A 57,671-nucleotide genomic window follows, 5' to 3' on the forward strand; every position below is an offset into this window, starting at 1 on the left:
TCCGCCGCCAGGATCAAGTCGGCCCGAAGTTTCTCTCGACGTTCCAAGGCTTTAGACATTTGTTAACCAAAACCGTGAGCGCTGCTCAAATTTATCTTGAGCAACGCTCAAGATGTGCTACAAAAGCACCTGTGAGCAACGCTCATAACAGGGAGCAGCCAATGTTCAAGACCGTAGTGACACTTTTCCGCGGCAGCGTGGCCGCTGCGGGCGAGGAGCTGGAGGACCGGACGGCCCTTCTGATCCTCGACCAGCAGATGCGCGATGCGGCCGCGGCCGTCGAGCGCAGCAAGCGGACGCTGGCGCTGGCGATCGCCCAGGACCAGCAGGAAGGCCGCAAGCTCGAAGCGACGATCGCCCGTATTGCCGATCTCGAGACGCGCGCGGTTGCGGCGCTCGATGGCGGCCGCGAGGATCTCGCCAAGGAAGCGGCCGAAGCCATCGCAGGGCTCGAGGCCGACCGCGATGCGGCGCTGACGGCATGCGCGCTGTTCGCGTCCGAGATCGCCAGGCTGAAGCGGCACGTCGCGAATGCGCAGGCCCGCATCACCGAGCTCGATCGCGGCCGTCGCGTTGCCCGCGCTTCGGAAGCAGTGCGCTCGCTCCGCCGCAGCGGCATCGAGGCAGCCCGCCCTTACGAATCCACGCTGCCGGAGGCGGAGAGCACCTTGCGGCGCCTGCGCGAGCGCCAGATCGAAGCCCAGGCGGCCGATGATGCGCTGGTCGAGCTCGACGCGGCCACCGGTCCGCTCGCCACCGCCGAGAAACTCGCCGAGCAGGGCTTTGGCCCCCGGCTCAAGACGACCGCGGACGACGTGCTGGCGCGGTTGAAGTCCAAGCGCATGCCGACGGCCTGATCTCAAACCCGATCTCTCAAACCCCATCATCATTCGAACCGATAGGAGACCATCATGAACCAGAACGGCCAACCCCACAGCGGCGCCTGGGTGACCTTCACTTACGCGTCCTTCGCAGCCTCCGCCTTCCTCGTCGCGCTCGGCGTCTTCTTCCTGCCGATCGACCTCTGGATGAAGGGCTATCTCACCATGGGCATCGTGATGCTGATCCAGACCTGCGTCACTCTCACCAAGACCGTGCGCGACAATCACGAGAGCAGCCGGCTGGTGAACCGCATCGAGGATGCCAAGGCCGAGCGTCTGCTGATGGAGGTCTCCAAGGCGGCTTGAGGAGCGCGCGCCGAAGCGCGAGGCCATCTGCAGCACGGAGCGGTGGGTGCCGAAGCATCCACCGTTCGCGTCGTGGAGCCATCCCCTGATCGAAGCGCCGCCTCGCGCGATGTGATCGTTTAGGTTTATATCGCGCCTGCGAAATGCAACCGAGCCATGACGGATCGCGCGGGCGCGCGCCCTTGCGCGCCGAAGCGGGCAGGGGCACTCTGCGCATGCGGCGCGCACACAAAACGCCGCCAATAAGATTGCGCGAGGAAGCTCCATGGCGGCGACGCGGATCGACTGCGACATCCACCCGGCGGTTGGTGGCACGCGCACCACGCTGCTTCCCTATCTCAGCGATCACTGGAAAGAACAGGTGGTGAGCCGCGCCATCGACGGGCTCGATCTCACCTCCTATCCGCCGAGTATGCCGTTTTCGGGCCGCGCCGACTGGCGCCTGGCCAATGGCGCAAAGCCCGGCTCTGATCTCGCGATGGTGCAGAAGGGCGCGTTCGAGCAGCTCGGTGCCAGCCACGCCATTCTCAACGTGCTCTACGGTGCGCAGGCCGTGTTCGACGCCTACATGGCGGCCGACTTCTGCAAGGCCATCAACGACTGGATCGCCGCCGAATGGCTGGCACGCGATCCGCGCCTGCGCGCCTCCATCGTGGTGCCGATGCAGGCGCCTGATCTCGCCATCGAGGAGATCGAGCGCCGCGCCGGCGACAACCGCTTCGTCTCCATCCTGGTGCTGGCGCAGGGCGAGACGCTGCTGGGACGGCGGCATTTCTGGCCGGTCTACCAGCTCGCCGAGAAGTACAAGCTGCCGCTCGCGATCCACGCCGGCACGCAATATCGGCAGGCGCCGAGCTCGGCCGGCTGGCCGTCGCATCGCTACGAATATTACTTCGTCGAGGCGCAGGCGTTTCAGGCGCAGATCTTGAGCCTGATCTATGAGGGCGTGTTCGGCAAGTTCCCTAATCTCAAGGTCGTGCTGATGGAATCGGGCGTGAGCTGGCTCCCAGCCTTCATGTGGCGTGCCAACAAGACCTGGCGCGGCGTGCGCGTCGAGGTGCCCTGGGTCGAGCGCGAGCCGGCTGCGATCATTCGCGAGAATTTTCGCGTCACCATGCAGCCGTTCGATGCGCCTGGGGACGCCAGAAGCGTCGAGGAGATCATCGACCAGATCGGCTCCGAGAAGATGTTCCTGTTCGCGTCCGACTATCCGCACTGGCAGTTCGACGGCGACGATCCGATCCCGCCGAACCTGCCAAAGAGCATCATCGCGAAAATGTGCGTCGACAATCCGCTGGAGACGTTTCCGCGGCTGTCGCTCGCCAACTAGTTCCGGAGGTTTCGCATGAGTGAAGTCATCGACCGTCCGCTGCGCGACGACGAGAAGCCCGCCGGAACACGTTTGCGCATCGTGGATTGCGACGTGCATCCGAGCCTGCATTCACTCGACGACCTCAACGAGTTCCTGCCCAAACGCTGGCAACAGCATCTGAGGGAATATGGCAGCCATCTGCGCACGCCGTATCTATTCACCACACCCTACCCGCGCTCCTCGCCGCTGATCGCGCGGCGCGACGCCTGGCCGCCGACCGGCGGGCCGCCCGGCTCCGATCTCACCTTCATGCAGAAACAGCATCTCGATCCGCTCGACGTCGAGTTCGGGATTCTGCAGGTCCTCGACCTCTTCATCTTCTCGCAGCAGAACCTGGAATTCGGCGCCGCGATCCAGCGCGCGATCAACGACTGGCAGTTGGCCTTCTGGTCGCACCGGGATCCGCGCCTGAAGGCCTCGATCCTGGTCGGGCAGGATGGGGTAGACCTCGCCATCGCCGAGATCGAGCGCTGCGCGAAGATCGGCGAATACATCCAGATCAACGTCTCGCCGCGCGCCAACGAGCCGCTTGGCCGCCGCCGGTACTGGCCGATCTACGAGCGTGCCGAGGCGCTCGACCTGCCGCTCGGCATCCATGTCGGCGGTTATGGCGGCCACGCGCCAACCGGCGGCGGCTGGCCGTCTTATTATGTCGAGGAGCACCAGTCGAACGCGCACACCATCGCGGCGCAGCTTGCGAGCCTCGTCATCGAGGGCGTGCCGGAGCGGTTTCCGAAGCTGAAGATCGTCTTCATCGAGGGCGGCTTTGGCTGGATCCCGTCGGCGGTGTGGCGGATGGACCAGCACTTCGAGCGCTTCCGCAGCGAAGTGCCACATCTCAAGCGCAAGCCGTCGGAATATGTCCGCGAGCATTTCTGGTTCACGACGCAGCCGATCGACGAGCCCGACGAGGCGCGGCATCTGCGCGCGCTGATCGAATGGGTCGGCGTCGACCGTCTGTTGTTCTCGTCGGACTATCCGCACTGGGATTTCGACGATCCGCGCTTTGCCTTCAAGACGCCGCTGACCGAGGCCGAGCGGAAGAAGATCTTCAGCAGCAATGCCCGCGCGGTCTACAAGTTCTGAAGGTTTCGAGAGGACATGGCCCGTCACATTGTCGCACGCACCACGGAGATCCCGCCCGGCGGCAACAAGGTCGTCGATATCGCCGGGCGCGATATCGTCGTGTTCCATGTCAATGGCGAGTTCTTCGCCCTTCTGAACCGATGCCCACACGAAGGCGCGCCGCTGGAGAAGGCGGCCTGCGTGGCGCGGCTGACCTCGCCGGAGCCGGGCGTCTACGAGCGCTCGCGCGTCGGCGAGATGCTGCGCTGTCCCTGGCATGGCTGGGAGTTCGACATGCGCAACGGCCAGTCCTGGTTCGATCCGAAACGCGTCAAGATCCGGTCATATCCGGTCGCGGTGGAACGCGGCGAGGAGTTGCAGAAGGGCCCGTATGTGGCCGAGACGTTTGCGGTGCATGTCGAAGACAGTTATGTGATCGTCGAGGTCTGACGCGCTTGTCATTCCGGGGCGCGCGAAGCGCCAACCCGGAATCTCGAGATTCCGGGTTCGATGCTGCGCATCGCCCCGGAATGACTCTCTTGATTGCGCAGCGATCTCGCCATTGCCGATTGAGATTCCAACGCAGGTGCGATATGGCTCTCGCGCTTTCCAGAGGCGGAGATGAGCTTTGTCGAAACAATCCCTGCGTGAGGAGGCCGAGCGCCTGATCCGCGAATCGATGGAAAAGAAGACCATCGTCGTCAAGCAGGGCACGACCCGCATCGAGGCCGTCTGCGGCAAGTGCGGCGCGCCGAACCGGGTCCAGGCGGAAAAAGGCCAGACCCGCGTCAAGTTCGCCTGCAAGAATTGCGGGCACAAGCAGGAGACGCTGTGACAGCTCGGGCGAGTGGCGCCACTAGCGCCGGATCGCCCTGAGGATGGCCGAACCTGCCTTCAGGCCCGACTGGAGCGCACCCTCCATGTAGCCGTAATAGGCAAAGCAGGTGTGCTCGCCCGCAAAATACATCCGCTTGTGAAACGCGCTGTTGAGCAGCGGTCCGGCTCGCGTGACTTCGCCGGGCGCGGGACAGGAATAGCCGGCGCCGGTCCAGGGATCGGCGGGCCACGGAATGAAGTCGGGGGCTGGGAGAGATTGTCCTCATAGCCGCGATACACCTGGCCGATCCGCGAGGCGTAGAATGCATCGACAGCGGACTTGCCGCCGCGCTCCCATTGTCGAAGGGCCTGCTGTGCCGGTCTGCTGCCGGCGAACAGGCTGAGCTCGACCTCGCGACCGCGCGGCGCGATCTGGTTGTCGGTGCCTTCCCATGTGACGCCGAACCGGCTCGAGGTCGCGGCCGGCGCCAGCCCGTGATCGATCCAGAAGCGGCGCTTGACCGGACTGAGGTATTTCACGGCGGTGCCCATCGAGATGTAGTGGTCGGGCGTGAGTTGCGGCGTGATGTTGATCCTGGCGAAGCGACCGCCCGGCCACAGGCTCGGCGGAATCGCGAGCACGACGTAATCGGCGACATGCGGAGCTGCACCCTCCGGCGTGACGGTCACCCCCTCCTTGTCGATGTCGATCGCGATGACCGGCGAGGACAAATGGACCACGCCTCCGACCTTCCTGATCTCCTCGGCAAGGTGCTCGGCCAGCGATTGATTGCCCTCCGAGCAGCGCAGCGTTTCGGTCTGGGTGAAAAAGGCGCTCGGATGCCCCTTGAGTGCGCCGCCGTGGACGACCGCGAAATTGGCGAGCAGGCTTTGTCGTTCGACGGGCTGACCGGCGTCGTTGCTGAACTGCTCCTTCATCGCGAGCTTGGCGAGAGGCGAGCAGTGTTCGTCCTTTATCCAATCGGCCATGGATTGCTGGTCCAGCGCGTCGGCGCCGTGAGTTCGCCAGGGGGCATGCTTGTGGACATGCCGCGCACGCTTGGCCATCCGTCCGAACGATTCCTCCATCTGCTCGAACAGCGTCTTGAGCGCGAGCGGGTTCGAGATCTTTCGACCGTCGAGATAGATCGGCATGTCGAGATCGAGTGCGTCGAAATTCGAGTCCAGTGTGAACAGCGAGAGGCCCAGCCGGAACTGGCGCGCCAGGGCCAGCCACAGCGGATGATTGTAGCCGATCAGCTCACCGCCCGCTTCGACCACGCCGCTCGCCTTGTTCTTGCTCCAGACGCGGCCGCCGACGCGTTCGCGCGCCTCGAAAATCGTCACGTCGCAGCAATGGGCGAGCGTGTAGCCGGCCATCAGGCCGCCGAGTCCCGCTCCGACGATCGTGACACGCGGCCGTCGCGCCACCCGCGCCGGGCGCGGCATGTCGCGGGGAGGTGTGGCCGCCGTGACGACCATGGCGTTCGCGAGCGTCGCACTGACCAGCTTCTGACGGTCGAAGCCGATGAACTTCTTGCCGTAGCGGCGATTGAGCCGTGCGTAAATCGAGCGCATGAGCAAATCCTCGGATCACAATCAGATCGAATAAAAATGGTCGGGGTTGCTCGACGCGGCTGGCTGGGCCAACCCGCGGGGCTCCCGGTAAATTGACGCATTATGCGATCAACGATAGCCTGCAACCTTCGGTCGTGTCTAGGGCGGGGGCTTAGGTATGGCATCAGTCGCAAAAGCAAGGACTCGTGCCGGCAAGCGTGCGGCCGGCAAGACTGCAAAGCGTGGAGCCAAAGCCGCGGTCGGCGCCACTAAGCCCGTCGTCGTTCCCGGCAGCACTCGTCCGCCGACTGCGGGCGCCAAACGTCTGCGCGCCGAGAAGCCGGGTAAACGCGTCGAGATCACCCTGACGCTGCGCGGACCGAAGCTGCCGGATGCCAGACGGCTCGGAGGCCGGGCGCTGTCGCGAGCCCAGTTCAAGGCGAGGTACGGTGCATCGAAGAGCGACGCAGATAAGGTGTCGCGCGTGTTGAAGACGTTCGGCCTGAAAATCGAAGGCGTGTCGCTCGAGACGCGAAGCATGCGTGTGAGCGGGACCGTCGCGCAGATGGAGACGGCATTTCAGCCGCGTCTCGGCGTCTATTGGAGCGAGGACCAGGGCGAATTTCGCGATCGCGAGCACGATTACAAGATTCCTGTATCGCTCAAGAAGATCGTGACCGCGCTGATTGGATTTGGTCAGCGGCGCGTGATGTGGAGGAGCAGGGCAAGGATCGGCGCCGGGCTGACGCCGCTCAGTCCCTCAGCTTTGGAAGCACTGTATCACTTTCCGCCCGGAGACGGCGCGGGCCAGCAGATCGCAATCGCCGAGTTTGGAGGCGGCTATTTCGCCGAGGACCTCGCGCTCTATTGCAGGAAATTCGGGCGCAAGAAGCCGAAGGTCGAGATTGTCTCGATTGACTGGACGGTTCGCAACCGCAGGCAAATCGAGCGATTGCCGCGAGACGATCGCAAGGACGCGCTTGGCGATACCGGCGAAGTGATGATGGATGTCGAAGTGGTCGCGGGTCTGGCGCCGGGAGCCAGGCTGTCGGTCTACTTCGCGAATTTCGATCAGAAGGGCTGGATCGATCTGTTGAATCGCGTGATCATCGACCGACCGGTGGCACTTTCGGTAAGCTGGGGCTCTGCGGAGGATTCCACTGATTGGTCGCCGGCCGCGCGCACGGCCATCAACGAACGGCTTCAGGCGGCTGCGGCGCTTGGCATCACGATCTGTGGGGCGTCGGGTGACGACGGCACCGGTGACGAGGAGGCGGACGGGGCCGCACATGTCGATTTTCCGAGTTGCAGTCCGTTCGTTCTTGCGGTCGGCGGCACCATGATGACGCGGCTCGCGGGCGAGGTGACGGAGCAGGTGTGGTGGGAGACGCCGGGACGCCGCATGAAAGCGGGCGGAGGTTCAACCGGCGGCGGAATCAGCGAGATATTTCCCCGGCCGGCGTGGCAACGCGGCATCGATATCAGGTCCCTGAACAGCGGGCGGCACGGTCGTGTCGTGCCTGACATCGCGGCGCTCGCGGGTCCACCGGGTTACGCAATGATCTTCCGGGGCAAGCCGGATTATGGTGGCGGGACCAGTGCATCCGCGCCGCTCCTCGCCGCACTCATCGCACGCGTCAACGCGCTATTGCCACCAGAGAAGCGGCAGCGCTTTCTGGCGCCGTTGCTTTACCGCAGGTCACCCCTGCTTCGACGTCCGATGGGGGAGTTCGTCTGCCACGACATAACGGTCGGTCACAACGCATCGCGGCCAAAGCCGGGCGTCGGATATGAAGCGAAGCGAGGGTTTGACGCGGTATCCGGCTGGGGCGTGCCAATCGGAAGCGCGCTCCTGCTGGCTTTGGGGTGATCAGCCCGGCTAGCTTCCGTCCACGAACCTCTTGAACGCCTCCGCATAGTCCGGATGCCATCGCGACAGCGGCGGGCGGTTCTCGACGATGTCGCCGGCGGCCCACAGCATGCGCTTCTCGTCCAGTGCCCGCGGTACGTCGTTGTCCGGGCACAGGATATAGAAGTCGCCGGCCTCCAGCCGCGTCAGCATGAAATCCACCGTCTGCTCTGGCGTCCAGGCGCCCGCCGGCTTCTCGGTGCGACCCTTCGCGGTGAGGCCGGTGAAGACGAAGCCGGGGATCAACAGATGCGCGGTGATCTTGCAATCCCTGGTGTTGCGGAGCTCGTGCTGGAGCGCTTCCGTGAACGCCTTCACGCCGGCCTTGGAGACGTTGTAGGCGGGATCGCCGGGCGGCGTGGTGATGCCTTGCTTGGAGCCGGTGTTGATGATGAGGCCCGCCTTGCGGCGCGCGATCATGTTCGGCGCGAAGATCCGCGAGCCGTTGATGATGCCCCACATGTTGACGCCGATGATCCGCTGCCAGTTGTCGGGCTCGGCGAACAGCGTACTGCCGGGCTGAATGCCGGCATTGTTCATGAGGATGTCGGTGCCGCCAAAGCGCTCGCCCACGGCGCGCTCGAGTTCCGCCACGCTCTCGGTCTTGCCGACATCGACGGCGAACGTCATCACATGTGTGGCGGACGTGATGGATGACAGTTTTGTTCCGGATTCCGCCAGCCGTGCCTGATCGACATCGGCGATGCACACCTTCATGCCGGCGCGCGCAAAGGCCGTGGCGGCGGCTAGTCCAATGCCGGATGCGCCGCCCGTGATCACGGCAACATTGTCTTTGACGATGGCGGAATGTGGCATGGTTGGTCTCCGGAGCAGGGGGTGGGCCGAGCTATAACATGGCGCCCATTCGACCCTGCACAAGTCGGCATGGCAGGGCTTCGTTCCGCGCTGACTTTACGCCTTTCCGGCAGCGCTGTATTCTCTTCGACCTAACGATCCCGCGCAGATCGAACCAATCAATCATTTGACAGGGAGTGCAGCCATGGCTGTGTCGCAGGCTATTCCGATCACGCGCCATCCGTTCGCCAACGGGTCCTACAAGCAGATGCTGATCGACGGCAAATGGGTCGATGCGGCCTCCGGCAAGCGCTTCGAGACTCACAACCCTGCCACCGGCGAGCTGCTCGCAACCGTCGCGGAGGGCGACAAGGAAGACATCGACCGTGCGGTCGCTGCCGCCCGCCGCGCCTTCGAAGGCCCGTGGAGCAAGATCAAGCCGTTCGAGCGGCAGAACCTGCTGCTCAAGCTCGCCGACCTCGTCGAGAAGAATTTCGACGAATTGTCGCAGCTCGACACGCTCGACATGGGCGCGCCTCTCAGCCGCACCCGTGCCTATCGCCTGCGCGCCGTCGGCATGCTGCGCTATTATGCCGGCCAGACCACCGCGATCCATGGCGAGACCATCGAGAACTCGCTGCCCGGCGAGATCTTCTCCTACACGCTGAAGGAGCCGATCGGCGTCGTCGGCGCCATCATCCCCTGGAACGGTCCGCTCACGGCGACGATCTGGAAGATTGGCCCTGCGATCGCGACCGGCTGCACCGTGGTGCTCAAGCCCGCCGAAGAAGCGCCGCTGACCTCGCTGCGCATCGCCGAGCTCGCGATGGAAGCCGGCATTCCGCCCGGCGTCGTCAACGTCGTGCCCGGCTATGGCGAGACCGCGGGTGCCGCGCTCGCCTCGCATCCTGACGTCGACAAGGTCGCCTTCACCGGCTCGCACATCACGGGACAGTCGATCATCCGCGCCTCCGCCGGCAACCTCAAGCGCGTCTCGCTCGAGCTCGGCGGCAAGTCGCCGGACATCGTGTTCGCCGACGCCGATCTCGATGCCGCAGTTCCCGGCGCAGCGATGGCGGTGTTCGCCAATTCGGGCCAGATCTGCAGCGCCGGCACCCGCCTGTTCGTCGAGCAGTCGATCTACGAGGAGTTCGTTGGCCGCGTCGCCGAGTTCGGCAAGAAACTCCAGGTCGGCAACGGCCTCGATCCCAACACCCAGATCGGCCCGCTGGTCTCTGAGCAGCAGCTCGAGCGCGTCACCGGCTATCTCGACATCGGCCAGAAGGAAGGCGCACGCGCGCTCGCCGGCGGCGGCCGCGTCACCGAAGGCGCGCTGTCGAAGGGCTTCTTCGTCTCGCCGACGGTGTTTGCGGGCGTCCAGGACAACATGCGCATCGCGCAGGAGGAGATCTTCGGCCCGGTCATCTCCGCGATCGCGTTCAAGGACATGGACGAGCTGGTCAAGCGCGCCAACAACACCACCTTCGGCCTCGGCTCCGGCCTGTGGACGCGCGACGTCAGCAAGGCCCATGCGGTTGCGAAAAGCTTGCGCGCCGGCTCGGTGTGGGTGAACTGCTACCAGGCGATGGACCCGGCGGTGCCGTTCGGTGGCTACAAGATGAGCGGCTACGGCCGTGAATCCGGCAAGCAGCACGTCGAGGAATATCTCAACGTGAAGTCGGTCTGGATCAAGACCGCGTAAGACTTTCTCCCTCTTCGCCTCTCCCCGCGTGCGGGAGAGGCCGGAATTCAAACGCAGTTTGAATTCCGGGTGAGGGGGAGTCTCCGCGAGCCCAACTCTCGGCATTTTCCCGGAGGCAGCCCCTCACCCCGACCCTCTCCCCGTAAGAACTGGGAGAGGGAGAAGAGCTGTGGTCTTTTCAGATCGCCGCCCCTCGCTATATGATCCACGTCCTTCCATAGCCATTTCGGGGCCAGCATGAAATTCGAGGCGTTGTTTCAACCGTTGCAGGTCGGTCCGTACAAGCTCGCGCATCGCGTCGTGATGGCGCCGCTGACGCGCATGCGTGCCGAGCGCGAGAGCTTTTCGCCGCGGCCGCTCAACGCCGAATATTACGGCCAGCGCGCAACGAAGGGCGGCCTGATCATCGCCGAAGCCTCGCCGGTGCTCTCGCACGGCCGCGGCAACCCGGCGACACCGGGCATCTATTCGGAGACGCAGATCGCGGGATGGCGTAAGGTGACGGATGCCGTGCATGCCAAGGGCGGCATCATCTTCCTCCAGCTCTGGCATGTCGGTCGCGTCTCGCATTCCTCCTTCCATGGCGGTGAGCTGCCGGTCTCGGCTTCGGCGATTGCGATCAAGGCCGAAGGCATGAAGGCGATGACCGCCGACGGCAAGATTTCCGAGTACGAGACGCCGCGCGCGCTGGAGACCGACGAGGTCAAGGACATCGTCGAGGCCTTCCGGCAGGGCGCCAAGAACGCGCTTGCCGCCGGCTTCGACGGCGTCGAGATTCACGGCGCCAACGGCTATCTGCTCGAGCAGTTCCTGCAATCGCGCAGCAACCAGCGTACCGACCAGTATGGCGGCTCGATCGAGAACCGCGCGCGGCTGCTGCTCGAGGTCACGCAGGCCGCGATCGACGTCTGGGGCGCGAACCGCGTCGGCGTGCGGCTGTCGCCGCACGGCATCGCCAATGATTCCGGCGAGCCCGATCCGATGCCGCTCTACACCCATGTCGTGAAGGCGCTCGACAAGCTCGGCCTTGCCTATCTGCACTTCATCGAGCCCCGCTCCAGCGGCGCCGGCCGCGCCGACGTCCACTGGGAGAACGTGCCTTCCGCGATGGTGCTGTTCCGCCCGCACTACAGCGGCGTGCTGATGACCGCAGGCGGTTTCACCGGCGAGACGGCGAATGCCGCGATCGCCGATGGCCACGCCGACATCATCGCCTTCGGCCGTATCTTCATCTCCAACCCCGATCTGCCGTACCGCCTTGCGCACGACTACCCGATCACGCCGTACAACCGCGCGACGTTCTACGGCGGCGAGGAGAAGGGATATACGGATTATCCTGTTTATGATGAGCTGACGCCGGCGTAAGTCGCTGCCGTAAGCCGGATGGAGCGTAGCGAAATCCGGGATTTTTCCCCGCGTCGAGAATCCCGGATTGCGCTTCGCTCCATCCGGGCTACGGGGCTATTGCGTCGCCCCGACTGACACCACAAACTCCGTCATTGCGAGCGCAGCGAAGCAATCCAGAATCTTGCGGCGGCGGCAGTCTGGATTGCTTCGCTGCGCTCGCAATGACGACGGAGAGACTACCATGGCCAAAGCCGCAGTCGCCGCAGGAACCGCCACCGGCCAATGCCTCTGCGGCAAGGTCACCTTTGAGATCGACGTTCCCGCGCGCTGGGCCTGGCATGACCATTCCGCCGCCAGCCGCCGCGCCCATGGCGCGGCCTACGCCACCTATGTCGGCAGCTGGAAGAAGCGGTTCCGCGTCACGTCAGGCAAGACCGCGCTGACCCGCTACGAGGACAAGGCGACCAGGACCACGCGCAGCTTCTGCTCGCATTGCGGCACGCCCATCGCCTATGAGCGGCCTCGTGGCCCGCACATGGTCAACATCCCCCGCGCGCTGTTCAAAGAGCGCACCGGCCGCCAGCCGCTCTACCACATCGCGATCGAGGAGCTGCAGGAATGGGCCTATACCGGCGAGCCCTTGGTGCCCCTGAAGGGCTTTCCCGGCGTGGTCTGGCAGCGCTCGAAAAAGAAGAAGCGCGCTAGCGGCGAGAACCCGTTCGAGCTTGGCCGCGAGGAGGCGATTTAGCCTTCGCGCTGGCCGACGTCGCCGAGCGCGGCGCGGCCCTCTTCGCTGGCGGCTTGGCCGGCATCGTCGCCACGAAATCGAGCGCGCGCTTCACCCAGATTTTGAGCCCGGCATCGGTGCGCGTGCCCTCATCAGAGACCCTCACGAACCCCGTCATGATGCGCCCGCGCATTTCCATTGGGCTCGTGTGCGGCTCCTTCAGCATCCGCGCATGCGCCTCTGGGCCGACGCGAAACAGCATGCCGCCGCGGCCGCTGATGGTGCAGCACATCACGTTGTCCACCATGAAACAAAGCCCGCCCATCATCTTTTCCGCGACGTGGCGTTGGCGCGCCAGCAACTTGCGAACCCGCGCGGCGGTGCCTTCGTCGTAGGCCATGACGGTCCCTCCGGCTTCCGCCTATCCTTCCAGCTTCTCCTCGCGCGCGCAAGGCAGCCATGACAGCGCTTCCTTGCGCGCCTGCCAAGACTTCGGCCATCATGCTTTCCGTCCTTGCGGCAACGTCCGCTCCTGGAGGAAACATGAAGAACAAGATCGCCGGCCGCTCCGCCTTTCTCGCGCTGCTCAAGGACGAGGGCATCACGCATCTGTTCGGCAATCCCGGGACCACCGAGCTGCCGATCATGCATGCGCTGAAGGACCATCCTGACCTGACCTATGTGATGGCGATGCAGGAGAGCCTAGTGGTGGCGATCGCCGACGGTTACAGCCGCGCCTCGGGAAAACTCGTCGCCTGCAACGTTCATGTCGCGCCGGGCCTCGGCAATGCGATGGGCTCGCTCTACAACGCCCAGTTCACGGGCACGCCGATGATCTTGACCGCGGGTCAGCAGGAGCAGGGCCACGGCCTGATGGAGCCGGTGCTGTACGGTCCCTTGGTGCGCATGGCCGAGCCGCTGGTGAAATGGGCGGTCGAGGTGACGCGGCTGGAGGATTTGCCGCGCATCGTGCGCCGCGCCGCCAAGGTCGCGATGACGCCGCCGACCGGGCCGGTGTTCATCTCGCTGCCCGGCGACATTCTCAACAGCGAGGCGGGCATCGATCTCGGCCGCTCGACCCGTATCGACGCGCGCACAAAGCCTTCGGACGAGGTGTTGAAGGCGTTCGCTGCGCGGCTGCTAAAGGCCGAGCGGCCCGCGATCGTCACGATGGACGAGGTGGTCAAGAGCGACGCGCTGAAGGAGGCAGCCGAACTCGCCGAGTTGCTCGGCGCCGCTGCCTACCAGTCCTCGACGCCCTATGGCGCGCACTTCCTGTCGGAGAGCCCGAGCTTCGTCGGCACGCTCGCGCGCGTGCAGAAAGTCGCACGCGATACGCTGGCGCCGCACGATCTGCTGGTCGCGCTCGGCGGCGATCCCCTGCGGATGTCGGTCTATAGCGAGGTCGATGCGCTGCCTGATGGGCTTGGCATCGTGCAGATCGGGCTCGTCGATTGGGAGATCGCCAAGAACTACGGCGCCGAGATCGCGCTGAAGGCGGACGTCAAGGAAACGCTGCGCGCACTGATCCCGGTGCTGAAGGAGATGGGCGGCGCGGCGCTCGCGAGGCGCGCCAGGGAGCATCTCGCTGAGCTCGCGCCGAAGAATTGGACCGCGCGCCGCGCCGCTTTGGTCGAGCAGATCGGCAAGAGCGCGAGCCGCAACCCCATCGATCCCGATTATCTCGTGCTGCAAATGGTCGAGGCCATGCCCGACCATGCTATCCTGGTCGACGAAGGCCTCACCTCCAGCCGTCAGATCACCAATCTGCGTCCGCATCGCGACCGCTATGGCTATCACGGCCTTGCCTCGGGCGGCATCGGCTGGGGCCTGCCGGCCTCGGTCGGCGCCAGCATCGCCAATCCGGATCGTCCCGTGGTGTGCTTCTCCGGCGACGGCAGCGCGATGTATTCGATCCAGTCGCTGTGGACGGCGGCGCATCACAAGCTGCCGCTCAACGTCGTCATCGCCAACAATGGCGGCTACCGCATCATCAAGCAGCGCCTGCTCGCCTTCCACGGCGATGACAATTTCGTCGGCATGGACTTTGTCGATCCGCCCGTTGATTTCGCCGGAGTGGCGAAGGCGCTCGGATGCGAGGCGATCAAGGTCAGCGATGTCAGCGAGCTGAAGGCGACGCTGGCGTCGGCGTTCAATCGGCCAGGGACGAAGCTGATCGAGGTGATGGTGGATGGGAAGGTGTAGACGGAGCACACTCCGCTCTGCTCCCTCCTCCCCTTGCGGGGGAGGGCGGGGGAGAGGGGTGGCCCGGGAGGCGGTGTTGCCGTCGTCGAGAATAGGTCGTGCGCTGCAGAGAGTCCCCGTGTGGCACCCCTCTCCCTAGCCCTCCCCCGCAAGGGGGGAGGGAACGCAGCGGTGTTTGTCGATGCAGTGTGGCTGATCGCCTGAAGTAAGGACTGCTCGCAGCTACCCCTTCCTCCCCACCCGATACCCCGCCGCCGGATGCGGTGCGTCGAGCCGCGCGCGACCGCCGCCGAACAGCTTCTCCCGCAGCGTGCCTTTCGCATATTCGCTTTTGTACCGCCCGCGCTTGGTCAGCTCCGGCACCAGCATGTCGGCGATGTCCTCGAAATCACCGGGCGAGATCGCGAACGCAACGTTGAGGCCGTCGACATCGGTCTTCTCGAACCAATCCTCGATCTTGTCGGCGACGCTTTCGGGCGTGCCGACCACAACCGGGCCGGCGCCGCCGATGCCGACATGCTCGATGACGTCGCGCACGGTCCAGACGCGGTCCGGATCGCCGCGGGTGACGTTGTCGAGCGCGCTACGGCCGGCGTCGTTCTGCACGTGACGCACCTGCTGATCGAGCTCGTAGCCGGAGAAGTCGATGCCGGTCCATCCCGACATCAGGGCCAGCGCGCCTTCCGGATTGATGTGCGAGCGGTAGTCGGCATATTTCGCTGCGGCTTCGGCTTCGGTGTTGCCGAGGATGATCGTCATCATGTTGAACATCAGGATCTCCGCCGGATTGCGGCCGAGCGCGGCGGCCTCCTGGCGGATCGCGGAGACGCGCGGCGCGATGATCTTGGCCGACGGTCCCGACATGAACACGCATTCGGCGTGCTTCGCCGCGAATTGCCGCCCGCGCGGCGAGGTGCCGGCCTGGTACAGCACGGGCGTGCGCTGCGGCGATGGCTCGCTGAGGTGGATGGTGTTGTTGATGCGGTAGTTCGCGCTCTCGTGGTTGATGCGATGGACCTTGCTGGGGTCCGTGAAGATGCCGCGCGCCCGGTCGCGCAGCACCGCGTCGTCCTCCCAGCTGCCTTCCCAGAGCTTGTAGACGACCTCCATGTATTCGTCGGCGATGTCGTAGCGGTCGTCGTGTCCGGCCTGCTTGTCCTTGCCGGCGCCGCGCGCGGCGCTGTCGAGATAGCCGGTGACGACGTTCCAGCCGATCCGTCCTTCGGTGAGATGATCGAGCGTCGACATCCGCCGCGCGAACGGGTAGGGCGGCTCGAACGAGAGATTGCTTGTGACGCCGAAGCCGAGATTCTTGGTCACCGCCGCCATCGCCGACAGCAGCAGCAGCGGCTCGTTCGACGGCGTCTGTGCTGCATTGCGCAAGGCCGCGTCAGGGCTGTTGCCATAGACGTCATAGACGCCGAGCACGTCGGCCAGGAACAGCCCATCGAAACGGCCGCGTTCCAGCGTTTTGGCAAGGTCGATCCAGTAGGGCAGGCGGTTATACTCGGCGGTGCGGTCGCGCGGATGGGTCCACAGGCCCGGTGACTGGTGTGCGACGCAATTCATCGCAAAGGCATTGAGCCTGATCTCTTTGGCCATGCTGGTCCCCTGGCGCCCTGTACTGAGCGCTCTTCGAATGATAGACGTGCGCCCCAATCTCGCGACGTTCTTGCATATCGCTTGCCCTTGGCAAGGCCAAAATCAGCGGCGCTCCCGCCCCTGGCAAGCCAATCTCAAGCGAGCAAGAACGAAATCCCAAGAGAACTGCAAGAGAACTACAAGCGATCTATAAGAACTGCCCAAGTCCCCGCCACTTTCGAAGGACACCCTGTCTCGGATAGGGTCCTTCGTCGCAAAGCCTCGAAAAACAAGTCATGACCAGAGCCGACGCCATCGCCCGCGCCCGTGAGGATTTCCAGTCCGGCGCTTTCCTCGCCGAGCTCGACCGCCGCGTCGCCTATCGGACCGAAAGCCAGAACCCGTCGCGCGGTGTGGAACTGCGCGCCTATCTGGAACAGGAGATGATGCCCTCCTTCGCCGCGCTCGACTTCACCAGCCGGATCGTCGAATCCCCGAGCGGCAAGGCGCCGTTCCTGTTCGCCGAGCATCAAGAGAGCGCGTCCGCGCCGACCGTGCTCGTCTACGGCCATGGTGACGTCGTCGACGGCATGGAAGGCGAGTGGCGCGACGGCCGCGATCCCTGGCGCACGACGGTTGCGGGCACGCGGCTCTACGGCCGCGGCACCGCCGACAACAAGGGCCAGCACAGCATCAACATGGCCGCGCTCCGCGCGGTGCGCGAGGCCCGTGGCGGCAAGCTTGGCTTCAACGCCAAGTTCATCGTCGAGATGGGCGAGGAGATCGGCTCGCCTGATCTGGGCAAAGTCTGCGACCTCAACCGTGACGCGCTCAAGGCCGATTTGTTCATGGCCTCCGACGGGCCGCGGCTCTCCGCTGACCGTCCGACGCTGTTCCTGGGATGCCGCGGCGGCATCCGCATCCATCTCGACGTGAATTTGCGCGATGGCGGCCATCATTCCGGCAATTGGGGCGGCGTGCTCGCCAACCCCGCGACCATCCTGGTCAACGCCATCTCCACCTTGGTTGACGGCCATGGCCGCCTCCAGCTCGACGCGCTGAAGCCGCCGCGCCTCACCAACCAGATCCGCAGCTATCTTGCCGACGTGCAGGTGGTCCCGACCGCGGACGAGCCGGCACTGGCGGAGAACTGGGGTGAGGAGGGCCTGTCGGCGGCCGAGCGGCTCTATGCCTGGAATACGCTCGAAGTGCTGGCGATGTCCTCGGGCAATATCGAGAAGCCGGCCAACGCCATTCCCGGCCATGCCAATGCCGTGCTGCAACTGCGGTTCGTGGTCGGCACCAAGGTCGACGGCCTGATCGAGGCCATCCGCGCGCATCTGGTTCAGCACGGCTTTCCGATGGTCGAAGTGCGGGCGGCGCAGAGCTTTGCCGCCTCGCGCACCGATTTCGACAGCCCCTGGATCAAATGGGCGGCGGATTCGGTCCAAAACACCACCGGCAAGCCGCCGGCGGTGCTGCCGAATTTCGGCGGCTCGCTGCCCAACGACGTGTTTTCCGAGATTTTGGGACTGCCGACGATCTGGGTCCCGCACTCCTATCCCGGCTGCTCCCAGCATGCGCCCAACGAGCACATCCTGCTGCCATTGACCGAGGAGGCCTTGACGGTGATGGCCGGGCTGTTCTGGGATCTCGGGGAGTTGCCGCAACCGTTAACCTGAGCCTTCGGTCCAGCCAAAAGTCACATTCTATTCCGGCCCGTTTTGTGCTTGCATCCCGCCGCATCATCCTGAAAGGGGAAGAAAAAAGTGAAACATTTCCGTAGCATTGGGCTCGCGCTCGCCGCGACCTTCGCCGTCAGCCAGGCCGGGGCCCAGGAGCTGACCGGCACGCTGAAGAACATTAAGGACACCGGTGCCATCACGCTCGGCTTCCGTGACTCCTCGATCCCGTTCTCCTATCTCGACGACAACCAGAAGCCCGTCGGGTTCGCGATGGACATCTGCTACAAGATCGTCGATGCCGTGAAGAAGGAGCTCAATCTCGACAAGCTCGAGGTCAAGCTCAACCCCGTGACCTCGGCGACGCGTATCCCGCTGATGGCCAACGGCACCATCGACCTCGAATGCGGCTCGACCACCAACAACGCCGAGCGCCAGAAGCAGGTCGCCTTCACCAACACCCACTTCCTGACCGCCAGCCGCTACGTCTTCAAGAAGTCGAGCGGCCTGAAGTCGATCGACGACCTCAAGGGCAAGACGGTGGTCTCGACCGCCGGCACCACCAACATCAAGCAGCTGACCGAGGCCAACGTCGAGAAGAAGCTCGGCGCCAACATCATCCCGGCCAAGGACCACGCCGAAGCCTTCCTGATGGTCGAGACCGACCGCGCCGTCGCCTTCGTCATGGACGATATCCTGCTCGCCAGCCTCGTCGCCGGCTCGAAGGCGCCGGACGACTACGCCGTCTCCAAGGACGCGTTCTCCAAGCCCGAGCCCTACGGCATCATGCTGCGCAAGGATGACGCGCCGTTCAAGAAGGTGGTCGATGCGGCGACCGCTGCGCTCTACACCTCCGGCGAGGCCCAGAAGATCTACGACAAGTGGTTCACGGCCAAGATCCCGCCGAAGGGCCTGAACCTCAACACCCCGATCTCCTCCGAGCTGAAGAACGAGTTCGCCAAGCCTTCGGACTCGCCGAACCCGGACGATTACAAGTAAGATACCGTTTGCCTCTCCCCGCGTGCGGGGAGAGGCCGGAATTCGCGCGGAACGCGCGGATTCCGGGTGAGGGGGACTCTCCACGAGTCTAACTATCACCTTCCTCGCGGAGAACCCCCCTCACCCTCTCCCCGCAAGCGGAGAGAGGGAAGACATGCCGGCCGTTCTGGAGGGAAGTGGCCGGACATTTGCATAGGCGCCGGGACATTTTTGACTGGCGCGTTCGCGCGGGGGACACGTGAACTACAACTGGAACTGGGGAATCTTCTTCCAGCCGAACCCGATGGGGACCGGTACCTATCTCGACATGCTGCTGTCGGGACTGGTGCTGACCCTCGAAACCGCGGTGCTGGCCTGGATCATCGCGCTGATCACCGGCTCGATCGTCGGCGTCATGCGCACGCTGCCCTCGAAGGGCGCCTACTGGTTCGGCTTCTGCTACGTCGAATTCTTCCGGAACATGCCGCTGCTGGTGCAGCTGTTCCTGTGGTTCTTCGTGCTGCCGGAAATCCTGCCCAAGGCCGCGGGCCTCTGGCTGAAGCAATTGCCGAACGCGCCGTTCTGGACGGCGGCGATCGGCATTGGTCTGTTCATGTCGGCGCGCGTCGCCGTGCAGTTGCAGGCCGGCATCGGCTCGCTGCCGCGCGGGCAGAAGATGGCGGCGACCGCGCTGGGGCTGACCACCGTGCAGGGCTATCGCTACGTGCTGCTGCCGATGGCATTCCGCATCATCCTGCCGCCGCTGACCTCCGAGTTCCTCAACACCATCAAGAACACGGCGGTCGCGATCACCATCGGCCTGCTGGAGCTGACCGGCCAGGCACGCTCGATGCAGGAATTCTCGTTCCAGGTGTTCGAGGCCTTCACCGCCGCGACCATCCTTTATCTCCTCGTCAACGCCGTCGTCGTGACCGGAATGCGCTTCCTCGAGCGCTGGGTCGCGATCCCCGGCTACATCACGGGGAAATAAGCGATGCTCGGCAATTTCGATTTCGACGTCATTCGCCGCGCGCTGCCCTATCTGTTCTACGAGGGCATGACCTTCACGCTGACGCTGACCGCGCTCGCCGCGTTCGGCGGCCTGGTGTTCGGCACGGCGCTCGCCCTGATGCGCCTGTCCGGCCTCAAGCTGCTCGGCCGCATCGCCGGCATCTATGTCGACTTCATGCGCTCGCTGCCGCTGGTGCTGGTGATCTTCTGGTTCTACTTCCTGGTGCCCTATATCGGGCAGTGGCTGACCGGCGCCTCGCGCCCGATCAGCGTCGGCGCGTTCGCGTCCTCGCTGATCACCTTCATCATGTTCGAGGCCGCATACTTCTCCGAGATCATGCGCGCCGGCATCCAGTCGATCTCGCGCGGCCAGCCGGCCGCAGCCAGCGCGCTCGGGCTGACCTACGCCCAGACCATGCGCTACGTCGTGCTGCCGCAGGCCTTCCGCAACATGCTGCCGGTCCTGATCACGCAGACCATCGTGCTGTTCCAGGACACCTCGCTGGTCTACGTCCTGTCGATCACGGACTTCCTGGGCGCGGCGAGCAAGGTCGCGCAGCGCGACGGCCGTCTGGTCGAAATGTATCTGTTCGCAGCCGTCGTCTACTTCACCATCTCCTGTATCGCGTCCTTCGGCGTCCGCCGCCTCCAGGCGCGTATCGCCATCATCCGCTAGAGCGCATCGATCATGATCGAAATCAGCCACGTCAACAAATGGTACAGCCCGACCTTCCAGGTGCTGACCGACTGCACCACCAATGTCACCAAGGGCGAGGTCGTCGTGGTCTGCGGCCCCTCGGGCTCGGGCAAGTCGACCCTGATCAAATGCGTCAACGCGCTGGAGCCGTTCCAGAGCGGCGACATTTTGGTCGACGGCACCAAGGTGAACGATCCCAAGACCAATTTGCCGAAGCTGCGCTCGCGCGTCGGCATGGTGTTCCAGCACTTCGAATTGTTCCCGCACCTGAAGATCATCGACAATCTCTGCCTCTCGCAGGAGAAGGTGCTCGGCCGCTCGCACGACAAGGCGGTGACGAAGGGCATGCAGCTCTTGGAGCGCGTCGGATTGAAGGAGCAGGCGCAGAAATTTCCGGCCCAGCTCTCCGGCGGCCAGCAGCAGCGCGTCGCCATCGCGCGTGCGCTTGCCATGGACCCGATCGTGATGCTGTTCGACGAGCCGACCTCGGCGCTCGACCCTGAAATGGTCAGCGAGGTGCTCGACGTCATGGTCGACCTCGCCCGCGAAGGCATGACCATGATGGTCGTGACCCACGAAATGGGCTTTGCCCGCAAGGTCGCCAACCGCGTCATCTTCATGGACCGCGGCGAGATCGTCGAGGACGCTCCGAAGGACGACTTCTTCGGCAAGCCCCGCAGCGACCGCGCGCAGAAGTTCTTGTCGAAGATTCTGTCGCACTAGCGCCGCCGTCATTCCGGGGCGCGATGCAGTCGCGAGCCCGGAATCCATTGGGCGGCAGTACGCGAGGTGAAATGGATTCCGGGTTCGTCGCTTCGCGCCGCCCCGGAATGACGAATAGAGGGGTGCTCGGCTCCCCCAACTGGCGTATAAGCGCGCCAAATCCCCCTTTCCCGCCAGGAGACCCGCCTTGGACTCGATCGCCTACGTCAACGGTTCATTCGTCCCGCTTTCGGACGCCAAGGTCTCGATCCTCGACCGCGGCTTCCTGTTTGCCGACGGCATTTACGAGGTCTCGGCCGTGCTCGACGGCAAGCTGGTCGACAACGCCTCGCATCTGGCGCGGCTGGAACGGTCGGTCGGCGAGATCAAGCTGAAGCTGCCGGAGACCGTCGAGCGCATCACCGAGCTGCAGAAGGAGCTGATCGCGCGCAACAAGGTCGAGAACGGCCTCGTCTACCTCCAGGTCACGCGCGGCGCCGACAAGGGGCGCGACTTCGCGTTCCCGAAGGGCGACGTCCAGTCGAGCCTGGTGATGTTCACCTCCGAGAAGGACATCATCAATGCGGCCGCGGCCAAGACCGGCATCAACGTGATCACGGTGCCCGACATCCGCTGGGAGCGGCGCGACATCAAGAGCGTAGCGCTGCTGGCGCAGGTGCTGGCGAAGCAGGCCGCGGCAGAAGCCGGCGCGGGCGAGGCCTGGATGCTGCAAGACGGCTACGTCACTGAAGGTGGCTCGTCCTCGGCGTTCATCCTCACCAAGGACGACGTCATCGTGACCCGCAAGAACTCAAACGCCATCCTGCCGGGCTGCACCCGCAAGGCGGTGGTCGCGCTCGCCGAGGAGCGCCAGCTCCGCGTCGAGGAGCGTTCCTTCACCGTGGAAGAGGCGCTGGCCGCGAAGGAGGCTTTTGCGACCTCGGCCTCGCTGTTCGTTCAGCCGGTCGTCGCGATCGACGGCAAGAAGGTCGGGGACGGCAAGCCCGGCCCGATGGCCACGCGCCTGCGCGAGATCTACGTGGAGTTCGCCAAGGCGACGGCGGTCTAAGCCGCGTTCTCCGCTGTCATCGCCCGGCTTGACCGGGCGATCCAGTACTCCGAGACGTCAGTGCTTGAACCGGAAGGCTGCGGCGTACTGGATGCCCCGCCTTCTGTTTAGCCCGGACAGATCACTGACGGGTGTTCGGAGACATAGCTGACACATCAACATTGGCTGGATTGGTCCGATTCGGGAGGCCGTCCATGCCTTGGAGTGAGGTGTCAGCAATGGATCAGCGCCACGAGTTCGTGCGGCTGGCTTTGCAGGAAGGCGTCAACCGGCGCGAGCTCTGCCGTCGGTTCAACATCAGTCCTGATGTCGGTTACAAGTGGTTGCGGCGCTGGCAGGCTGGCGATCGGGAGCTGGCCGACCGTTCCCGGTGCCCGCATGCGATGCCCAAGCGCAGCAAGGCTGCGGTCGAGGCACAGGTTCTGGCTGTGCGGGACAAGCATCCCGCCTGGGGCGCACGCAAGATCGCCCATTGCCTGAAGCGGGATGGCCAGACGGTGCCGGTGCCGTCAACGGTGCACCGGATCCTGTGCCGGAACGGCCGGGTCACACCGAGTGAGACTGCGCCACCCAATCCGGGGCACCGCTTCGAGAAGGAAGCTCCCAATCTGCTGTGGCAGATGGACTTCAAGGGCCACCTGCCGCTCGCCAACGGGACACGGTGCCATCCGCTGACCGTCGTCGACGATCACTCGCGCTATGTCTTGTGCCTGAAGGCCTGCGCCGACGAGCAGCGTCTCACCGTGCAGGATCACCTGACGGCGACGTTCCGCTGCTATGGCCTGCCGGAGGCCTTCTACACCGATAACGGCTCACCTTGGGGCGATACGTCCGGCGTTCGTTGGACCGGACTGAAGGTGTGGCTGCTCAAGCTCGGCGTCAGGGTGGTGCACGCCAGGCCATGTCACCCGCAGGCCCGCGGCAAGAACGAACGCTTCCATCGCACCCTGAAGGCCGAGGTTTTTGCCATGCGTCGCTTCCGTACCCTCGCGGAAGTCCAGCGCGCCTTCGACGCCTGGCGACCGGTCTACAATCTGGAGCGCCCCCACCAAGGCATCGATATGCACGTCCCCGCCGATCGCTTCCGGCCGAGCGCCCGTGCCATGCCGGCGCGCATTCCGAAGGTCGAATACGACAGCACAGAGATCGTGCGCAGGGTCTCATCGACCAGACCCTATATCTCTTTCAAGGGACGATTTTGGAAGGTTCCCCAGGCCTTCGCACGCGAACATCTCGCGATCCGCCCGCTGGACCGCGACGGCCATTACGGAATCTTCTTCGCCAGCTGGCAGGTCGCATCGATCGACTTGACCAACGACCAACCTGTCAGTGATGTGTCCGAACAGGTGTCAGCCATGTCTCCGGACTAAACACTTCGCGGGGCATGACAGTCGTGAATACCTACGCCACCGACGCCTTCACCTTCACCGGATGCACGGCGCGGAACGCGATCGCCAGCCTGTTCCAGGCATTGATGGCGCCGATCAGCATGGTCAGGTTCACCGTCTCCGCGTCGGAGAATTGTGCGCGGACCTGCTCGTAAGTCTCGTCAGGCGCGTGCGTCTCCGAGATCAGCGTCACGGCTTCAGTCCAGGCCAGCGCGGCGCGCTCGCGGTCGCTGTAGAGCGGGGACTCCCGCCAGGCGTTGAGCAGATAGATGCGCTGCTCGGTCTCGCCGCGCTTGCGGGCGTCCTCGGTGTGCATGTTGATGCAGAAGGCGCAGCCGTTGATCTGCGAGGCGCGGATCTTGACGAGCTCGATCAGCGATTTCTCGAGGCCCGTCGACTGGATCTGCTCCTCCAGCGCCATCAGCGCCTTCATCGTGTCGGGGGCGGCCTGGTAGAAGTTCATGCGCGGTTTCATGGTCGTTCTCCTTGCTTGCTGGGTTGAGGTCAGTGGGCTCCGCCGGCCGAGGTCTGGCCGGCCTTCTTCAGGAACAGGACGGCGGCGAGCGCGACGATCAGCGCCATGCCGAGCAGATAGAAGGTGTCGCTGAAGGCGAGAATAAAAGCCTGCTTCTGCACGGTATGGCCGATCGCGACATAGGCACGATGGGCGGCATCCGCACGGTCGAGGACGCCGTGATTGACGAAATACTGCGTGAGTTGTTCCAACCGCGTCCGCGTCGCCTGCTCGAACACCGAGACCGACTGCATCAGCACATTGGAGTGATATTGCTCGCGCTTGGTCAAGACGGTCTGGAGCAGCGCGATGCCGACGGCGCCGCCGAGATTGCGCATCATGTTGAACAGGCCGGAGGCCGAGCCGGCGTTCTCCGCCTCGATGCCCGCGGTCGCGACCGCCGACAGCGGTGCCATCACCAGCGCCTGGCCGATGGCGCGAACGACGTTCGGCCAGAAGAGCTGATCGGCGGCATAGTCGTTGGTCATGGTGATGTTCATGAAGCTCGATGCCGCAAACAGCGCGAAGCCGATGCCGATGATGATGCGTGCGTCGAACTTCTGCATCAGGCGCGGCACCAGCGGGATCAGGAGGAGCTGCGGCAATCCGGTCCAGGCCAGCACGAAGCCGATCTGCTCGGCATTGTAGCCCTGAATGCGCGCCAGATATTGCGGCAGGATGAACACCGAGCCGTAGAGCGCGATGCCGAGCAGGAAATTCGCCAGCATGCCGAAGCCGAAATTGCGGCGCACGAGCAGGCGCAGATTGAGCAGCGGCTTCTTCACGGTGAGCTCGAAGATCAGGAACGCAGTCAGCGCCACGGCTGCGATCACGCTGAGCTTGACGATGAAGGGCGAGCCGAACCAGTCGTCCTTGTTGCCTTCCTCCAGCACGGTCTGAAGCGCGGACAGGCCGATCGCCATGGTGATGATGCCGGCCCAGTCGCCCTCCGCTAGCTGCGCCAGCTTCATCGGCTTTGCCTCGAGCGCGTACCAGAGCATGGCGACCATGACCGCGCCGGGCACGAGGTTGACGTAGAAAATGTATTGCCAGCCGAAATTCTCGGTGAGATAGCCGCCGATGGTGGGGCCGATCGCGGGTGCGAACGTCGCCGACAGCGCGAACATGGCAAGGCCCACGGGCTGCTTTGCGCGCGGCAGCAGCGTGATGATCAGAGTGAACGCCATCGGGATCAGCACGCCGCCGGTAAAGCCCTGCACGGCTCGCAGCGCGATCATCTGCGGCAGATCCTGCGCCAGCGCACACGCCGCCGACAGCGCCAGGAACAGGACCGCGTTGGTGAGCAGGTAAATCCGGATCGAGAACACCTGCGCGAGCCAGCCGGATAGCGGGATCACCACGATCTCGGCGATCAGATAGGAGGTCGAGATCCAGCCGCCGTCGTCGATGCCGGCGCCGATCGCGCCCTGGATGTCCGCCAGCGAAGCGTTGACGATCTGGATGTTCAGCACCGCCATGAAGGCGCCGAGCGTGGCGCCGATCACCGCGATCCAGGTCTTTGCGGAAATGACGGGCGCGGCAGGCGCGGCCGGAGCAGGGATGGTGGCGGCGGAGGCGGCGTTGAGGGCGGGTTGGAGCGTGCTCATGGAAGCCTCGTCTCGGATATGGAGACAGGATGCGTCAGGCGATTGGTTTCGATAATCGCGGAAGTTGGGGAAGGATCGTCCGGCAGGAATTGATAGTCCCGCCAGTCTTCCGACCTCAGCTGCCGTTCTTGCGAGGCGCGTTCTCGGCGAGACGCCTGGCCGTGTCGCGCTCGGCCAGCACCGTCTGCTTGGTGTCGACGGTCGGCACTGCCGACATGCCGGGCCGGAGCAGGCCGGTCAGGCTGTGGTCGTCGAGCACGATCTTCACCGGTACACGCTGCACGATCTTGGTGAAGTTGCCGGTGGCGTTGTCAGGCGGCAGCAGCGCGAATTCCAAACCGCTCGCCGGCGACAGGCTGTCGACATGGCCGCGCAGGGTCTGGTTGCGGAAACTGTCGATGCGGAGCTCGACCGGCTGGCCGGGGCGAACATGTGTGAGCTGCGTCTCCTTGAAGTTCGCCACCACATAGACCGCATCGAGCGGCACCACCGCCATCAATTGCGTGCCGGCCTGCACGAACTGGCCGACGCGCAAGCTGCGCGCGCCGACGATGCCGTCGACCGGCGCGGTGACCTCGGTATAGGACAGATTCAACGCGGCCTGCTGTGCGACCGCGCGGGCGCGGTCGAGTTGCGCCGCGGCCTGGGCGCGCTGGGTGGTGAGCACGTCGACCTTGCGCTGCGCGGCGACGAGACCGGATTTGGCATGCTGCAATTGCGCGTTGCTGGCGCGCAGCGCCGCATCGGTCTGCTGCGCGCGCTGGATCGTGCCGGAGCCTGACTTCATGAGGTCGTCGTAGCGGGCGCGCTCCTCCTGCGCGAATTTCAGATTGGCGTCGGCGGCGGCGACATCGGCTGTGCTCTGCTCGATGATCGGCTGCTGCAGTTCGAGCTGCGCATCGATGTTGCGCACCGAGGCTTCGCCGGCGGCGACGTCGGCTCTCGCCTGGTTCAGCGCCGCCCTGAAATCGCGGTCGTCGATCTTCGCCAGCAATTGGCCGGCCTTGACCCGCTCATTGTCGCCGACCAGCACCTTGGCGATATAGCCGGAGACCTTCGGCGCGATGATCGTGGAGTCGGCCTTCACATAGGCGTCGTCGGTGGATTCGAGGTAGCGGCCGTTGGTCCAGTAGTCGTGGCCGTAATAGGCAATCGCTGCCGTGCCTGCGAGGAGCGCGAAAGCCAATGCCACGCGCCGGACCATGTTCCGGGCCGGCATAGCCGGCGGCGTCTTGGCGTAATCATGAACAATTTCAGTCGCTTGCTCGAAATTCTCGGTGCGGGGCATCTCGGACATGGCAGTCTCCTATCGGCTCGCTGAGACTATCGTTCGTTCCGGCTCTGGTGATAATTTGCGAAATTCGGGAAGGATTATCCATCAAGGGTGGATAGTCCGCACCGTTGTTCCCGGCTTGTGATGGTCTACCGAAGCAGGCCGACGACTGCCCCAGAGCGATTGCCACGTTTGTCGCGCGATTGCTGCCAACCCCTAGCGCTCGGACGGAGCTGCGAGCGGGACGAGGGCGTGTGTAGATAATCGGGGTGAATTTGCTCCGATTGTCGATCGAAATGGGATAATCGGCGGCCATGGATCGATTGACGAGTCTCGAAGTGTTCAGCCGGGTGGTCGAGACGGGCGGCTTCTCCGCAGCCGCCCGTAAGCTCAACATGTCGACCACCATGGTGAGCAATCACGTTCAGGCGCTGGAAGACCGGCTCGGGGTGAGGCTGCTTCACCGCACGACGCGCAAGGTCAACCTCACCGAGATCGGCAAGGCCTATTACGACCGCTGCGTCCAGATCCTCGCCGACATCGAACAGGCCGACGACATCGCGAGCGAACTGCAATCGGTGCCCCGCGGTACGCTGCGCATCCACGTCGCGACCCACATGGTGCCGTTCGTCGCGCCTGTGGTGGCGAAGCTGCTGTCGGCCTATCCCGAGCTCAAGATCGACCTGCGCATGGGCGAGGCCGATGTCGATCTCATCGAGGAGGGCTACGATGTCGCGCTGCGCATGACCCCGCCGCCCGACTCAAGCCTGATCGTGCGGAGCCTCGCCACCTGGCGCCACGTGCTGTGCTGCTCCCACGACTATCTCGACAAGCACGGCCGGGTGCAGCGGCTCGACGAGCTCACCGCGCATAATTGCGGCCGTCACCTGAACTATCCGTTCGGCGACGAGTGGCGCTTCTTCGATCGCAAGGGCGCGCCGGCCGCGGTGCGCATCTCCGGCAGCTTCGTCACCAACAGCGGGGAGGCGCTGCGCAGGGTGGCGCTGGAGGGTGCTGCCGTCTGCCTGATGGCCGGGTTCCTCGTCCAGGACGATCTCGACGCCGGCCGGCTCATCCGGTTGCTGCCGGAATATCGGCCGGTCGAGCTGTCGATGAACGCGGTCTATCCGCACCGGCATCATCTGTCGGCCAAGGTCAGGACCTTCATCGACCTGCTCGTGCACCACAGCGCCGAGCAGCAGAAGCTGGTCAATCCGTATGCGTGAGACGCGGCCATCAGTGCCGTAGGGTGGGCAAAGGCGCAAAGCGCCGTGCCCACGATCTGTCAATGATCGCGACAGATGGTGGGCACGCTTCGCTTTGCCCACCCTACGGAGGTGTCAACGTGGTGGCGGCAATCTCCCAAACACGGCATCGAGCGCGACGCCGATCGCGAGCAAGCGGCGATCGCTGCCTGCCGGGCCGTCCAGCTCGAGACCCACAGGCAATTTGCTCGTGGCGCCCAGCGCGACCGGAATCTGGATACCGGGAATGCCGGCATTGCTACCGGGATCGGTGTTCTGGATGATCAGGCCGAAATTTTCCAAGCTGCTGGAGTCGGGATTGGAGGCAATCGCCACGCGCGGCGTGGTCGGGAAGGCGATGGCGTCCAACCTGTTGGCGGCAAACGTGTCGCTGTAGAGCGCCTGAAGCGCCGGCCGCCCGGTCTTGATCGCGGCGTCATAGAGCGGCTTGGCGTCGAGCAGCGTGCCATCGGGAGCCGGCAGTTTGCGCGGGATCACGAAGCCATCATAGATGCCCTTGACGTCGGCGCTGGAGATGTCCTTCGCCAGCGCCTCGATGCTGAGGCCGGTGCCGGTATGCTCGAGATATGCCACCAGATCGTCATAGGCCTCGTACAGCGCGACGGGAAAGCTGACCTGGCCGTTGAGTTCGGCGAGCTGCGGCATCGCGATCTCGACGATGGTGACGCCCCGCGCCTTCATGGCCGCGATCGCCGCGTGGAAAGCGGCTTCGGTGTCGGCATCGAGATTGGTCAGCATCGTCTTCACGATGCCGATGCGGACCTGCTTCAGATCCGCCGGTGTAACATCGTCGCCGCCGGCGACGACACGGTCGAGCAGCGCGACATCTGCCATGGTCGCGGCCATCGGGCCTGCGGTGTCGCGGGTGTGCGAGATCGGCGCGATGCCTTGCTGCGGATAACGGCCGACCGTCGGGCGCAGCGAGGCGCATCCATTCAGCGCGCCGGGCACCCGGACCGAACCGCCCGTGTCGGTGCCGAGCCCACCGGTAACGATCCGCGCGCCGATCGCAGCGCCGGTCCCGGACGAGGAACCGCCGGCGATCAGCGAGCGATCATAGGCGTTGCGCACACCGAACTCCGCGCCGGTCTTGAACGCCGTGTTGTAGCCGGAGAGGCCGAAAGCAAGCTCGTGCATGCTGGTCTTGCCGATGATGACCGCGCCTGCGGCGCGCAGCTTGGCAACCACGGGCGCGTCTGCCTTCGGAATGTAGTCCTTCAGCGCGGGTGTGCCGGCGCTGCACGGAAGTCCGGCAACCTCGATATTGTCCTTGATCACGATGGGAACGCCGCCGAGTGGTTTGCTCGTGTCGCTGCTCGCGTCGAATGCGGCGGCGGCCTTCAGCGCGCCAGCTTCGTCCAGAGTCACGAAGGCGTTGAGATCGGCGTGGGCCTTGGCGCGGGCGAGAGCTTCCGTCGTGAGTGATGTGCTCGCAACTTTTCCGGCACGAAGATCGGCGGCGGCCTGGCTCAGGGTCAACTGGTCGAGATCCATGATGCGTCACCTGATTTGCGGAGGCGCCAACGGGCGCCCCTTAAAGTCCGGAGGCTGAGGCCTCGCTGGTGCCGCGTCAATCGTGGGCGCGCATCTTTTGCATTACCGATGTCGTCAAATTCGCAACGAGTTGCTCGACCTCGGGCTTCACCTTGGCGATCGCGGCGTCCTTCACGGGTCCGTAGCCACGGATCTCCATCGGCGCTTTTGCGATGATAACGAGGTCGGACAGTCGCGCTGCGTCGAGATTGCCGAGCATGCGTTCGATCAGGCCTTCATACCAGCTGATCAAATCCCGCTCGGCGCGCCGCTCATGCGTGTAGCCGAACGGGTCGAACGGCGTTCCGCGCAATCCCTTCAACGGTGCCAGCACGGCGAGCGGCGTCTGGATCCACTGGCCGAAGGCGCGCTTGCGCGGACGACCGCGGGCATCGCGCTTGGAGAACAGGAACGGCGGGGCGAGGTGATACTGGATGCTGAAGCCGTCCTCGAATTCGCGCTTCAGCTCGTCGCGAAAGCCGCTCTGCATATGCAGGCGCGCGACCTCATACTCATCCTTGTAGGCCATCAGCTTGAACAGGGCGCGGGCAACCGCCTCGGTCAGCGCTGTGCTGTTCACGGCCGTTTCGGCGTTGCGGACCTTGGCGACGATTGTCCGGTAGCGCGCCGCATAAGATTCGTCCTGGTAGGCGGTGAGGAAATCGGCGCGCCGGGCGATGATCTGGTCCAGCGTCTCGGCTTGCGGCGTCGCGCTCGCCTCCGGCAAGAAGTCCGGATCGGCAGCGGCGATGCGGCCCCAGGCAAAGGCCTGCCTGTTGCGCTCGACCGCGACGCCGTTGAGCTCGATCGCGCGCAGCAGTGCGGATAGCGAGACCGGCACCAGCCCGTGCTGCCAGGCAAAGCCGAGCATGATGATGTTGGCATAGACGGCGTCGCCGAGCAGCCGTTCGGCCAGCGCATTGGCGTTGATGGTGTCGAGATTGCTCTCTCCGATCACGTGGCCGATCGCGCGCATGCGCGCGGGCGAAGCGAGATCAGTATCGCGGAAGCGGACGACGTCGCCGGTCGGCATCTCCGCTATGTTGACCACCGCGCGGCTGCCGCGGCGATAGGTGCCGGATGCCTTGGGCGAGGAACTGACGACGAGGTCGCAGCCGATCAGCGCATCGGCCGCGCCCTGGTCGATGCGGACCTGATGCAACGCGTCGGGCGACGCGGCAAGCCGGATATAGCTCAGCACGGGACCGAATTTTTGCGCAAAGCCGGTGAAGTCGAGCACCGAGACGCCGCGCCGTTCCAGATGCGCGGCCATGCCGATCAGTGCGCCGACCGTAATCACGCCGGTGCCGCCGACGCCGGTCACGAGCAAATCGTAGGGTCGATCGAGCGTTGTGGTGACGGGCAGGGGAAGCGTGGCCGCGCGGCCGACTGCGTCGATCTCGCTTGCGCTTTTCTTGCGTCGCGTGGCGCCTTCGACGGTGACGAAGCTCGGGCAGAAGCCGTTGAGGCAGGAAAAGTCCTTGTTGCAGGTCGACAGGTTGATCCGGCGCTTGCGGCCGAACGGCGTCTCCTTCGGCTCGACGCTGAGGCAGTTGGACTCGACCGAGCAATCGCCGCAGCCTTCGCAGACGAGGTCGTTGATATAGGCAAAGCGCTTGGGGTCGGCGAGCTGTCCGCGCTTTCGCCGCCGCCGCTTCTCGGTGGCGCAGGTCTGCTGGTAGATCAGGACCGAGACGCCCGGGATATCGCGCAACTCGCGCTGGACCGCATCCATCTCCTCGCGCGGATGGATGGTGACGCCGCTGGGCAGGTCCGCCGGAGCAAACTGCGCGGGATCGTCCGAGACCAGCGCGATGCGCGCGACGCCTTCGGCACGGACGCTGTGCGCGATGGCATGCACGCTGATGGGGCCGTCGACCGGCTGGCCGCCGGTCATCGCCACGGCGTCGTTGAACAGGATCTTGTAGGTGATGTTGGCTTTGGCGGCGATCGCCTGACGGATCGCCATCGAGCCCGAATGGTAATAGGTGCCTTCGCCGAGATTCTGGAAGACATGCCTGTTGCCGGTAAATCGCGACGATGCCGCCCAGTTCACGCCCTCGCCGCCCATCTGGATCAGCGACGAGGTCTCGCGGTCCATCCAGCTCGCCATGAAATGGCAGCCGATGCCGGCCAGCGCCTTCGAGCCTTCCGGCACCTTCGTCGAAATGTTGTGCGGACATCCCGAGCAGAAATACGGCGTGCGTGTTGCACCGGCGACGTTGATCGTGCGCGCGGCCTCCGGCATCAAGGCCGCCGCACGGGCCGCGAGATTGAGGCCGGGAAACATCGGATCGAGCCGGCGCGCGAGCACGCCGGCCAGCGCACGCGGCGACAATTCGCCGATCCAGGAGATCAGCCGTGCCCCGCGCTCGTCGTGCTTGCCGACCATGCGCTCGGGCTTGGCACCGGGATAGTCGTAGAAATATTCCTTGAACTGGCTCTCGATGATGCCGCGCTTTTCCTCGACCACCAGAATCTCGCGCTTGCCCTTCACGAACTCCATCGCGTCGTGCAGCGCCAGCGGCCAGACCATGCCGACCTTGTAGATGTCGATGCCGATGCTGCGGCAGGCGGCCTCGTCGAGCCCCATCAGCCGCAGCGCCTCCATCAGATCGAGATGCGCCTTGCCCGTGGTGACGATGCCGTAGCTGGCATTGGGGATGTCGTAGATATGGCGATCGATCGGATTGGCCTTTGCGAAGGCGTAGACCGCGTGCTTCTTCGCTTCCAGGCGCTCCTCGATCTGCGGCCCCGGCAGATCGGGCCAGCGATAGTGCAGCCCGCCCGGCGGCGGCGTGAAGTCCGGCGTGCGGAAGGCGCGCGGCGGGCGCAGTGCGACGGAGGCGCCTGATTCCACGATCTCCGAGATCGCCTTGAAGCCGACCCACATGCCGGAGAAGCGGCTCAGCGCATAGCCATATTCGCCGAACTCGAGATATTCGCCGACGCTGGCCGGATGCAGCGTCGGCATGAACCAGCTCATGAAGGCGACGTCGGACTGGTGCGGCATCGACGAGGAGACGCAGCCATGGTCGTCGCCGGCGACCACCAGCACGCCGCCATGCGGCGAGGAGCCGTAGGCGTTGCCGTGCTTGAGCGCATCGCCGGAGCGATCGACGCCGGGGCCCTTGCCGTACCAGAGCCCGAACACGCCATCGACCTTGCGGTCGGCTTGTGTCTCGACCTGCTGCGAGCCGAGCACCGCGGTTGCGGCGAGGTCCTCGTTCACGGCGGGGAGGAATTCGATTGCATCGCGCTTCAATCGCTCCTGGATGCGCCACAGCTCGAGATCGATGCCGCCGAGCGGCGAGCCGCGATAGCCGGAGATGAAGCCGGCGGTGTTCAGCCCCGCGGCACGGTCGCGCCTGATCTGGTCGAGCGCAATGCGGACGATGGCCTGCGTGCCCGTGAGGAAGACACGGCCCTCCTCGCGGTCGTAGCGGTCGGAGAGCTCGTAAGTGTCGAGTGACGAAATGGCGTCCATGGCGGACCTCGCGCGGCATCCTGCCCGATGATGGAAGGTTATGCTTGGGAGGCTGGTAGGTCTTGCCTATTTTTCCCGCGTTGATCACAAATCCGGTAGAATTTTGCGTTAGGCCATCAAATTTGGTAGATGTTCCCGATCTGAGAGGCCTTCATGATCGAAGAACAGGACACGCGAATACTCGCCCACCTTCAGAAGGATGGCCGCGCGACCAACCAGCAGCTCGCGGAAGAAGTCGGCATGTCCACCTCGGCCTGCTGGCGCCGGGTGCGGGCGCTGGAGGAGAGCGGCGTCATCCAGGGTTATGCGGCGCTGGTCGCGCGCGAGCGTGCGGGCTTTGCGATGTCCGCCATCCTCCACGTCTCGCTGGAGCGGCACGATGCCAAGTTCGTCGACGAGTTTGTGGCCCGGGTCACGAAGCGCCGCGAGGTGCTGGAGTGCTTTGCGACCACGGGCGATGCCGACTACCATTTGCGCGTCGTCGTGCAGGACATGACGGCCTACAACCGCTTCCTCGATGAGTTCATGTTCCGCATTCCCGGCATCCGCACCGTCCGCAGCAACGTGGTGCTGAAGGAGATCAAGACCGGCGTGACGCTGCCGTTCTGATGAGGCTTCGTAGGATGGGTAGAGCGATAGCGAAACCCATCAAGCTCTTTCCGCGACGAAGCAGGTAATGGGTTTCGCTGCGCTCTACCCATCCTACGGCACCGTTGATCGTGTCACGCCGTTTTTGCTTCAGATCCGGCCCCCAGCAGAATCATGAAGACGAGAACGTGGCTGATGAGCAGCAGCGGCACGTAAACAGCCGGAATGTAAATGCCGGCGCCGAACAGGCCGGGATTCTGGATTTTCGTCACGCCCATGTAGTAGGCGTTCAGAAGATCCAGCGTGCCCCAGACGTTGAATATCCAGACCAGCGGAATGGCCATCGACCATCGCCAGGAGAGGGCCGCCATCGAAACGAGGGCGAGGGTGGCGGCGATGAGATCGCCCCAGCCGACCTCGGCGGCGAAATCCGGGCTCAATTCCGCCGATACGAATCCGGCCACCATGAAGTTCAAGCCGAGGAACCTGAACGCGTTGAAGGCTGCGAGAAGCCTCAAGGCGTCATAGCGCGGCATGGCGCGGAGTGCCGGCCAGACGTAGATGGCAGCCACCACCGCGCTTGTCAGCAAAGCGCCGGCGACGCTGAGCACGAATGGAAGGTTGAAGCTCGGAGGCACTTTGGGATTTCCTTGCGATTGTTTGTCCGGCCGGGTGAGATCGAGACGGCGCGCGTCGGCGGACGCTCAGGGTTTCGTCATGAGCAGACGGAGCGGCATCAGCGGGCCGACTGCGATGTATTCGTGGTCGACGAGCTCCTGCCTGGCGAGCGGCAGGCCATCCATGATCGCGTGTCCCTCGGCAACGTCCTTGACGTTCAGCAGGAACACGGCTCCGCGCCCGTCGGACCGCGAATACCATTCTCGAACCGTCCCGTTGAGGTAGAGCTGAACTGTCTGCCTGACTTCGTCGGGCATGACGGCCATCACCCGTTCGCGGGTGATGCCCGGCTTGACGGTCAGGATGACCATGACCGCGGTTGTCGGCGACGTGGCTTGTGCTTGTGCTTGGGCTTGGGATGAATCGACCATGAGAGTAGCGCCTGTCAGTGTGAGGGTGAGTGCCAATACGACGTTGCGGATTGTCTTCATCGGCTTCATGTCTCCAGTCACGGCGGTCGCCGTGATGTCGCCGATGTCGGCGCACGCAGCGGTACGGCTCATCAGCAATTCGGATGTAAGACCGCTTTCCGCGCGGCACTATTCGCGATAATGTTGATGGGCTATGAAGCAAAACTTCACAGTCAGGCAGGGCGCGCTCGACGGCGTGGAGGCGTTCCTGAGTGTCGCCCAGCATCGCAGCTTCCGCCGGGCGGCCGCTGAGCTCGGAGTCACGCCGTCGGCCATCAGCCAGGCGGTGCGTGCGCTCGAGACGCGGGTCGGCGCCGCGCTCTTCATCCGCACGACCAGAAGTGTCGGCCTAACCGAAGCCGGCGAGAGATTCTTTGCGCGCGCACGGCCCGCCTTCGAGGAACTCGTCGCGGCAAGCGGTGCGGCGCGAGAACTTGGCCAGCGGCCGGCCGGGCTGCTGCGTCTCACCGTGCCGCGCGCGGTGGTGCCGATCCTGCTGGAGCCGCTGGTGGCCTCGTTCTGTCAGGCATATCCCGAGATCGAGGTGGAGCTAGCCGCGAGCGAAGAGCTGGTCGACCTCGCCGCCGAAGGGTTTGACGCCGGCATCAGGATGGGCCAGTTCATCGCCCCCGACATGGTCGCGGTGCGCCTGACCAAGCCGCTGCCTCTCGTCATCGTCGGCAGTCCGGCCTACCTCGCTCGCCGCGGTCGTCCCGAGCGCCCCGACGATTTGCGTGGACACGCCTGCATGAGGTTGCGCCGATCGAACGGTGCGCTCGCTTCCTGGTCGCTCGACGACAAAGGTCGTTCGATCGAGATCGTCGTTTCGGGACCTTTCATCGCCAATGATTTTCCCACCATGCTCGGAGCCGCCATCGAAGGCGTGGGTCTTGCGCAGATGCCCGCGCCATTGGCCGCGAGCGCCGTGGCGGCGGGGAAGCTCATCCCTGTGCTGGAGCAATTCGCGCCGATGACGCCGGGTGTGTTCCTGTACTATCCCGGTCACCGACAGATCATGCCGAAGCTGCGAGCCTTTATCGATCATGTGAAGGGTCGCTCGGGGACGACGGCCTGATCTAAAGCGCGATGAGATTAGGATTGATCCTCATCGCGCTTTAGGTTGTTGTTTGAGCATGATCTTTTCGGAAAACCGCTGCGCACTTTTCCGGATCATGCTTTAGCGCCCCTCCCGCACGAACCTGTTGCGCAGCGTCCCGATGCCGGTGATGTCGATCTCGACGACATCGCCGTGCTTCATATCAGGCGAGGCGCCGTCCGTGCCCATCCAGATCACGTCACCGGGCCACAACGTAAAATATTTCGTCAGCTCGACCAGGAACGGTGCTACGCCGAAGATCATGTCGCGGGTCGCGAAGCGGTTGGTCTCCCGGCCGTTGACCCGGACGACCGTTTCCATCTTGGCGAGATCGGCCTCGGTCTCGATCCACGGGCCCATCGGCTTGAACGTGTCGGCATTCTTCGAGCGCCACAGGCTGCGGTCGGCCTTTTGCCAGGAACGCTCACTGACGTCGTTGCCGATGGTGTAACCGAACACGCAATCCATCGCGTTTTCTTTGGTGAGGTGCTTCACCTTCTTGCCGATGACGACGACGAGCTCGCCCTCATAATGGATCTTCTCGGTCGCAAAGGACGGGATCACGACGTCCTCGTCGTGCGCGATCAGCGCGTTCTGCGCGCGATAGCCGATCTCGGGCCGGTCAGGCACCGCCGGAATCTCGCCGCGCTTGTCGGCGGCTTCCTTCAGGTGCTTGAGGTAATTCAGCCCGACGCAATAGAAGGTGCGCGGGATCAGCGGCAGCTCGATCTTGACCTGCGATAGCGGATGCGCGCGCGAGGTGCGCTGCCATTCGCCGAACGGGTCGCCGTCGATTGCGATGACCTGGTCGCCTTCGACGATTCCCCAGGAAGTTTTGCCGGAGGCGGTGAATTTCAGCCAGCGCATGTCCAGTCCTCGCTATTATTCCGCGGCGTCGCGCGGCTGCACCTTCCAGGCGCCGGCGGCTGGCCTTTGCAGTCCGAGATTCTCCCGCAGTGTCTTGCCGCGATACTCCTTCTGGAACAGGCCGCGCCGCTGCAATTCCGGCACGATATGCTGCACGAAATCGGCATAGGAGCCGGGCACATAGGTTGCGGCAATGACGAAACCGTCGCAGCCGCGCTCGACGAACATCTCCTCCAGTCTGTCGGCGATCTCCGTGGGGCCGCCGACCATGGCGTCGTGCACCTGGCCGCGGCCGGAGAAGGTGACGAAGTCGCGCGCGCTCGGATTGCTCTTGCCGGAAGTCTTCAGCACGCCGTCGCGGATGCCGAGAATGCCCTGCATGCTCTTCAAGTCCTCCGTCGTCAGCGGCTCGTCGAGATCTTTGGAGGCGAAATCGTAGTTGAGCGCTTCGGCGAGCAGCGACAGCGCGTCGATCTGGAGCGGCAGCTTGTTGATCAGCGCCATCTTGTCCTCGGCCTCGGCCTTGGTCGCGGCGCAGACCGGCGTGGTCAGATTGCACAGGAACATCTGGTCGGGATCGCGTCCCGCCTTCGCGGCCTCGTTGCGCACGGACGCATAGCCTTCCTTCGCGGCGGCAAGATTGCGCGCGGCGGTGAAGATCACCTCGCCCCATCGCCCCGCAAAGCGCTGGCCCCGGCCGGACGCTCCGGCCTGGATGATGACGGGGTGGCCCTGCTGCGAGCGCGGCACCGTGAACGGGCCGCGCGACTTGAAGGCCGGCCCGTTGTGATCGAGCCGCTTCACCTTGCCTGGATCGGCAAAGCGGCCGGTCTTCTTGTCCATGATGATTGCGCCGTCTTCCCAGGTGTCCCAATGGCCGAGCACGACCTCCATGAACTCGTCGGCCTTGTCGTAGCGGGAATCGTGTTCGGGATGGGAATCGCGCCCCATGTTGAGGGCCTCGCCGTCGTTGAGCGAGGTCACGACGTTCCAGCCGGCGCGCCCGCCGGACATCAGGTCGAGCGTGGCAAAGCGGCGCGCGACGTCGAACGGCTCGTAATAGGTGGTCGAACAGGTCGCGCCCAGGCCAAGCTTGTCGGTGACCATGCCCATCGTGGTCAGCACGATCAGCGGATCCATCTTCACGCAGCGGATGCCGTATTCGACGGTGTGCGCGTGGTCGTTGCCGTAGCGGTCCGGCATCGCGAGGCGATCGTCGAAGAAGGCCATGTGGAACTTGCCCGCTTCGAGAATCCTGGCGATCTCCTGGTAATAATCCGCCGACATTGAATCGTCGCGGGAGTCCGGGTGGCGCCAGGAGCTCGGCAGGTTCGTGCAGTTCTGCGCCTGAAGGAAGCCGACCAGGACCATCTGCCGATTCATGCTGCTGTTCTCCAAATTCGCTCAGGCCAGATCGAGCACCGTGTCGAGCCGGTACTCGCGCGCCAGTGCGCGCATCTTCTCCCAGGTGGCATCCTCAACATCGATGCCGTCACGCAGGCGCTGCTGCTCGCGGATGCCCTCGATCTCGCCGGGATAGTAGACGCCCTTGCTGCCCTCCGAGGGCGGCGTCGATTTCAGGTAATGCGCGAACTCCGCGACCTCGCGCTTGAACTCCTTGAGCGGGCGGAACGCGGCGACGTTGAACACCGCCATGAAGCATCCGTCATTGTGCCGTCCCGTCGGCTCGACGCCGAAGCCGAGACCGGTGAGCAGGCCGCACAGCACCTCGACCATGGCGGCAAGGCCGCTGCCCTTGTAACCCTCGGTGCCGCCGAGCGGCAGCAGCGCGCCGCCCTTGCGGTATTGCGTCGGATCGGTGGTGTGCCGTCCCTCCGCATCGATGATCCAACCGGTGGGGATTTCTTCGCCGCGCGCGACCGCGAGCTGGATCTTGCCGGCTGCGACCGCAGAGGTCGCCATGTCCAGGTAGAACGGCGCCGTGAGATCGGACGGCACCGCGATCGAGATCGGGTTGGTGCCGAGCCGCGCCTCCTTGCCGCCGAATGGCGCCACGTGCTTCGGCGAGCGGCCGGAATCCGCCGTCGCGATCCCGATCATGCCCTCGCGCATCGCCATCAAGGGATAGGCGGCGAGGCGGCCGACATGGCTCTGGCGGAACACGGTGCAGGCGGCGACGTTCGCCGTCTTCGCCTTCTCGATCGTCAGCGCCATCGCCTTGGCGTTGACGTGGAAACCAAAACCCCAATGGCCGTCGATCACGGTCGTGGTCGGCGATTCCTGGACGATGGTCCATGGTGCGCCGGGCACGATGTGGCCGGCCTTGATGCGGTCGATATAGGTGGGAACGGCAATCACGCCGTGGGAATCGTGGCCGGCGAGATTGGCGTTGACGCAGCCGGTGGCGACCGCGTCGGCCTCTTCTTCGGACGCTCCGGCGGCCCGGAGCAGGGCGGCGCTGATGCGCGTGAGGCGGTCGGCCCTGACGATCGGCATGGCGTTCCCTCAGCCTGGTGCCCTTAACGGGCTGCTTGTTGGGAGCCATCGTCTCAAAGCGCGGGAGCGATATCAATCTCCCGTAAACCAATACAGGGCTGCAAATTCGTAAAGAGAGCGCGCCTTTGGTCGAGGATTTGTCCCGTGCGGCGGTATTTTCGTGAGTTTAGTACCGCACGTTCGCAGCTCGTTCACTTTGATCGATGGTTTGCCGCAGGCAATAACGACCACTTAGGCGGTCGCCCTTCATAAAGGCATCCGGGATAAATAGGCAGAAATGCCCGGGAGCTAAGATCGTGTCGACGACACTCGCGCGCACCTTTGCGGCGTTGAGCGCCATCAATGAAGCGATCCTCTACGCGAAATCGCCGGACGAGCTGTACCAGAAGGTCTGCGACGCCGGGTTTTCGAGCGGGGATTTTTTGGCCGTCGCCGTGTTCCTGGTGGATGCGGATGGTCAGCGGCTTCGTTTCGCCGCCGGTTGCGGCGACGACATTCGGCGGCTGCGTGCGCTCCTGATCACCACGGAAGCCGACACGCCCGAAGGGTCGGGCGTCGGCGGCGAGGCGTTTCGCGATCAGAAGCTATGCATCAGCAACGACTATCTGAACGATCCGCGGTCACTGGCGTGGCGCGCGGGCGCGGCCAGCGCCAATATCGGCGCGGCCGCGGCGTTGCCGCTGCTCTGCGACGGCAAGAGCGTCGGCGTGCTCTATGTGACTCGGAGCGAGGCCAACTCGCTCAACGAGCAGATGGTATCGCTGTTCGAGCGCATGTCGGCCAACATTTCCTATGTGCTGGAAAATTTTGCACGTGAGGCCGCGCGGCGGTCCGGCGAGCGCGCGATGCGGCGCCTCAACCGCATGTTCGGCGCGATCAGCGCGACCAATGAAGCCATCCTGCGCGCCAAGACCGATCTCGAGCTCTATCAGCTCGTCTGCGATGCCGCCGTGCACAGCGGCAAGTCGCTGGCGACGATCGTGTTGCTGCGCGAGCCGGATTCGCACTGGATGGTCCCGGTCGCCTCCACCGGAGAGAACCTCCAACTGGTCACCCAGGCGCGCTATTCGATCGACCCCGACAATCCCTACGGCAAGGGTCTCTCCGGCGAGGTATTCCGCACGCAGAAAGCCATCGTCGAGGACGATCTTGCCAGTCGCACCAAGGGCTCGCCCTGGGAGCAGGCCAATGTCAACACCGGCGTCGCGGCCTGCGTCGTCGCGCCGCTGATCAGGCACGGCGAGAGCGTCGGCGTGCTGCTGTTCTTCATCAGCCGTTCCTGGGCCAAGGACGAGGAGATCGTCGCGCTGCTGCTGCGCATGGCCGAGAACGTCTCGTTCGCGATCGAGAATTTCGGCCGCGAGGCCGAGAAGGCAAGGATCGCCGCCGAAGAGGAACGCCTGGCGCGCATGTATGCGGCGCTCAGCGCCACCAACGAAGCGATCCTGCGCGCGCGCTCGCGCCCGGAGCTGTTCGAGCTCGTCTGCGAAGCGACCGCCAAGGGCGCCAAGTTCACCTCGGTCAGCATCGCGCTGGTCGACCATCGCGCCGAGCTGTTGCGTGTCGTCGCCAGCTACGGCCCGAATGCCGCGCAGGTCCGTAACTTCAGGTTCTCCATCTCCGACCAGGTGCCGGAGGGGCGCGGGCTGACCGGCACCGCGTTCCGCACACGCCAGCCTGCCATCAGCAACGACGTGTTCGCGGACGACCGCATCGCGCCGTGGCAGGCCATTGCCCGCCGGAGTGGCATCGCGTCCTCCGCGGCGCTGCCGCTGTTCAACGGCGAACGGGTCGAAGGCGTGTTCCTGTTCAACTCTCCGGACCGCGACACCTTCACGGAGGAACTGGTCGAGCTGCTGCGCAAGCTCCAGGCCAATGTCGCCTTCGCGCTGGAGAATTTCGATCGCGCCGACGAGAAGGCCAAGGCCGAAATGCAGCGCAATCGTCTGCGCGGCATGCTCGAGGCGCTGAGCGCGACCAACGAAGCCATCATGCGGGTCAAGACCCGCGCCGAATTGTTCGAAGTCGTGTGCGAAGCGGCGGTGCTTGGCGGCACCTTCTCCTCCGCGACCATCGCCATGGTGGACGCGACCGGACACTATCTCGACATTGCGATGACCAAGGGCGAGAGCTGCTATCAGGTCAAGCAATGGCGGTTCTCGACGTCGGCCGACGACCCCGAGGGCCGCGGGCTGACCGGCACCTGCTTCCGCAGGCGTGCGCCTTGCGTCGCCAACGAACTCCTCACCGACGTCCGCACCGCGCACTGGCACCAGATTGCCCGCATCCAGGGCACCAAATCGGGCGCCTGCTTTCCGCTGCTCAGCAATGGCCATCAGGCGGTCGGCGTGCTGCTGTTTCTCTCGCCGGACGAAGGCTCGTTCACGCCGGATCTGGTCCAGCTGCTGGGACGGCTCGCCGAGAACGTGTCGTTCGCGCTGGACAATTTCGAGCGCGCCGAGGAAAAGGCCCGCACCGAGGCGCAGAAGGAGCGCCTGACGCGCATGTTCGCGGCGCTGAGCGCCACCAACGAGGCGATCATGCGGGCGAAGTCGCGCGCCGAGCTGTTCGACCTCGTCTGCGTCGCCGCATCGAACGGCGCCAAGTTCACTTCGACCACGATCGCGCTGGCGAGGCCCGACAGCGACCAGCTCGAGATCGTGGCCGCGGCCGGACCGTCCGCCGACACCACGCGCAACGTCCGCCTCTCCATCGACCCCGAGCGTCCGGAAGGGCGCGGCATGAGCGGTACGGCGTTCCGCACGCGCCAGCCCTGCATCAGCAATGACTATCTCAACGACGATCGCGTTCGCGCCTTTCATGCCATCGTCCGCGGCGACGGCGCGCGGTCAGGCGCGGCGTTCCCGCTGACCGCGCACGATCAGGCCGTCGGCGTCATGATCTACATGTCGACCGAGCCGGCCGCCTTCACGGCGGAATTCGTCGAATTGTTGCAGCGTCTGGCCGACAACGTCTCCTTTGCGATGGAGAATTTCGACCGCGCCGACGAGAAGAGCCAGGCGGACGAGCGGATCGAATATCTCGCCTCGCATGACAGCCTGACCGATCTGCCGAACCGTGAGACCTTCAACGGGCTATTGCGGCAGGCGATCGATGAAGCGCAGCGCCGCGATCACCGTTTCGCGGTGCTGTTCATCGATCTCGACCGCTTCAAGGTCATCAACGATTCGCTCGGACACGAGGCCGGCGATCTGCTGCTGCTCGAAGTGGCGAACCGCTTGCGCGGCGCGCTGCGGGCCAGCGACGTCGTCGCGCGTCTCGGCGGCGACGAGTTCGTGGTGATCCTCGACCAGTGCGGCGAGATCGACGACGTCCAGCGCATCGCGACTGGACTCTTGACGGCGCTGGCCGAGCCTATGCAGCTGGCCGGGCACGAATGTCACACCACGGCGTCGATCGGCATCGCGATGTATCAGGCCAACGGCTCCGACGCGCAGACGCTGACCAAGAACGCCGACATGGCGATGTACCTCGCCAAGGAAGACGGCAAGAACGGCTACCGCTTCTTCTCCAAGGAGGTGAAGACGCAATCGATCGAGCGGCTCTCGCTGGAGAGCGCGCTGCGCCGGGCGCTGGAGCGCGAGCAGTTCTCGCTGAACTACCAGCCCAAGGTCGACATGGAGACTGGCCAGATCACGGGTGTCGAAGCCTTGCTGCGCTGGACCCATCCCGAACTCGGCAGCGTCTCGCCGGCGCAGTTCATTCCGCTTGCGGAGGAAACCGGCTTGATCGTGCCGATCGGCCGCTGGGTGCTGAACGAGGCCTGCGCGCAGGCGATGGCCTGGCAGCGCCGCGGCCTGCTGCCGCTGTCGATGGCGGTCAACCTGTCGCCGCGGCAGTTCGCCGACGAGCATCTGTTGCAGGACGTCGACGAGGCGCTGGCGGCCTCGGGCATGTCGCCGGTGCTGCTCCAGCTCGAGGTCACCGAGAGCATGATGATGCGCAACGTCGGGCGGGCGCTGAAGGTGCTCGACGCCATCCAGAGCCGCGGCATTCGCTTGGCAATCGACGATTTCGGCACCGGCTATTCGTCGATGTCGCTGATGAAGCATTTCCCGATCGACACCATCAAGATCGACCGCTCCTTCGTGCGCGACCTGCCGCAGGATTCGGAAGACCAGGCGATCGCGCAGGCGATCATCAGCATGGGCAAGGCGCTCGGCATGACCGTCGTTGCCGAAGGCGTCGAGAACGCCGAGCAGGAGGCATTCCTGCGCACCCATGGCTGCGACGAGATGCAGGGCTATCTCATCTCCAAGCCGCTGCCCGCGAAGCAGATGGCCGAGCTGCTGCGGCCGATGATGCTGCCGGTCGCGCCGCCGCTCCAGCCGGAGCCGGCCTCCGGCGACGCCGCCGCGTCAGGGCTGAAACGCGCTGTCATCTAGCGGCTGCGGGTGCAGCTCGCGGACGTCGTGCTCGCCGGCTTCCGCCTTGCTCGGAAAATCCTGCGGTCCCGTCAGCGAGGTCTGCTCGACGAACAGCGCGAGAATCGTTCGCGCACCGTCGGCGAAGCTCGCGCCCTCGTTCAAGCCGAGCGCGGCGGACCATGTTGCGTTCATCGGCTCCTGGTCGTCGACCACCGCCATCGCAGGCCCCCACCACCAGGCGGGCGCGGGCGAGCGCTCGTCCTCGGGCACGACATGCCAGCGGACGAACTCATCCATCACGCGCTCGAATTCCAGGCGTACAGCCTGATGCATGCGGTCGATACTCCCAGAATCTGCATCCGATGACAGGCCGACGTACGGATTTTGATCGCAGCCTTGGCGTTCGGAAAAATCGGCTCGCGCATATCGGGCGGGCCATGCATGCCGACATCATCGTCGGCAATGCCTCAATGTGCGGCCGTCGGCGATACGCCAACGGCGGCAATGAACAGGCATTCTAGCCGCTGGGAGGTGCGGCAGGCAAGGTACGGATGTTACGGTTGCTTAACGGGCCCTGAGCGGATGCGCCTTCTGGTGCCAGGCCCAGGCGGTGCGGATCACCGTCGGCAGGTCGGAGTGACGCGGCACGAAATTCAGGACTTTTCGCGCAGCGGAGGGGTCGGCGACCAGATAGGTGGGATCGCCGGCGCGGCGCGGCTTGACCGTGTGCGGCACCTCGCGCCCGGTCTCCTTCTTGATAGCGTCGAGGATCTCGCGCACCGAGAAGCCGGCGCCGGTGCCGAGATTGAAGCTGCCGCCGGCATGCCCCTGTTCCAGCAACTTCAGGGCGGCGAGATGAGCCGCCGCGAGATCGGTGACATGGATGTAGTCGCGGATCGCGGTGCCGTCGGGGGTGTCGTAGTCGTCGCCGAACACGGCGAAGTCGACATGGCCCTGGAGCGCCATCATGGCGCGCGGAATGAGGTGAGTCTCGTTGTCGCGCAGCTCACCGATGCCGCCGGCCGGATCGGCGCCGCTGGCGTTGAAATAGCGCAGGCAGAACGCACCAAAGCCGTAGGCAGCGCGATAATCGGCGAGCATGCGCTCGATCATCCACTTCGATGCACCGTAGGGATTGATCGGCGCGCAGGGAAAGTCTTCCGGCAGCTCCTTGGAATCGGCGTTGCCGTAGACGGCGCCGGTCGAGGAGAACACGATGCGATGACAGCCCGCGTCGCGCATCGCCTGCAGCAGCGACAGCGTGCCCTGGACGTTGTTGATGTAATATTTCTGCGGGTCGGTCATGGACTCGCCGACGAGGCTGGCGGCGGCAAAATGCATCACAGCGGTGACCTTGTGATCGGCAAAGGTGCGCGCCAGCGCCGCTCCGTCGAGCAGATCGCCCGTCACCAGCGGTCCGGCCACGAAATTGCGATGACCTGTCGAGAGATTGTCATAAACGACGGGTTGATAGCCGGCGGCGGCCAGAGCGCGGCAGGCGTGCGAGCCAATATAGCCCGCGCCTCCTGTGACGAGGACGGTCGGTCGGTCGGTCATGTCGTAATCTACTCTTCTCTCAGCGATTGAACGGCCGGTTGCGGCTGAAGAGAAGATAGAGTGCGCGGGGGTTGGTGGTCAAATAGCGCCAGAACAGGCGGCGCGGCTCGAGCAAGGTCCGCCAGGCCCATTCGAGCCCGATCTTCTGCATCCAGACCGGCGCGCGCGCGCGGCTGCCCGACAGGAAGTTGAACAGGCCGCCGGATGTCTTGATAACGCCAACATTGGTGAGATGCGGCGTGAATTCCTCGACGAATGCCTGCTCGTTGGGCACGCCCAGCGCGAGCCACAGATAATCCGGCGCGAGCGCGTTGATCTCGTCGACCTTCGCGCGTAGCGCCTCGCCTCTGAGATAGCCGTGGCTGCGCCCGATGATCTTGAGCTCCGGATACATCTTCTGGACGTTCTCGACGGCGGCGAGGTTCTCGGCCTCGCTGGCGCCGAGCATGTAGAAGGTGCGGCCCACAGCTTCCGCTTTGCGGGCGACGACATGGAACAGGTCCGTGGTCGAGACGCGCTCGGGCAGCGGAAACCAGGATTGCAGCTTCGAGGCCGTCACCAACGGCTGGCCGTCGGCATTGATCATGTCGGCGGCGCGGAACAGGCGCTCGGTCTGCGGCTCGGTCGAGCAGCGCGCCAGCACTTCGCCATTGGCCGAGGTCAGGAACAGCGGACGACCGATGCGCTTGTCGGGATTGGTGGCCTCGATCATGAAGTCGGCGGTCGCTTCCAGGTCGAGCGCGGCCATGCGCAGGCCGCCGACCGTGATGCGCGGCACGTCGGCTGTGGCTGCCCTTCCGTCGAGGTTGACGCGGCGCTCAAGCATATTGTCTGCCTCGCTGGCGCGCTTGGGTTGCGGGGGTGAGCTCGTCGAGCACGACGCCGACGAGCTTGCGCTCGGCGCGGCCGAGCGTGCTCAGGATCTCTTCCAGGCCGTCGTTGATGTCGAGGCTGGTCGGCAGCACTGCCACCAGCGCATCAGTGTCGTCGAGCAGCTTGCGGCTGCCGGCGGTGAGCGGCGTCACGGGGCCGTCGAGGATCACGAGATCATAGCCGCCGGCGGAACGCGCCTGCGCAATCGCCTTGCGGATGGCCTCAGCCGCCTTGCCGGCATCGCCTTCGGCGGCGGGCAGAACCGAGATGCCGTTGACCGTCTTGATCTCGCGCGCGGCCTTGCTGCCGTTCGAGAGCCAGCCGAGCCGGCTCGGCTCGCTCTTGCCGTTACGGTTGACCTTGTTCGAGAGCGAATGTGCCAGATGGTCGGCATCGATCATCAGCACGCGCACGCCGTCGCGCGCGGCCGCGAGGGCGAAATTCAGGGCGGTCACGCTGCGCCCGGTGGTCTCGCCGGCACCGACCAGCGCGATGACCGGCATCGCCTTGCCACCGGCGCGACGGACGGCGGCGGCGCGCATGTCGCGCCAGGCGTTGAGCAGGCTCGTCAGCGGAAAGCCGGGGCGCAGCGTCGGCCAGCCCAGCCGGGTGACATCGACGCCGCCGCCGGAGGCGAGGATGGCGCCGAGCGTGTGAATGACATCGGCCTCCTGGAAGCGTGCGATCAACGGCTTTTCGATCAGGGGCTTTTCGGCCATCGCGGGTTGCAGCGGCGGCGCGGCAAGTTCCGGCAGGGCATGCGCGACCTCGGGAGCTTGCGGGACCGGCTGGGGCGGGGCAGGTTCCGGCGTTCGTGCGACCTGCGGTGCGCGCGCAGTGTCCGGCGCCGGCGTGCGCTGGGGGCGGGCGGGCGTCGGCACGGGTGCGGCCGCGCCGGCGAGCAGAAATTCGGCGGCCACGAACCAGCCCGAGGCCGCGATCGCGCCGAAGATGAAGCCGATCATCGCGAACAGGGTCATCCCCGGCGGGAACGAGCGCCGCTGCGGCACCGTGGCTTCGCCGATAACGCGGGCGGCCGAGGTGTTCAGCGTCTCCTGTTCCTCGGTCTCGCGCGAGCGCTTGAGGAAGGACTGATAGACGTCGCGGCTGGCATCGGCCTCGCGCTCGAGCTCGCGCAGCCGCACTGCGGCCTGGCTGAGCTGGACGCTCTGCCGCTTCTGCGCTTCCAGCGCCCGGTTGAGCGAGGCCTCGTAGTCGCGGGCGCGCGTCAGATCGTTCTTGGCGGACTGGGCGAAGCGGTCGATCTCCTCGTTGATCGTGCGCTTGAGATCTTCGACCTGCTTCTCGGTCTGGCGCAGCGCCGGATGGCGCGGGCCGAGCTCGCCGGCCTGCTCCGCGTATTTCTTGCGGGCGTCGGCATATTGGGCGCGCAGGTTCGCGATGGTCGGCGATTGCAGCGCCTCGGGGATCGCGCCGGCATCCGCTGCCGTGCGCCGGCTGGCCTCGATCTGGTCGAGCCGTGCCTGCGCGTCCATCGTCGCCGCGCGGGCTGCGGACAGCCGCTGGTTGCTGGCGGAGAGCTGCTGGTCGCTGATCAGCGCGTCCTGGGTGCCGACGAAATTGTTCTGGGCCTTGTAGGTGGCGAGCGTGGTTTCGGCGTTGCGCAGCCGATCGCGCAGCTCCTTGAGGCGGCCGGAGAGATCGTTGGTGGCGCGCCGCGCGGCGGAAGCCTGCGAGTTGCGGGATTCCGTGAGGTAGGCGTTGGTCAGCGTGTTGGCGAGCATCGCCGCCTTCGCCGGGTCGGTCGACCAGACCTCGATGTCGACGATGAAGCTCTTCTCGGTCTTGCGGATGGTGATGTGCTTGTTCAGCGCCTCGAGCGCGCCGAGCTGCACTTCCCTGCTGTCCGCGGCCGAGGGCGCGCGGGGCTGAAGGCCGATCAGGCCGAGCAGCGACGACATCAGGCTCTTGCCGTCACTGCCGCCGAACTCCGGATCCTTGTCGAGACCGGCCTGCTGGATCACCTGGAGCAGCACGCTGTTGGACGTGATCAGCCGCGCCTGGCTCTCCACCACCATGGACATGCCGGAGACGTCCTGCGCCCGCGGCGTGAGCTCGCGATCGACCAGTTGAAGTTCGCGCGGATCGACATAGAGCTGGGCGGTGGCGGTGTAACGGGGCGTTATGCTCTTGCCGACGGCGACGGCAAGCGTCGCGCCGAGCAGGGCGGCCGCGGCAATTGCGACCTTTCGGCGCCAGAGCAGATGGGAAAGCTCCAGCACGGTGAAACCGGCCTCCGGCTTCTGCTGCAGAGCCTCCGGCCTGGCGCGATCTATCGGCTGGTTATAGTCAAACATGATCCCCAGCTTCCATTCCAACTGCCGCGGGCTGAGGGGTTACTCTTCGCTTTACGCCACGCACCCGGGAAATAGGTGCCCACTCAACGCAACAGGGAAAATTAACCATACTCATTGAGGGACTATTCACCGAAATGGCAAACAAAGCGTTTAAGCGCATGCCGCTCTTCGACGCGTGACCGTAACGCGGTCTCCGAGAGATTAACGGTTCGTTACCGCGCGCGAGCATGTCGCCAAGCTCTGCTTCTCCCGCGATCGCCTGCGCGCGCATGATTGTCACCTCTTCCGCAGGATGACGTGATAGTCGCCGCGGCGGACATCGGTCCCGCGCGGAAGCACGGCGTTCAGCACGGCGGCGCCGGCATCGACCAGGGTCGCGAACAGCGGCTTGCGCCGGCGCATCTCGGGATAGCGCGGGCTCTCGACCTCACGGCGGTAGATCATCTCGAGCCCGTTGGCGGCGGCGAACGCTTCGAGGCGCGGCAGCGTCACCAGCGGATGGAAGAAGGTCGGGAACGGCGGCTCGCCCGGCAGGCCGGCATCCTTGATGCCGCGGATATTCCGGTAGAACCAGACGTGAAACCAGTGCGGCGAATATTTGGTGACCACGCCGGATAGCGAGCGCGGATTGGGCGCGCCGATCAAGATCATGCCGCCGCGCTTGAGCGCGTCGCGGAAATTCAAAAGCGCGGCGTCGACATGGGGCAGATGCTCGATCACGTTGTAGCAAATCACGAGATCGAAAGTCTCTTTTCCGAAGCGGTAGGTCTGCACGTCGCCGAGGATGGCTTCATCCGCGTAGGTGTTGTTGCGGACCTGGTCCTCGTCGATGTCGACCACGGTGATCCTGCTGCGGCTCAGCAATTCCGGCGGCACGACGCTGCACGAGCCGCCGCCGGCTTCGTAGATCGCGAGCGGGCCCTGCGGCAGCTCGCGGCGCAGCGTGTCCTGCACGGCGAGCAGGCTGTCGCGCGCTTCGCCGGGCACGAGGTCGTGCAGCGCCGGCGCCTGTGCAGCGGCCGCGGAGAGGTGGGTGACTGTCGCGAAATCGATCGTGGCTGGCTTGTTCATTTTTTTCTGACCGCGCTTGTTCTATTCAAATTTACAGGAAAAAACGCGCGAGCCCGAAGAGCAAATCCGATGCCGCGCCGCTTCACGCGTCACGGTGCTTACGTTCGGGTTAATGCGCACTGCCGTTAACTACGGCATTGTTCATGTTGAGCCGTCTTCGCGGCGATGGACCGCGAATTGCAGTACCACGCGCGCATGATTGTGCGCGGGAAACAGGCGGAAGCGGTTAAGTGCATTGGTACGGCGAGATGCGGCTCGGCGCCGTGTTGCGCATCCAGGCCGGGCGTTCATTTTGGGACGTATCCGTACCGCGGCGATGTGCCGTCGCGGGACGGCGCCGATCCCGCGCGATCGAAGCAGGGCTTTTTCAATCTATCTCGGACATCTAGAACGTCATGACATTGATCCCGACTGACCTGTCAGCCACGCGTCTCCAGGATGCCGTGCGCGATCCCAACCGGGAGATCGCGGCGAGCTCCCGCGTCATAGACCTGTCGGTCGGCATCGTCGTCTGCATTCCCTGTTTCCGCCGCCCGCAGCATCTGCGGCTGACGCTGGACTCGCTCGTGAACCAGCGCACGCCGCGCTCCTTTGCCGTCGTCATGGTCGAGAACGATGCCGCGCGGCGCGAGAGCGCGCCGGTCGCGGCGGAGTATCTCGCGGACGGCAGGCTCCAGGGCATCTGCCTCGTCGAGAAGCGGCAGGGCAATTGCCAGGCGATCAACGCCGCGTTCGAGACGGCGCAGGCGCTGTTTCCCGCCGCGACCCGCTTCCTGATGATCGACGACGACGAGATCGCTTCGCCGGACTGGCTGGAGCTGATGGTCCGCACCGCGGAGGCGACCGGCGCCGACGTGGTCGGCGGGCCGGTGCTGCCGGTGTTCGACGACGACAGCAAGCCGTGGCTCGGACGTCATCCCGCCTTCTGTCCTGCCTACGATTACACCGGCGCGGTGCCGCTGATCTATGGCTGCGGCAATTGCCTGATCACGCGGGCTGCGTTCGAGCGGTTCGAGCGTCCCGCCTTCGACCTGCGCTTCAATTTCCTCGGCGGCGGCGATTGCGATTTCTTCGTGCGCTGCCGCGATGCCGGCATGACCTTTCACTGGACCGCGGAAGCGGTCATCACCGAGACCGTGCCGCAGAGCCGCACCAGCCTCAGTTGGATCGCCAGGCGCGGCCTGCGCATCGGCGCGATCAACTACCGTGTGCAGTCCAAGGCCGCGCGGGGCACCGGAGCACGGATTCGGGTATTTGCGCAGATGCTGGCGCGCTTGCCGTTGTCGCTGCTTCGCTCCGCGCGTCTGCTCGCGACATCGAAAGCCGTCGTCGCCGTGCATCCCACGCTGGTCGCGCTCGGCTCCCTGCTCGCGGCGTTCGGCATCGAGCCGAAGCCCTATGAGGCCTCGAAGATTGTGTCCTGATCCCGGTTGGGATCAGATGCCGAAACAGGTGAGGACGACCCGGATCGCCGCGCGCGGCAGCGCCCTGAGCGAGCGCCGGCCGATCATCCCGAGATAGCCCAGCGACTGGCGATATCGGCCGAAGCGCACCGCCTGCATCGCCGAATAGGTGACGAGATGAATCTCGGCGGCCTGGCGCAGCCCGGCCGCGGTGCCCTCCGGCAACCGCGCCAGGATCAGCCCGTCGTCGAAGACGCGCGCGATCGCCGGGAAGAAATCCTGCGGCGTCCGCACCGCCGCGTTCATGGTGTTGGCGGTGTGCACGCGATAGTCGAGCAGCAGCTTTGGCGCGAACTCGAATTCGCCGATCGCCGCGAGGCGGCACCAGCAATGCCAGTCCTCGCAATATCTGAGCGAGGTGTCGAAGCCGCCGATGGCGCGAAAGGCTTCCGCGCGCGCGAGCGCGATGCCGCCATTGACGATGAAGTTGCCGGCCGCGAGCCGCGCCAGCACGTCGCCGGAAGGCTTGCGGCGGCCTTTCAGCAGCTCACGCCGGCCGATCTGCCGTCCCTCGCTGTCGATCGTGTTGTAGTCGCCGTAGACGAGAACCGCGCGCGGAGCGGCGCGCGCCGCCGCCAGCAGGGCCGCTGCCGCGCCGGGCCGCAGGCGGTCGTCGGCATCGAGGAAGAGCAGCCAATCGCCGCTCGCATGGCGCGCGCCGAGATTGCGCGCGGCCGACACGCCGGCGGAATCGTTGGTCATCAGGCGCAGCCGCGGGTCGCGCATGGCGCGGACGATCGCAACCGTGTCGTCCGACGAACCGTCGTCCACGACGATCACCTCGCCGACCTCGCTCTGCGCCAGCGCGCTTACGAGGGTTTCGCCGATATAGGCCGCAACGTTCTTGGCCGGAATGACGACGGACACCGGAGTGGTCGGGCTCGCCGGCAGCGGCAGACGCATCGCCGGAGCGATACGCGCGGAGGCCGGCAGATCGAGAACGTCTTCGGCGGTGATCAGAGCCACAGCTCGCCTTTAAGGATCCGTTAACCAGGGCGCATCTGCCGAGCCGACATTGCGATCGATCGCAACATTTGGCCCGTCCGCGAATGATACTCGCATTACGGCCAAATCCTTTCCGCAAGGACCGACGTGTCCGCGGTTTTCTCAATTAGCGTTAAGCCGATGGCATTAAGCCTGTGGCAAATTTGGAAGAGTGCGGCAGCCGGTCTCATGCGAAAATGCGCATCTGACTGCTCGCGGATGGATTCAGTGCCCGCAAAGACATTCCACGACGACCCCGATGCCATGGTCCTCAATCTCTTCTACGAGGATAAGGACGATCGCTGGTTTCCCGGCGACCGGCATCTGCGGCGCATGGCGCGCCGCATGCTGCTCGGCGAGCCGCGCATGAGCGGGCAGCTTCGCGTGTTCCTCAATCTCTGCGCGGGGCTCGACCGGCTCGGCATCCGCTACCGCGTCAACGACTACGGCTACATCGCGCAGCATCCGAGCGAGCTCGCCTGCATCATCGGCCGCACCTTCCTGCTCGACAAGTTCGCGTGGAAGAACCCGATCCTGCTCGGCGTCGCCGCGCACAATCATCCGCTCGACGACCCTGATTTGTTCAAGCGCCTGCCGGTGAAGAAGGTGGTGGTGCCAGGCCCGTGGTACGTCGACATGTACCGGCCGTACTGGCCCGACACGGAGGCCTGGCCGGTCGGCATCGACACCGATCTCTGGGCGCCGTCGCCCGCCGTGGACAAGACCGTCGACGTGCTGGTCTACGACAAGGTCCATTGGGACCGCGAGCGCTATGCGCCCGAGCTGATCGAGCCCGTTCGCGCCCGTCTCGCCAAGGAGGGCTGCTCGTTCATCGAGCTGCGTTACGGCAGCTACAAGGAGGAGGACTATCAGGCCGCGCTGGCGCGCTCGCGCGCGATGATCTTCCTGTGCCAGAACGAGAGCCAGGGCATCGCCTATCAGCAGGCGCTGTCCTGCGGCGTGCCGGTGTTCGCCTGGGACCCCGGCGGCCCGTGGCGGGATCCCGAATATTATCCGCACCGCGTCCAGTTCGGACCGGTGTCCTCGGTGCCGTACTGGGACGCGCGTTGCGGCGTAAGGTTCGCCGACATCGCAGGCTTCGAGTCGGGCTGGGACGATTTCTGGGCGGGGTGTGCGGTTGACAGGTTCGATCCGCGCGGCTTCGTGCTCGACAATCTCACGCTGGAGCAGCGCGCACTGCAATATTACGAGATCGCGCAGGGCATCGTGCGGCAGCAGGCGGCGCCGCAGGCCTCACGCCTGGTGGTTGACGGATGCTTAACAGGCATCGGCTAGTACCTGAACTTTTCCGGCTTCATCGATTTGCCTTGAGCCATGGATCGCAGCGCCGCTGACATGACCGACGTCGAGGTCCGATCGCTCGGTCACGCGTTTCGCGATGGGCTTGCGGGGCTGAACGCCGTGCAGGCGGCGCGATGTCTCGTCACGATCGCCGCGCTGCTCCTCGTGCTGGTGACGCTCGATCCGTTTCCCGATTTGCGCAGCGAGGCTGCCACCACCGTCGTCGGCGGACGCATGGCGCTCACTTATATCTCCTGGGCGCTCCTGGCTGCGGTGGCGGTGTTGTTCGTCGCCGCGACGGACGGGCCTTCGCTGAGGAGCCTGGTCACACCGCTGCATCTCTGTCTGGTCGGCTGGCTGTTCGTCAACATCGTCTTCTCCGAGAGCCGCGGCGTGTCGATCCAGCGCTTTGTGCTCGCCGCCAGCGTGACCTCGCTTGCCGTTCTGCTCCCATTGCTGCCGCCGACGCAGGGCAACTTCAACCTGTGCCTCGGCGGGGCCGCGCTCATGCTGCTCGCGCTCTGTTATCTCGGCGTCTTCCTCGCGCCACAATACGCGACCCACACCGCGCTCGACATCACCGAGCCGATGCTGGCCGGCGACTGGCGCGGCAGCTTCGGCCACAAGAACGTCGCTTCGCCGGTGATGACCATCCTGGTCTATGTCGGCATTTACCTCACCGCCGTTGGCTCGTTCGTGATGGGGCCGGCGGTCGCAGTGCTCGCCGGCATCTTCCTGATCTTCACCGGCGGCAAGACCTCGACGGTGCTGTGCCTTGCGATCTATGGCCTCGCATCGCTTGTCTATGTGACGCGGAGCCTGTGGCTGAAACGGATCATCTGCTTCGTGCCGTTGATCGTGATGAACCTCTTGACGGTCGGCAGCGTCTTGAGCCCAGCGCTGGGGACCATGACGCGGCAGCTTCCGCTGGATCCGACCTTCACCGGCCGTTCCGACATCTGGGAGTTCGCGCTCGCGGCCGTCGCCGAAAAGCCGATCATCGGCCACGGTTATGCGGCCTTCTGGGACGACGTGACCGCACGGCAGACCGCCCAGGGCGCCGAATGGGCGACGAGCGCGGCGCACAGCCACAACAGCTATCTCGACCTCGCGGTCACCATCGGCCTGCCGGGACTGTTGCTCGTGATCCTCATCTTCGTGCTCGCGCCGCTCGGCAATTTCCAGTCGGCCCAGGCCTACAGCCGCAGCAGCGCGCTCGCAAAGCTGTTCCTGACCGTGTGGCTGTTCGGTCTCTATTACGGAACCACCGAGACCTTCCTGCTCGAACGGCAGAATCCGATCTGGTTCATGTTCGCGCTTGCGGTCGCGGGCCTGCATTTCCTGGCCAGGTTCCAATGCGTCGATCAGGTGAAATCCGAACGTTGCCAGCTTGTCGCAGTCCGTTTGGTGGGATCGGCTTAACGATACGCAGCGACGTCGCTTGTGGTCTGCGGCAAAACATAATCTATCTGGAAATATTCAGTAATCGTATGTCCCGCGGATGACGTTTCTCAGCGTCGAGCAAGTCAACGGTCAGGTGTCCAGCGCGTCGGGAATCGCGGTCGATTTCGTGCGCGACTGGCGGCAGGCCGCATTGCGCCTCAGCGCAGGCCATCGCACCGCGTTTCAGCATGGCTACTGGCTCGGCGCCTGGTACGAGGCGTTCGGCGGCGTCGCGCCGCTGATCGCAGTGGTCTCCGATGCGGCGACGGGCAGGGACATCGCGGTGGTGCCGCTGGTCAGCCATGTCAGGCGTGGCATTCGCATCGTCGAATTTGCCGATTTCGGCGTCACCGACAACAACGCGCCGATCCTGGCGTCCGATGCCGCGCTGGACGCGGCGGCGATGGATGCGATCGGGGCGGCGCTGGTCGAGGCCTTGTGCGCGCTGCCCGACGGCTTCGACCTGCTGCGCCTGAAGAAGATGCCGGCCCAGGTCGGGGGCAAGGCCAACCCGCTGGTGTCGCTCGGCCGGATCGGCTCAAGCTCGCTCAACGGCAATCTCGTGTTGACCGGCGACGATTACGAGGCGTACCAGGCCTCGATCAAGCGCATGCAGATGCCGCGCTGCTGGCGCGTCTTCAATCGGCACGCGGGCGCACGGTTCGAGATCGCCACGGATGTCGCGCGCGCGCATGAGCTACTGGACGTGATGGATGGCCAGCAGCAGGCGCGCATGCGCAAGCTCGGCTCGCGCTTCGTCCTCAACGACGAGACCCATGCGAAGTTCTATCGCGAGGTCGCGCGCCAGGGTGTTGCGGAAGGTTATGCCGTCATCTCGGCGCTGGTCTGCGACGAGGGCGTCGTCGCCACCACGCTCGGCGTCAGGCATGGCGCGACCTATTTTCTCCTGCGCATCAGCCACGCCGGCCATTCATGGGCGAGCTGCTCGCCGGGTCTGCTCGTCACCGAGCGCACCATGGCCGCGCTGCATGCACAGGGCGTGCGCCGCTTCGATCTCAGCATCGGCAATCACGACTACAAGCGCCGCTTCGGCGCGGAGAAGGTGCCGCTGACAGACGTCAGCGTCGCGCTGTCCTGGCGCGGGGCACCTTATGCCTTGCGCGACCATGCCGCGCAGGGCCTGCGCCGCCATCCGAGACTCGCCGCCCTTGCCGCGCGCGCCATGGGCAAGGCTGCAAATTAGCGTGAAGGCCCCGGATTGCGGGGGTCATTCGACGATCGCAATCGTCGTGCTATCGTCGCCCTCTCCCCGGAGGCGACATGGAAGATCGTTCGGCAAAATATCGCGCATTCTATGCGCAGCTGATCTGCGCTGCGGCGAAGGCGGCGGATCCCCGGCTCGAACAGGCCTTTCGGACCGTCAGACGCGAGCCCTTCGCCGGTTCTGGGCCGTGGTCGATCTGTCTCGGCGGTCACCCTTATGTGGTCACACCCGACAATGACCCTGCCTTTCTCTATCAGAACGCGCTTCTTGCACTGGATCCGGAGCGCGGCCTCAATATAGGCATGCCCAGTGCGCATGCTTATTGGCTCAGCGGCTGTGCGGTCAGGGAAGGCGAGACCGTGATCCAGATCGGCGCGGGTAGCGGCTATTACACCGCGATCCTGACGCATCTCGTCGGTCCCGGCGGCCGGGTCCACGCATATGAGATCGACGAGCGCCTGGCGGCACTCGCGCGCGACAACCTGAAGGACATCGCTCATGTCGATGTGCGGGAACGTTCGGGCATCGCCTCGGACCTGCCCGCAACCGACGTGATTTATGTCTGCGCGGGTGCGGCGCAGCCGGCCACGGAATGGCTTGATGCGCTGCGCCCCGGCGGCCGGCTGGTGTTTCCCCTGGCGCCGGAAGGCATGCTCGGCGGCATGCTGATGATCACGCGCCCGGATGACGGCGCGATCTGGCCGGCGAAATTCCTCAGCCGTGCCCAGTTCATCGGCTGCGCGGGTTTGCAGGATCAAGACGCCGCCCGCCGATTGGCCGAGGCGTTCGCGAAAGGATGGGAAAGCGTGCAGTCGTTGCGGAGGGAGGGCGGTCCCGACGAGACCTGCTGGTTCGCCGGTGAGGGCTGGTGGCTGTCCACGGCGCCGCCGCCAACGCCGACGGATTCAGTTCAGGTGGATATCGCCTAGCCCTTCACGATCCCGTGCATTCCGCGCAGTGCAGCCGGCCGCGCGAGGCGCGGAACAGGCTGCGGCAATACCAGCGCCGTGCCAGCGCCTGGGCGGGCTTGCGGATCATCTGCGCGATCAACAAGAGTTCGAAAGCCATTCGTATCGCTTTTGGTGGAAATGTGCTGCGAACAGAGATGGGGCGGCATCCCCGAATGAGAATGCCGCCCGCGTCGCATCAGCCATGCAATCGGCCGCGCAGCTTAACTGTTCTGCTCAACCATGCAGCTCAGCCATGCAGTTTCTTCGCGGTCTCCGCGATCTGGCGGCCCTGATAGCGCGCGCCGGCAAGCTCGTTGGCGCTGGGTTGGCGGCTGCCGTCGCCGCCGGTGATCGTGGTTGCGCCGTAGGGCGCCCCGCCCGTGACCTCGTCGAGCTTCATCTGGCCGGCAAAGCCGTAGTTCAGGCCGACCACGACCATGCCGAAGTGCAAGAGGTTGGTGATGATCGAGAACAGCGTCGTCTCCTGGCCGCCATGCTGGGTCGCGCTGGACGTGAAGGCACCGCCGACCTT

The 57,671-nt window shown here is 65.0% G+C and carries 50 protein-coding genes (2 of these 50 only partly in view); 27 read left to right on the forward strand and 23 right to left on the reverse strand.

Annotated features, from left to right (window positions below):
* A protein-coding gene (locus QA642_RS05920) for a TetR-like C-terminal domain-containing protein (RefSeq protein ID WP_283083824.1) crosses the window boundary here: on the reverse strand, positions 1-59 show its beginning. Its footprint begins 550 nt before the window's first position; only the first 59 of its 609 coding nucleotides appear in the window; its start codon is at positions 57-59; its stop codon lies off the left edge, out of view.
* A gap of 102 nt (positions 60-161) precedes the next feature.
* On the opposite strand from QA642_RS05920, the gene QA642_RS05925 reads away from it, so the two are divergent.
* The 6 genes from QA642_RS05925 to QA642_RS05950 all read left to right on the forward strand — a co-directional run bounded on the left by QA642_RS05925 (position 162) and on the right by QA642_RS05950 (position 4,459).
* Entirely contained in the window at positions 162-857 is a 696-nt protein-coding gene (locus tag QA642_RS05925) for a PspA/IM30 family protein (protein WP_283083825.1), read from the forward strand.
* 54 nt (positions 858-911) lie between these two features.
* Positions 912-1,187: a YiaA/YiaB family inner membrane protein gene (locus QA642_RS05930; RefSeq protein WP_128954061.1), complete on the forward strand. Its 276-nt coding sequence runs from the start codon at positions 912-914 to the stop codon at positions 1,185-1,187.
* 265 nt (positions 1,188-1,452) lie between these two features.
* Positions 1,453-2,517, forward strand: a complete 1,065-nt coding sequence (locus QA642_RS05935) for an amidohydrolase family protein (RefSeq protein ID WP_283083826.1) — start codon at positions 1,453-1,455, stop codon at positions 2,515-2,517.
* Positions 2,518-2,532: 15 nt separating this feature from the next.
* Positions 2,533-3,645 (forward strand): amidohydrolase family protein, encoded by a 1,113-nt coding sequence (locus QA642_RS05940; RefSeq protein WP_283083827.1) that lies wholly within the window; start codon positions 2,533-2,535, stop codon positions 3,643-3,645.
* A 15-nt stretch (positions 3,646-3,660) separates the two neighbouring features.
* A complete protein-coding gene (locus QA642_RS05945) occupies positions 3,661-4,074 on the forward strand; it encodes a Rieske (2Fe-2S) protein (protein ID WP_283083828.1) in 414 nt (137 codons plus the stop codon).
* Between the two features lie 178 nt (positions 4,075-4,252).
* The gene (locus QA642_RS05950; protein ID WP_025033895.1) at positions 4,253-4,459 is read left to right on the forward strand and encodes a hypothetical protein; all 207 of its coding nucleotides are present in this window, start codon (positions 4,253-4,255) and stop codon (positions 4,457-4,459) included.
* Between the two features lie 59 nt (positions 4,460-4,518).
* On the opposite strand, the gene QA642_RS05955 is transcribed toward QA642_RS05950, so the two are convergent.
* On the reverse strand, positions 4,519-6,018 hold the full coding sequence (locus QA642_RS05955; RefSeq protein ID WP_283083829.1) for an FAD-dependent oxidoreductase: 1,500 nt from the start codon (positions 6,016-6,018) through the stop codon (positions 4,519-4,521).
* Between the two features lie 652 nt (positions 6,019-6,670).
* Between QA642_RS05955 and QA642_RS05960 the strand changes: the two genes are divergently transcribed.
* The gene (locus QA642_RS05960) at positions 6,671-7,867 is read left to right on the forward strand and encodes a S53 family peptidase (RefSeq protein WP_283083830.1); all 1,197 of its coding nucleotides are present in this window, start codon (positions 6,671-6,673) and stop codon (positions 7,865-7,867) included.
* A gap of 9 nt (positions 7,868-7,876) precedes the next feature.
* On the opposite strand, the gene QA642_RS05965 is transcribed toward QA642_RS05960, so the two are convergent.
* Positions 7,877-8,722, reverse strand: a complete 846-nt coding sequence (locus tag QA642_RS05965) for an SDR family NAD(P)-dependent oxidoreductase (protein WP_283083831.1) — start codon at positions 8,720-8,722, stop codon at positions 7,877-7,879.
* A gap of 184 nt (positions 8,723-8,906) precedes the next feature.
* Between QA642_RS05965 and QA642_RS05970 the strand changes: the two genes are divergently transcribed.
* The 3 genes from QA642_RS05970 to QA642_RS05980 all read left to right on the forward strand — a co-directional run bounded on the left by QA642_RS05970 (position 8,907) and on the right by QA642_RS05980 (position 12,498).
* Complete coding sequence (locus tag QA642_RS05970) at positions 8,907-10,403, forward strand: aldehyde dehydrogenase family protein (RefSeq protein WP_283083832.1); 1,497 nt, start codon at positions 8,907-8,909, stop codon at positions 10,401-10,403.
* A 237-nt stretch (positions 10,404-10,640) separates the two neighbouring features.
* Positions 10,641-11,768 carry an alkene reductase gene (locus QA642_RS05975; protein WP_283083833.1) on the forward strand — a complete coding sequence of 376 codons (1,128 nt, stop codon included), beginning with the start codon at positions 10,641-10,643 and terminating at the stop codon, positions 11,766-11,768.
* Between the two features lie 223 nt (positions 11,769-11,991).
* On the forward strand, positions 11,992-12,498 hold the full coding sequence (locus QA642_RS05980) for a GFA family protein (protein WP_283083834.1): 507 nt from the start codon (positions 11,992-11,994) through the stop codon (positions 12,496-12,498).
* Here the strand turns inward: QA642_RS05980 and QA642_RS05985 are convergent.
* The gene (locus tag QA642_RS05985; protein ID WP_283083835.1) at positions 12,452-12,877 is read right to left on the reverse strand and encodes a TfoX/Sxy family protein; all 426 of its coding nucleotides are present in this window, start codon (positions 12,875-12,877) and stop codon (positions 12,452-12,454) included. The genes QA642_RS05980 and QA642_RS05985 overlap by 47 nt on opposite strands.
* 143 nt (positions 12,878-13,020) lie before the next feature.
* On the opposite strand from QA642_RS05985, the gene QA642_RS05990 reads away from it, so the two are divergent.
* Positions 13,021-14,682, forward strand: a complete 1,662-nt coding sequence (locus tag QA642_RS05990; RefSeq protein WP_283083836.1) for a thiamine pyrophosphate-binding protein — start codon at positions 13,021-13,023, stop codon at positions 14,680-14,682.
* A 222-nt stretch (positions 14,683-14,904) separates the two neighbouring features.
* Here QA642_RS05990 and QA642_RS05995 read toward each other — a convergent pair whose 3' ends face one another.
* Positions 14,905-16,284: an LLM class flavin-dependent oxidoreductase gene (locus QA642_RS05995; protein ID WP_283083837.1), complete on the reverse strand. Its 1,380-nt coding sequence runs from the start codon at positions 16,282-16,284 to the stop codon at positions 14,905-14,907.
* Between the two features lie 275 nt (positions 16,285-16,559).
* Here QA642_RS05995 and QA642_RS06000 point away from each other — a divergent pair, with 275 nt between their 5' ends.
* From QA642_RS06000 to QA642_RS06030, 7 genes are all read left to right on the forward strand, one after another.
* Positions 16,560-17,945: a M20 family metallopeptidase gene (locus tag QA642_RS06000; RefSeq protein ID WP_283083838.1), complete on the forward strand. Its 1,386-nt coding sequence runs from the start codon at positions 16,560-16,562 to the stop codon at positions 17,943-17,945.
* An 87-nt stretch (positions 17,946-18,032) separates the two neighbouring features.
* A complete protein-coding gene (locus QA642_RS06005) occupies positions 18,033-18,944 on the forward strand; it encodes an amino acid ABC transporter substrate-binding protein (protein ID WP_283083839.1) in 912 nt (303 codons plus the stop codon).
* A gap of 238 nt (positions 18,945-19,182) precedes the next feature.
* The gene (locus tag QA642_RS06010) at positions 19,183-19,914 is read left to right on the forward strand and encodes an amino acid ABC transporter permease (RefSeq protein WP_027562970.1); all 732 of its coding nucleotides are present in this window, start codon (positions 19,183-19,185) and stop codon (positions 19,912-19,914) included.
* Between the two features lie 3 nt (positions 19,915-19,917).
* Entirely contained in the window at positions 19,918-20,610 is a 693-nt protein-coding gene (locus QA642_RS06015) for an ABC transporter permease subunit (protein WP_027562971.1), read from the forward strand.
* A 12-nt stretch (positions 20,611-20,622) separates the two neighbouring features.
* The gene (locus QA642_RS06020; RefSeq protein ID WP_027562972.1) at positions 20,623-21,354 is read left to right on the forward strand and encodes an amino acid ABC transporter ATP-binding protein; all 732 of its coding nucleotides are present in this window, start codon (positions 20,623-20,625) and stop codon (positions 21,352-21,354) included.
* Between the two features lie 187 nt (positions 21,355-21,541).
* Entirely contained in the window at positions 21,542-22,402 is an 861-nt protein-coding gene (locus QA642_RS06025) for a D-amino-acid transaminase (protein WP_283083840.1), read from the forward strand.
* 194 nt (positions 22,403-22,596) lie between these two features.
* Positions 22,597-23,772, forward strand: coding sequence for an IS481 family transposase (locus QA642_RS06030; RefSeq protein WP_283079492.1), 1,176 nt, complete (start codon positions 22,597-22,599; stop codon positions 23,770-23,772).
* Positions 23,773-23,803: 31 nt separating this feature from the next.
* Here QA642_RS06030 and QA642_RS06035 read toward each other — a convergent pair whose 3' ends face one another.
* From QA642_RS06035 to QA642_RS06045, 3 genes are all read right to left on the reverse strand, one after another.
* A complete protein-coding gene (locus tag QA642_RS06035) occupies positions 23,804-24,265 on the reverse strand; it encodes a carboxymuconolactone decarboxylase family protein (protein ID WP_283083841.1) in 462 nt (153 codons plus the stop codon).
* Positions 24,266-24,294: 29 nt separating this feature from the next.
* Positions 24,295-25,911, reverse strand: a complete 1,617-nt coding sequence (locus tag QA642_RS06040) for an MDR family MFS transporter (RefSeq protein ID WP_283083842.1) — start codon at positions 25,909-25,911, stop codon at positions 24,295-24,297.
* 115 nt (positions 25,912-26,026) lie between these two features.
* Entirely contained in the window at positions 26,027-27,208 is a 1,182-nt protein-coding gene (locus QA642_RS06045; protein WP_283083843.1) for an HlyD family secretion protein, read from the reverse strand.
* Positions 27,209-27,498: 290 nt separating this feature from the next.
* On the opposite strand from QA642_RS06045, the gene QA642_RS06050 reads away from it, so the two are divergent.
* A complete protein-coding gene (locus tag QA642_RS06050; RefSeq protein WP_283083844.1) occupies positions 27,499-28,410 on the forward strand; it encodes a LysR family transcriptional regulator in 912 nt (303 codons plus the stop codon).
* Between the two features lie 114 nt (positions 28,411-28,524).
* Here the strand turns inward: QA642_RS06050 and iaaH are convergent, their stop codons facing one another.
* The gene (gene iaaH, locus QA642_RS06055) at positions 28,525-29,943 is read right to left on the reverse strand and encodes an indoleacetamide hydrolase (protein ID WP_283083845.1); all 1,419 of its coding nucleotides are present in this window, start codon (positions 29,941-29,943) and stop codon (positions 28,525-28,527) included.
* A 76-nt stretch (positions 29,944-30,019) separates the two neighbouring features.
* Entirely contained in the window at positions 30,020-33,469 is a 3,450-nt protein-coding gene (locus tag QA642_RS06060) for an indolepyruvate ferredoxin oxidoreductase family protein (protein ID WP_283083846.1), read from the reverse strand.
* 153 nt (positions 33,470-33,622) lie between these two features.
* On the opposite strand from QA642_RS06060, the gene QA642_RS06065 reads away from it, so the two are divergent.
* Complete coding sequence (locus QA642_RS06065) at positions 33,623-34,078, forward strand: Lrp/AsnC family transcriptional regulator (RefSeq protein ID WP_283083847.1); 456 nt, start codon at positions 33,623-33,625, stop codon at positions 34,076-34,078.
* Between the two features lie 113 nt (positions 34,079-34,191).
* Here QA642_RS06065 and QA642_RS06070 read toward each other — a convergent pair whose 3' ends face one another.
* Positions 34,192-34,629 carry a hypothetical protein gene (locus QA642_RS06070; RefSeq protein WP_283083848.1) on the reverse strand — a complete coding sequence of 146 codons (438 nt, stop codon included), beginning with the start codon at positions 34,627-34,629 and terminating at the stop codon, positions 34,192-34,194.
* A 132-nt stretch (positions 34,630-34,761) separates the two neighbouring features.
* Positions 34,762-35,238 carry a hypothetical protein gene (locus QA642_RS06075; protein ID WP_283083849.1) on the reverse strand — a complete coding sequence of 159 codons (477 nt, stop codon included), beginning with the start codon at positions 35,236-35,238 and terminating at the stop codon, positions 34,762-34,764.
* A 61-nt stretch (positions 35,239-35,299) separates the two neighbouring features.
* Between QA642_RS06075 and QA642_RS06080 the strand changes: the two genes are divergently transcribed.
* Positions 35,300-36,220, forward strand: coding sequence for a LysR family transcriptional regulator (locus tag QA642_RS06080; RefSeq protein WP_283083850.1), 921 nt, complete (start codon positions 35,300-35,302; stop codon positions 36,218-36,220).
* A 102-nt stretch (positions 36,221-36,322) separates the two neighbouring features.
* Here QA642_RS06080 and QA642_RS06085 read toward each other — a convergent pair whose 3' ends face one another.
* The 3 genes from QA642_RS06085 to QA642_RS06095 are packed head-to-tail and all read right to left on the reverse strand — an operon-like array spanning position 36,323 to position 39,565.
* A complete protein-coding gene (locus QA642_RS06085) occupies positions 36,323-37,108 on the reverse strand; it encodes a fumarylacetoacetate hydrolase family protein (protein WP_283083851.1) in 786 nt (261 codons plus the stop codon).
* Positions 37,109-37,123: 15 nt separating this feature from the next.
* On the reverse strand, positions 37,124-38,491 hold the full coding sequence (locus QA642_RS06090) for an LLM class flavin-dependent oxidoreductase (protein ID WP_283083852.1): 1,368 nt from the start codon (positions 38,489-38,491) through the stop codon (positions 37,124-37,126).
* Between the two features lie 21 nt (positions 38,492-38,512).
* The gene (locus QA642_RS06095) at positions 38,513-39,565 is read right to left on the reverse strand and encodes an Ldh family oxidoreductase (RefSeq protein ID WP_283083853.1); all 1,053 of its coding nucleotides are present in this window, start codon (positions 39,563-39,565) and stop codon (positions 38,513-38,515) included.
* 296 nt (positions 39,566-39,861) lie between these two features.
* Here QA642_RS06095 and QA642_RS06100 point away from each other — a divergent pair, with 296 nt between their 5' ends.
* Positions 39,862-43,971, forward strand: coding sequence for a GAF domain-containing protein (locus QA642_RS06100; protein ID WP_283083854.1), 4,110 nt, complete (start codon positions 39,862-39,864; stop codon positions 43,969-43,971).
* Here the strand turns inward: QA642_RS06100 and QA642_RS06105 are convergent.
* The 5 genes from QA642_RS06105 to QA642_RS06125 form a co-directional block, all read right to left on the reverse strand.
* Positions 43,945-44,286 (reverse strand): hypothetical protein, encoded by a 342-nt coding sequence (locus QA642_RS06105; protein ID WP_283083855.1) that lies wholly within the window; start codon positions 44,284-44,286, stop codon positions 43,945-43,947. The two genes, QA642_RS06100 and QA642_RS06105, sit on opposite strands and share 27 nt — an antisense overlap.
* A gap of 231 nt (positions 44,287-44,517) precedes the next feature.
* Positions 44,518-45,510, reverse strand: coding sequence for a UDP-glucose 4-epimerase GalE (galE, locus tag QA642_RS06110; protein ID WP_283083856.1), 993 nt, complete (start codon positions 45,508-45,510; stop codon positions 44,518-44,520).
* A 19-nt stretch (positions 45,511-45,529) separates the two neighbouring features.
* Entirely contained in the window at positions 45,530-46,336 is an 807-nt protein-coding gene (locus tag QA642_RS06115; protein WP_283083857.1) for a WecB/TagA/CpsF family glycosyltransferase, read from the reverse strand.
* On the reverse strand, positions 46,329-48,701 hold the full coding sequence (locus QA642_RS06120) for an exopolysaccharide transport family protein (RefSeq protein WP_283083858.1): 2,373 nt from the start codon (positions 48,699-48,701) through the stop codon (positions 46,329-46,331). Before QA642_RS06120 ends, QA642_RS06115 begins: the two co-directional genes overlap by 8 nt.
* Before the next feature lie 276 nt (positions 48,702-48,977).
* The gene (locus QA642_RS06125; protein ID WP_283083859.1) at positions 48,978-49,772 is read right to left on the reverse strand and encodes a methyltransferase; all 795 of its coding nucleotides are present in this window, start codon (positions 49,770-49,772) and stop codon (positions 48,978-48,980) included.
* Between the two features lie 395 nt (positions 49,773-50,167).
* Here QA642_RS06125 and QA642_RS06130 point away from each other — a divergent pair, with 395 nt between their 5' ends.
* On the forward strand, positions 50,168-51,196 hold the full coding sequence (locus QA642_RS06130; RefSeq protein WP_283083860.1) for a glycosyltransferase family 2 protein: 1,029 nt from the start codon (positions 50,168-50,170) through the stop codon (positions 51,194-51,196).
* A gap of 12 nt (positions 51,197-51,208) precedes the next feature.
* Here the strand turns inward: QA642_RS06130 and QA642_RS06135 are convergent, their stop codons facing one another.
* Positions 51,209-52,195 (reverse strand): glycosyltransferase, encoded by a 987-nt coding sequence (locus tag QA642_RS06135; RefSeq protein ID WP_283086811.1) that lies wholly within the window; start codon positions 52,193-52,195, stop codon positions 51,209-51,211.
* Positions 52,196-52,447: 252 nt separating this feature from the next.
* On the opposite strand from QA642_RS06135, the gene QA642_RS06140 reads away from it, so the two are divergent.
* From QA642_RS06140 to QA642_RS06155, 4 genes are all read left to right on the forward strand, one after another.
* Entirely contained in the window at positions 52,448-53,515 is a 1,068-nt protein-coding gene (locus tag QA642_RS06140; protein WP_283083861.1) for a glycosyltransferase family 1 protein, read from the forward strand.
* A gap of 39 nt (positions 53,516-53,554) precedes the next feature.
* Positions 53,555-54,943, forward strand: a complete 1,389-nt coding sequence (locus QA642_RS06145) for an O-antigen ligase (protein ID WP_283083862.1) — start codon at positions 53,555-53,557, stop codon at positions 54,941-54,943.
* Between the two features lie 79 nt (positions 54,944-55,022).
* Positions 55,023-56,168, forward strand: a complete 1,146-nt coding sequence (locus tag QA642_RS06150) for a GNAT family N-acetyltransferase (protein WP_283083863.1) — start codon at positions 55,023-55,025, stop codon at positions 56,166-56,168.
* A gap of 77 nt (positions 56,169-56,245) precedes the next feature.
* Positions 56,246-57,118, forward strand: coding sequence for a class I SAM-dependent methyltransferase (locus QA642_RS06155; RefSeq protein WP_283083864.1), 873 nt, complete (start codon positions 56,246-56,248; stop codon positions 57,116-57,118).
* 4 nt (positions 57,119-57,122) lie between these two features.
* On the opposite strand, the gene QA642_RS06160 is transcribed toward QA642_RS06155, so the two are convergent.
* Both QA642_RS06160 and wrbA read right to left on the reverse strand, forming a co-directional pair.
* Positions 57,123-57,257, reverse strand: a complete 135-nt coding sequence (locus QA642_RS06160) for a hypothetical protein (RefSeq protein ID WP_265441850.1) — start codon at positions 57,255-57,257, stop codon at positions 57,123-57,125.
* 129 nt (positions 57,258-57,386) lie between these two features.
* Positions 57,387-57,671 carry the 3' end of an NAD(P)H:quinone oxidoreductase gene (gene wrbA / locus QA642_RS06165; RefSeq protein ID WP_283083865.1) on the reverse strand. 315 nt of this gene lie beyond the right edge of the window, so the window shows 285 of its 600 coding nt (coding positions 316-600); its start codon lies beyond the right edge, outside the window; its stop codon occupies positions 57,387-57,389.

The organism is Bradyrhizobium sp. CB2312 (genome assembly GCF_029714425.1).
Classification (GTDB): domain Bacteria; phylum Pseudomonadota; class Alphaproteobacteria; order Rhizobiales; family Xanthobacteraceae; genus Bradyrhizobium.

Coding starts and splice junctions, on each gene's coding strand:
- QA642_RS05925 (WP_283083825.1), top strand. CDS start 162: ATGTTCAAGACCGTAGTGACACTTTTCCGCGGCAGCGTGGCCGCTGCG.
- QA642_RS05930 (WP_128954061.1), top strand. CDS start 912: ATGAACCAGAACGGCCAACCCCACAGCGGCGCCTGGGTGACCTTCACT.
- QA642_RS05935 (WP_283083826.1), top strand. CDS start 1,453: ATGGCGGCGACGCGGATCGACTGCGACATCCACCCGGCGGTTGGTGGC.
- QA642_RS05940 (WP_283083827.1), top strand. CDS start 2,533: ATGAGTGAAGTCATCGACCGTCCGCTGCGCGACGACGAGAAGCCCGCC.
- QA642_RS05945 (WP_283083828.1), top strand. CDS start 3,661: ATGGCCCGTCACATTGTCGCACGCACCACGGAGATCCCGCCCGGCGGC.
- QA642_RS05955 (WP_283083829.1), bottom strand. CDS start 6,018: ATGCGCTCGATTTACGCACGGCTCAATCGCCGCTACGGCAAGAAGTTC.
- QA642_RS05965 (WP_283083831.1), bottom strand. CDS start 8,722: ATGCCACATTCCGCCATCGTCAAAGACAATGTTGCCGTGATCACGGGC.
- QA642_RS05970 (WP_283083832.1), top strand. CDS start 8,907: ATGGCTGTGTCGCAGGCTATTCCGATCACGCGCCATCCGTTCGCCAAC.
- QA642_RS05975 (WP_283083833.1), top strand. CDS start 10,641: ATGAAATTCGAGGCGTTGTTTCAACCGTTGCAGGTCGGTCCGTACAAG.
- QA642_RS05980 (WP_283083834.1), top strand. CDS start 11,992: ATGGCCAAAGCCGCAGTCGCCGCAGGAACCGCCACCGGCCAATGCCTC.
- QA642_RS05985 (WP_283083835.1), bottom strand. CDS start 12,877: ATGGCCTACGACGAAGGCACCGCCGCGCGGGTTCGCAAGTTGCTGGCG.
- QA642_RS05990 (WP_283083836.1), top strand. CDS start 13,021: ATGAAGAACAAGATCGCCGGCCGCTCCGCCTTTCTCGCGCTGCTCAAG.
- QA642_RS05995 (WP_283083837.1), bottom strand. CDS start 16,284: ATGGCCAAAGAGATCAGGCTCAATGCCTTTGCGATGAATTGCGTCGCA.
- QA642_RS06000 (WP_283083838.1), top strand. CDS start 16,560: ATGACCAGAGCCGACGCCATCGCCCGCGCCCGTGAGGATTTCCAGTCC.
- QA642_RS06015 (WP_027562971.1), top strand. CDS start 19,918: ATGCTCGGCAATTTCGATTTCGACGTCATTCGCCGCGCGCTGCCCTAT.
- QA642_RS06020 (WP_027562972.1), top strand. CDS start 20,623: ATGATCGAAATCAGCCACGTCAACAAATGGTACAGCCCGACCTTCCAG.
- QA642_RS06030 (WP_283079492.1), top strand. CDS start 22,597: ATGCCTTGGAGTGAGGTGTCAGCAATGGATCAGCGCCACGAGTTCGTG.
- QA642_RS06035 (WP_283083841.1), bottom strand. CDS start 24,265: ATGAAACCGCGCATGAACTTCTACCAGGCCGCCCCCGACACGATGAAG.
- QA642_RS06040 (WP_283083842.1), bottom strand. CDS start 25,911: ATGAGCACGCTCCAACCCGCCCTCAACGCCGCCTCCGCCGCCACCATC.
- QA642_RS06045 (WP_283083843.1), bottom strand. CDS start 27,208: ATGTCCGAGATGCCCCGCACCGAGAATTTCGAGCAAGCGACTGAAATT.
- QA642_RS06050 (WP_283083844.1), top strand. CDS start 27,499: ATGGATCGATTGACGAGTCTCGAAGTGTTCAGCCGGGTGGTCGAGACG.
- iaaH (WP_283083845.1), bottom strand. CDS start 29,943: ATGGATCTCGACCAGTTGACCCTGAGCCAGGCCGCCGCCGATCTTCGT.
- QA642_RS06060 (WP_283083846.1), bottom strand. CDS start 33,469: ATGGACGCCATTTCGTCACTCGACACTTACGAGCTCTCCGACCGCTAC.
- QA642_RS06065 (WP_283083847.1), top strand. CDS start 33,623: ATGATCGAAGAACAGGACACGCGAATACTCGCCCACCTTCAGAAGGAT.
- QA642_RS06075 (WP_283083849.1), bottom strand. CDS start 35,238: ATGAGCCGTACCGCTGCGTGCGCCGACATCGGCGACATCACGGCGACC.
- QA642_RS06080 (WP_283083850.1), top strand. CDS start 35,300: ATGAAGCAAAACTTCACAGTCAGGCAGGGCGCGCTCGACGGCGTGGAG.
- QA642_RS06085 (WP_283083851.1), bottom strand. CDS start 37,108: ATGCGCTGGCTGAAATTCACCGCCTCCGGCAAAACTTCCTGGGGAATC.
- QA642_RS06090 (WP_283083852.1), bottom strand. CDS start 38,491: ATGAATCGGCAGATGGTCCTGGTCGGCTTCCTTCAGGCGCAGAACTGC.
- QA642_RS06095 (WP_283083853.1), bottom strand. CDS start 39,565: ATGCCGATCGTCAGGGCCGACCGCCTCACGCGCATCAGCGCCGCCCTG.
- QA642_RS06105 (WP_283083855.1), bottom strand. CDS start 44,286: ATGCATCAGGCTGTACGCCTGGAATTCGAGCGCGTGATGGATGAGTTC.
- galE (WP_283083856.1), bottom strand. CDS start 45,510: ATGACCGACCGACCGACCGTCCTCGTCACAGGAGGCGCGGGCTATATT.
- QA642_RS06115 (WP_283083857.1), bottom strand. CDS start 46,336: ATGCTTGAGCGCCGCGTCAACCTCGACGGAAGGGCAGCCACAGCCGAC.
- QA642_RS06120 (WP_283083858.1), bottom strand. CDS start 48,701: ATGTTTGACTATAACCAGCCGATAGATCGCGCCAGGCCGGAGGCTCTG.
- QA642_RS06125 (WP_283083859.1), bottom strand. CDS start 49,772: ATGAACAAGCCAGCCACGATCGATTTCGCGACAGTCACCCACCTCTCC.
- QA642_RS06130 (WP_283083860.1), top strand. CDS start 50,168: ATGACATTGATCCCGACTGACCTGTCAGCCACGCGTCTCCAGGATGCC.
- QA642_RS06145 (WP_283083862.1), top strand. CDS start 53,555: ATGGATCGCAGCGCCGCTGACATGACCGACGTCGAGGTCCGATCGCTC.
- QA642_RS06150 (WP_283083863.1), top strand. CDS start 55,023: ATGACGTTTCTCAGCGTCGAGCAAGTCAACGGTCAGGTGTCCAGCGCG.
- QA642_RS06155 (WP_283083864.1), top strand. CDS start 56,246: ATGGAAGATCGTTCGGCAAAATATCGCGCATTCTATGCGCAGCTGATC.
- QA642_RS06160 (WP_265441850.1), bottom strand. CDS start 57,257: ATGGCTTTCGAACTCTTGTTGATCGCGCAGATGATCCGCAAGCCCGCC.